The sequence below is a fragment of the Neobacillus terrae genome, assembly GCF_011393025.1.
GTDB classification, from domain to species: Bacteria; Bacillota; Bacilli; order Bacillales; family Cytobacillaceae; genus Neobacillus_A; species Neobacillus_A terrae.
On the sequence record NZ_JAAOEO010000014.1, the window covers coordinates 57,672 to 113,172 of the forward strand.

Sequence of the window (55,501 nt, forward strand, 5' to 3'; positions counted from 1 at the left end):
CCAAACGGCCTAAGAAAGGTGACACATAAGTTGCACCAGCACGTGCAGCTAATAGTGCCTGGTTAACTGTGAAAATTAGAGTCACATTGGTTTTAACACCTTTTTTAGTTAAGTAGCGGCATGCTTCCAGACCGTCCAGTGTCATTGGTAATTTAATTGTAATATTTTTATCTCCGCCATTGATTTTAATCAGTTCATTTGCTTGAGCGATCATGTCATCTGCTGTTAAAGCATCAGGAGTTACCTCAGCAGAAACCGATTCAACTTCTGGAACAGTCTTAAGAATTTCTTCAATACGGTCCTCAAATTTTACGCCTTCTTTTGCAACAAGAGAAGGGTTTGTAGTTACACCGGATAATACACCGATTTTATAAGCTTTCTTAATGTCGTCAAGATTTGCAGTGTCGATAAAAAATTTCATTGATATTACCTCCAATTATTTTGTTTGTTATTTATTCTCAACAGCATGTCCGCCAAACTCATTTCTTAGAGCAGCTACCACTTTGCCTGTAAAGGTATCAGTTTCCTGAGAGCGGTAACGCATTAACAAAGAAAGAGCAATAACAGGAGTCGCTGTCTGGAGATCCAGGGCAGTTTCAACAGTCCATTTTCCTTCACCGGAAGAATGCATAATTCCCTTAATTCCATCTAATTTAGCATCTTTAGAAAAGGCATTCTCGGTGAGCTCCATCAGCCATGAACGAATAACAGAACCATTATTCCATACTTTTGCTACCTTTTCAAAGTTGTAATCATATTCACTCTTTTCGAGAAGTTCGAAACCTTCTCCGATTGCAGCCATCATACCATATTCAATACCATTATGAACCATTTTTAAGAAATGCCCGCTTCCGGCTTCTCCAGCATAAAGATATCCATTTTCAACTGCAGTATCATGGAAAATTGGTTCAACTACTTCCCAGGCTTCAGGGTCTCCGCCGACCATATAGCAGGCACCATTTCTTGCACCTTCCATGCCGCCTGATGTTCCTGCATCCATAAACCGAACACCAATTTCCTTTAGCTGATTATAACGGCGAATAGATTCTTTGTAGTGAGAGTTACCTGCCTCTATAATAATATCATCTTTGTCCAAAAATGGTGTAATATCAGCTATAACTGAATCAACCACATTATGAGGAACCATAATCCAAACGACTCTTGGTTTCTCTAGAGAGCCTACTAGATCTTTTAAAGTTGCTTTAGGTGTGGCGCCATAGTTTTCTATTTCCTTAACTGCCACGGGGTTCAAATCATAAGCTGTCACCTCATGCTTATGATCGATTAAGTTTTTTCCTAAATTCAAACCCATTTTTCCTAATCCAATTAATCCCACTTGCATCTTACACACTCCAATCCCGATTGGTATGATATTAATTCAATAATGTTTTTACAGTTTGTACAACATTCTCACTTATAAAGCCGAATTTTTTCATTACGTCTGCTCCTGTGCCTGAAGCACCGAAGGTTTCGATGGAAATGACCTTACCTTCAAAGCCCGTAAATTGTTCCCATCCCATTGATATTCCCATTTCAATAGACACACGTTTTGAAACTGAAGCAGGTAAAACTAGCTCCTGATATTCTTTTGGCTGCTTTTTAAATAATTCCCAACTTGGCATTGCTACAACACGGACAGAAACATTTTCTTTTTCCAATTCTGCCTTTGAGTCAACTGCCAATGACACTTCCGAACCAGTAGCTATTAAAATCACATCAGGATTTTCATTTGTTTCAGTTAATACGTAAGCGCCTCTAGACAGTTTATCCAAATTACCCTGTGTTTCTTCATAAACCGGCAAGTTTTGTCGGCTTAGGATCAACGCAACTGGGCCATCTGTTTGCTGAAGAGCATATGCCCAAGCACTTGCAGTTTCGTTTGCATCTGAAGGGCGGATAACTGTAAGCCCTGGGATTGCCCTTAAGGCAGCAAGATGCTCAATTGGTTCATGAGTTGGTCCATCTTCTCCAACTGCTATGGAATCATGCGTAAATACATAGGTAACTGGCAATTTAGAAAGTGCAGCCAGACGAATGGATGGACGGAGATAATCATTGAAAACAAAGAAAGTACTTATAAATGGTTTAACTCCCCCGTGAAGAGCCATACCATTACCTGCAGCACCCATCGCATGCTCACGTACACCAAAGTATACATTTCTGCCAGTAAATGATTCTACTGCGTATGCTTTTTCGCCTTTGATATCAGTCATTGTGGAATGTGAAAGGTCGGCACTTCCTCCAAAGATCGCTGGAATGTTTTTAACATAATGATTGATAGCTTCTCCACTAGCAACACGTGTAGAAATCGCTTTTCCTTCATCAAAAGTTAAAATATCTTCCACTTCAATTAGAACATTACCACTAATGGCATTCTGAAGTTCAAATGCTAATTCAGGATATTGATCTTTGTAATCTTTTAGTAAAGATGACCATTTACTTTCTTGTTCAATGCCTTTTAGTTTTAATTCATCAAAATGTGCTCTTACTTCTTGAGGAACAAAGAAATCCTCCTCATAATTCCAGCCGTATTGCTGTTTCGTTGCTTTTGCTTCTTCAACACCAAGTGGGTTGCCATGTGCTTTATTCGTTCCGGCTACCTTTGGACTTCCATAACCGATGATTGTTTTAATTTCAATAAGGGTAGGTTGTTCTTTATTTTGTTTTGCCAATTCAATTGCTTTTGAAATTTCTTCTATGTTGTTTCCGTCTTTTACAAGAATGTATTGCCAATGAACGGATTCAGCACGCTTTTTGATATCTTCTGAGAAAGACAGATTCAGTTCACCATCAAGTGAAATATCGTTTGAGTCATAAAGAGCGATTAATTTGCCTAATTTCATATGACCTGCCATTGACATAGCCTCATATGAAATGCCTTCTGATAAATCGCCATCTCCCACTAAAGCATAAGTATAGTGATCAATTACAGAAAAATTATCTTTATTAAATTTTGCACCTAAATGTGCTTCTGCCATTGCCATACCTACTGCATTTGCAATACCTTGTCCTAATGGCCCAGTGGTTGCATCAACACCATCTGTGTAGTTGAACTCAGGATGTCCAGGTGTTTTACTATTTAACTTACGGAAGCTTTTCAAGTCTTCAATGGAAACATCATATCCAAATACGTGAAGCATGCTGTATAGCAAACTTGAACCATGGCCGGCAGATAATACAAAACGGTCACGATTAAACCATTTTGCGTTTTCAGGATTATGTTTTAAATGCTTTGCCCAAAGGGTATATGCCATGGGAGCAGCCCCCATTGGCAGACCCGGGTGGCCAGAATTTGCTCTATTAATCGCATCGATTGATAACGTTCTAATTGTATTGACTGCTAAATTCTCGATTGGCTGAACCATAAAATTAATCCTCCTAAGGTTGACATTGCCAAAATCCATTTTATGGAAAATGACTCTTATTTTCTAGCAGGCAAGCTCGGATTATAATGTAACTTTTACCTGTTCCCCAGACTCTTTATCGAGCCACCATTTAAAACCATCGTCTTTTAATAAAAGATTGGCAGCCTCTGGTCCGTTTGATCCAGAAGAATAAGAATGGAGCGGTACTTTATTTTCTTTGAACTGATCCAAAATAGGCTGAACCCATTTCCAGGCAAGTTCTACTTCGTTCCAATGGGCAAAGAAAGTTGAATCACCCCGTAATGCATCGTAAATAAGTAATTCATATGCTTCCGGAATATCTTTGCGGTTAGAAATATAATCAATTTTTATTGGTTCCAGTTTTCCTTCTTTAACAGGATTTTTGCTGTTTAACAATAAAGAGATTCCTTCATTTGGATTGATTTCAACCACAAGCAAATTCGGAGGAGTATTGTTATCTCCTTTGCTATAAAGGTCTTTAGTTGGATTTTTAAATTCCACTACAATTCGGGTGGATTTTTCTTTCATTCGTTTTCCTGTACGGATATAAAATGGGACTCCACTCCAGAAAGGATTGTCTATCCATAGTTTTGCTGCAATAAAAGTATCATTCATAGAAGAATCTTGGACACCAGGTTCCTCTGTATAGCCAACAACAGGCTTATCTTCCATTACTCCTGAAGAATATTGACCTCGAATAATATTAGAAACGATATCTTTTTTCGTTAACGGACGAAGTGATTCCATTACTTTCTTCTTTTCATTTCGAATTTCATTTGCAGTTAAATTTTCTGGCAGCTTCATAGCTGTCATCATAACCATTTGCAGCATATGGTTTTGCACCATATCTCGGATAGCGCCGAATTTATCATAATATCCAGCCCTTTCCTCTACCCCTACCGTTTCACTTGCAGTTATTTGGACATTTGCAATGTATTTATTATTCCACAATGCCTGTACAATAGGATTAGCAAATTCAAGAGCCTCCAGGTTTTGAACCATGGGTTTACCAAGGTAATGGTCAATCCGATAAATTTCTTCCTCAAGAAATGCTTTGCTTAACTTATTATTTAGTTCCTGAGCTGATTTTAAATCATGGCCGAATGGTTTCTCGATAATAAGCCGTTTCCAGCCCTTTGTCGAACCTAATCCACTTTCTTTAATATTTTGAGTAATAATATCAAAGAATTGTGGTCCGACTGAAAGATAGAACATACGATTTTGCGGAATATTTAATTCCATTTCTCTTTGTTCAATAACTTTAAGAAGCTTTTTATAATCTTCTTTGTTGTTCGCATCCAGAGCCACATACCTAAAAAATTCAAGGAATTCTTGTTTTTTATTTGAATCGATTATTTTCCTTCTGGAAAAAGAGGTTAAGGATTGTTCAATAGATCTATTGAAATCTCCAGTAGACATTTCACTTCTTCCCAGAGCGATTATTGAAAATTGCTTCGGCAATTTCTCTTCAATAAATAGGTTATAGAGAGCGGGATATATTTTTCTCTTCGCCAGATCTCCAGTTCCTCCAAATAATACAAAACTAGCTGAATCCATTTGTTCATCCCCTATGCTGAGAAATTCAAAGATAAATCCTAAAGCAGAAAAGGTGCACTTTTTATACTTAGGTTACATTTCGTAACCAATATTAGACCTGATATTTAATTTCGTCAAGCGGAATTGTTCTAAAAAAAGAACATTGAAAACTCTTTATTTTCATGATTTTCTAATTCGAAATATTAAAGCGGTTACATATATTCCATACATGGTTGCTTTGATTATTTTTAGTAACCTTTAATAAGAAATGAATAGTTTTTAAGTGTACATTCAAGGGAAAATTCGCTAGGAGAAAGAACTTTATTTAAGGGTAGTTATCAAAATTTGGGGGCACTATAAATGAAATTTATTACTTGGAATGCTGCTATGCGATTTAGAGATAAGTTTGTAAAACTTGGTACACATGATCAGTGGATTTCCCTAAGTGATCATATGCCTATTTTTGCTTCCTTTAAATAATTAAGGCAAGGAATAACAACATTAATTTAAAGAATGTTGATTTCCAATCAAAAAAAGAACCCATATACGGGTTCTTTTACATTATAAAATATCTTTCTATTAGCTTACTCGTGTATTTGGTCTCATTCCGTGTAATTCGCGATTATTGTTTCTTTGTTTTTCTCTCTTAGCAGTTCCTTGACCTGGAGCCTTGAGGATCATTGCAATTATTAAAGAGATAATGTTCAGAACCGCGATTAATGTAAAGGTTGGAACAAATCCACCTAATGCTGCTGCGATGAAAGATCCAAATAAAGCCCCGAAACCGAATCCCTGATAAATCACACCATAGTTTTTGCTTTGGTTTTTCAAGCCGAAGAAGTCGGCTACAATGGCTGGGAAAATAGTAATATTACCGCCAAAGCAGAAAGCAATTCCTGCTACACATGCAAAGAATGTTCCATAACTTAAATGAGTGAAGCTTAATACAGTTACAGCAGCTGCTGTTACTAAAAGAGCACCTGAAACAACTTTTAATCGTCCTACTTTATCGGATAATGCCCCAAGAATGATTCGTCCGCAAGTATTAAAAATAGCTACTAAAGCAACTGCGTTTGCTGCAGTGGAAACATCCAATCCTGCAAGACTGACACCAATATCCTTAACGATACCAATTAAATATAATCCGCTCATACATGCTGTAAAGAAGATGATGAATAACATGTATGCTTCCTTGGTTTTCAGCATTTCCTTCACGGTGTACTCTTTTTGTTTTGTTTCTGCAGCTCTATGAGTTGAGTCTTCTAATTTTGCCTCCTTAACAAGGAATGAACCGCCGACGACCATGGCCATAACAATTAATCCCCAATATAAAAAGGCTTGAGACACACCCGCTGATTGAATTAAAGAACCATTTATATACTTAAATAACAAGCTTCCTGTGCCGTAGGCTCCAACTGATATTCCTGAAATAAGTCCTTTTCTTTCAGGGAACCATTTAATTAGATTTGATAGTGATGTAATGTAAGCTGTACCGTCTGCAAATCCAACAACAGCTCCAGCCAGAATGTAAAGCATCCATAATGATGAAATCTGAGACGTTAACATTAAACCAATTCCAAGAATAATGCCAGCGCTTCCAATTAAACGCCGGATTCCCCATTTATCCTGAAGCCTTCCTGCAAATAATGTTGAAATTGCCAAGGCAAAGCTTGTGATTGAAAAAGTAATCGCAACCGAGCTTAACTGCCAGTTAAATTTTTCAACAAGCGGCTGGTTGAATAAGCTCCACGTATAGATTGTTCCTAAACCCATTTGTACAATAATTGTCCCTAATACAATTAGCCATCGATTTGTTTTACCTGTTTTCATTCGGAATCCCTCTCTTCTATTCGGGTAAACTCTTGGTTGTTTGTTAGTCGGCGGCTTTTGTTCCGCCGCCTTGTAACGAAATTATACCTCCGAATACAAAAAATGAAATCGGTTTCAGAACGAAATGGCTAGAATACGGAATGAATTGCTCCTATAATCGCATTAATTGTTTAAACGCTTTCACCTTGCTTCTGCTTACTGGTATTTCGGCTTTAATATCAGCAAGACGGAGCATATAGGTCTGATTAAACCATGGCACAATCTCGTTGATTCTTGCCAAATTAACTGTATAGGAACGATGGCAATGAAAAAAAAGGTCCTGTGGGAGGTGTGCATGAAATTCAGAGATACTAATAGGCATAACGTATTCCTCATTCCGCGTATATACTAATGTCACCTTCTCACTCGCAGAGGCATAATAAATATCATTTACATCCGTAACAATAATCTTATCGTTCTTACGCAGGTTTACTCTGCCAGTTACTCCGGCGCTCCCTTCGCGTTCATGTGCACGTGATTCTTCTTTTTTTTCGCTAATCCCTTGCTGAGATTGTTCAAAAGCAGATTCCAGTCTGCTTAACATTGCGGCTATTCTCTTCTCGTTATAGGGTTTTAAAATATAATCAAAGGCCTCCAACTCAAAAGCCTTTGCTGCGTGTTCCTTATAAGCTGTTGTAAAAATGATATATGGCTTTTTTGCAAATTTACTTATGTTGCTGGCCAGCAGCATGCCATCAAGAGATGGAATATTAATATCAAGGAAGATGGCATCTGTTTCGCTCTCCTGTAAAAATTTCAACACATCCAGCCCGTCATCAAAGCTGTCGGTTACTTCAATGCTGCTGTATTCATTTATTAAATACTCCAATTCTTCACGTGCAGGTATTTCGTCTTCTACAATGATTGCTTTCATTTTTTCACCTTTGCTATATCAAAATAAATTTCTGTCCCAGGGGACAAACGTTTAATTAGCAGACCCTCACCATATATAAGCTTGACCCTCTGATGTACATTGTACAAACCAATTTGTTTGGCTGGGACATTGTCATGGTAAAGATTCTCTACGACTTCTTTATCGATGCCGGCTCCTGTATCCATAACACTTATACGAACCTTATCACTCAAATCCTTAACGGCAATTGTAACGGTCCCTGGCCCTTTTGTTTTTAGTATCCCATGGTTTATCGCGTTTTCAACGAGTGGCTGGATAAGCAGGCTGGGAATAGATATATCCACTTTATCAATGTCATAGATAACCTGAAGACGGTTGCCAAATCTGGCTTTTTCAATTTCAACATAATCACGAACCTGCTCAAGCGCCTGATTTATAGGTAATAACTCATCATTTACTTCAAGATTAAACCGCATAAAGCCAGAAAGGTTGTGAATCAGCTCCCTTGCTTTTTCCGGTTCCTTTCGAGTCGTTGATGCAATAGCATTTAGGGCATTGAACAAAAAATGAGGATTAATTCTAGTCTGGAGCGCCTTCATTTCTGCTTTGTTGGCGGCTTCTTTAATTTGTTCTATACGGGATACCTCCATAAGGGTTGAAACCATTTGAGAAAGACCGATCGCCATTGTTTTAAGCGGATAAGTCATTTTGGATGCTTTTCGATAAAATACCTTTAGGGTGCCTGTTACTTCTCCTCTTTCCTCAAAGGGCATAATGAGCAGATATTCCATTTGCGGTGTATTTTGATCAGCTACCTTGTTACTAATAGTGATTTTACCGGTGCGAATCGCTTCCTTTGTTAAATCGCTGATGATTTCTTCGCCGATTTTGTATCTTTCCTCTCCATATCCTACATATGCCAGTACATTTCGTGTATCCGTTATTGCAACAGCATCAGCCTTGATATCCTCTTTTATGATGGTGCAAATCTTTTTAAGTGATTCTGGATTAACAGAACGAAAATAAGGAAGTGTTTTATTGGCGATTTCCAAGGCTAATTTTGCCTGCCTTGCCGCAATCACTTCTTTTTCGTTTTCCACACTCATGACAAGCAAGACGATCAATCCGACACTCAGTTCGCCTGCAATCATGGGAAAAGCGATTTTTGAAACAATATCTAAACCTAATTTATAGGGTTCCGCAAAAGCAAGAATGAGAAGCATAGTCATGATTTCACATATCATGCCTGCAGCAATTCCATATACCCAACGAAGTGACTTTTTTACTCTGCGGTTAATATATCCCGAAACAATCCCTGCAAGTATGCTCGTAATCAAGCAAGGTACAGATGTAATTCCGCCAATATCAATTAGATAACGGTGAACTCCTGATACTAACCCGGTTATAATTCCTACCCAGGGCCCGAACAAAATTCCGCCGGATATAACCGCGACGATCCTTACATTTACAAGAGAGCCTTCTACGTTTATCCCTGAGTATGTCCCAAAGATGGCAAACGCGCAAAAAATGATGGTCATAATGCTTAGTTCAATAGGAGAAAGCCTATCTTTTTGAAATGATTCCTTAAAACGTGGAATCCTTATCATAAAAAACAGACAGATAAATAAGAGCGCTGCCCGTTCAAATAAGTGAATCAACATTTCTAGTGAAGTATTCATCTAAAGTCCCTTCCTGCACCTATATGAAGTTTATACAAACTTTTCTTATTTTAGCAGAAACACAAAAAGTATTCAGCGATAGAGTACAGAAATATTTTGTTAAGCCCCGAATCAATAATTTGTTTTTATTTAAAAAAGAGGAGTAATATTATGTTAGTTGTAACTTACAACTAACATAATTGTGTATCATTTGATGCAAACTTATAATTGACAATATATAAACCTTTTTTTCCTTATATCCTTTTTTAGGAATTATAGAGTTACCTATAACAATATCGAGGTGTATTTAAGTGATTGATAAACTATTTTATAAAAATATGTTAAAAAATACTTTCTCCGATCCTATTGAGATTATTTTCTGGGATGGTGATAAAGTTCAATATGGGAATGGTGAGCCTCAGTTTAAGCTTACATTCCATGATCCTATTCCTAAAGGAGATCTAATTCAAAATCCTTCCATTACATTTGGTGAAGCCTATATGGATGGAGTGATCGACGTAGAGGGAGATTTACAAAAACTTGTATCTTCCATGTACAAAAGTCAGGAAAGCTTTCTATCAAATAGTAAGCTTTACGCACATTTATTGAAAAAGATTTCGAACAATACTAAACGAAGTAAAGAAAATGTTGCCTTCCACTATGATATTGGAAATGATTTTTACAAGCTATGGCTGGACGAAACCATGACCTATTCCTGCGGGTATTTTAATACCCCTGAAGACTCTCTTAAAACTGCACAGCAAAATAAAGTAGCTCATATTTTAAAAAAGCTGAACCTTAAGGAAGGCCAATCTTTACTCGATATTGGCTGCGGCTGGGGTGAACTAATTATAACCGCAGCTAAAAATTATGGAGTGAATGCTACAGGAATTACTTTATCAGAGGAACAGTATGAGCAGGTTAAAGCACGAATAAGTCTAGAAAATCTTGAGGATAAAGTCGAGGTTCAGTTAATTGATTACCGGGAATTAAAGAAAAGGAAATTTGACCGCATTGTTAGTGTGGGTATGCTGGAGCATGTTGGTAAAGATCATTTACAGGAATATTTTCAAAAGGTAAATGAACTATTATTTGATGGCGGTTTGTCTGTACTTCATACTATTTCCTCCCCACAGGATGGCGGATCGAATGCCTGGATTGATAAATATATTTTCCCCGGTGGGTACATTCCTTCAGTAAGTGAACTTGTAGGTCATATAACAGATGAAAAATTCTATTTAATTGATCTGGAAAGCCTGAGAAGACACTATGCAAAGACATTGGAAAAGTGGGCTCAGAACTTTGAAAATGTTCTTAAAGAAGTAAGAAAGACAAAAGATGAACGTTTTATCCGTATGTGGAGATTGTATCTAAATGCTTGTGCAGCCTCCTTTGAAACAGGAAACATAGATTTATCTCAATTTATTTTTACAAAAGGCACTAATGATTCTATCCCTTGGACCCGGGAATATATGTATAAATAAAAGTAAAGCCCCTGCTGAAACAAAGTAAAAAAGAAAGTGCTTTTGCACTTTCTTTTTTTGTCATTCTAATCAGAAGAAATTGCTTATCAGCTCATCCTTTAGTTTCAACAAGGCTATCTGTTAAGTTACCTTGTTCATTAAATTTCCCCTTAGGATTTATGATTTGTACAATCGGTCTGCTCAATCGACTTCAAGAACATTGATTATAATAATTTTCCCCTAAGCTTCCGGAGATTCCAACAACATGTTTTTCCTGATTTAACGGAGCCAAATTACAACTCTCCTTTTTGGGATTAAGTCTAAATTGCTCTTATTTGTTATTTACCTTCTACTGCTTCTTTTAATATTTGATAGGAACGTTTTTGTTTGTCAGGATCATAAATATAAGATACCGCCATAAGTTCATCAACATTATACTTTTCCTGAAAACTGCTGAGCTGTTCTCTAATTGAATCCTTATCTCCCAGTAAGGTTACACTGGACATCGATTTTGCCATTTCTTTCTCTGGCAGACTCCATAAAGAATCCATGTCTTCTACCGGCGGACTTAATGGGTTTTGAGAACCCCGAACAACGTTAAGGAAAAATTGCTGCATTGTAGTTGATTCGTACTTTGCTTCTTCAACACTTTCCGCTGCTATAACGTTTAGGCAAACAATCATATAAGGAGAGTCCAGATATTCAGATGGCTGGAACCTGCTGCGATAGATGGAAATAGCTTCTTCCATGTACCTTGGTGCAAAGTGTGACGCAAATACATAAGGCAACCCCAGCTTAGCTGCCAAATAAGCAGAATCGGTCGATGAGCCGAGGATATATAGAGGAACGTTCGTCTCAACCCCTGGATATGCTTTTACATAACTTTGCCTCTCTGCAGCCCCGAAATACGTAAGTAATGCTTTAACATCTTCAGGGAAGGTATAGACGGAATCATTTTGTGATCTTCTTAATGCATTAGCTGTCATCATATCTGTCCCAGGTGCCCGGCCAAGACCTAAATCCAATCGATTTGGATATATGGTTGCCATTGTTCCAAATTGTTCAGCAACCACTAAAGGAGAATGGTTAGGCAGCATAATTCCTCCGGAACCAACACGTATTTTTTCAGTGTGCTCCAGGACGTGTTTAATTAAGATTGAAGTAGCTGAACTCACAAGAGTAGGCGTATTATGATGTTCCGCCACCCAATAGCGATTATATCCCATTTTTTCAGTCGCCTGCGCCAAATCAACCATTGCTTCAATGGCTTCTTTAGGTCCCTGCCCTTTACGGATAGGAGCTAGATTTAAGACTGATACAGGTATTTGTATATTAGACATTGAATTTGTCCTTTCTTGATGAAGTATCATATTAATAGTAACAATAAGAGCAAAGTAAAAAAACTGAATTGCTTATCGGATCTTGCATATATTTAACACCCAATTTTATATTTCGCTTCTCATTCAAATAAATGAAAAAAATAGAAGTCTGAAAAAATGCTGATATCTGTAACTTTTTTAATTACATTTTGATAATGCGAAGTTCAACAATCTGTTTTTATATACCCCACTGTCTGGCAACTTGTTCTTCTGCTAGAAGCCTGATTTTCTCCCAGCTCATTTCTTTATTGACGATTACATTGGTTTGATAATTTTTATTTTTATAATTTACCGTTACAATGACTTCTACCATTCTCTCTCCTCCTTACCAAAAGGCTATGATGAACCTTTATTTTAATTTGCTAAAGCTGACTGTTCTATGCTAATAAATGTACGAAGTCTGCGAGGTAAAAAACTGCGTATTTCTTCCTCGTTATAACCAACCTGTAATCTTTTCTCATCCTGAATAATAGGCCGTCTAAGCATAGTAGGATGATTCATTAATAACTTATATAACTCCTGGAGCGGAAGTGCATCAAGGTCTACATTTAACTCCTGAAACGTTTTTGATTTTGTAGAAATGATTTCATCAGTACCCTCTTCTGTCATACGAAGAATAGATTTAATTTCATTAACGGTAAGTGGTTCAGATAATATATTCCTTTCAATGTAATCAATTTGATTTTCTTCAAGCCAGGCTTTTGCTTTTCGGCAAGAAGTGCAGCTTGGTGTTGTGTATAGGTTTACCATTTTTCAACACACTCCATTGGGAAGTTTTTAAAATCATTAAATAGAAATTTCTCTTGATTGGCATAATATTTTTTTCAAGATTAAAGAAATAAATTAACATCAACTATAAATGTTATAAAAAAATATACAGTTAGCAGCCAAAAATACCAGTAATTCTATTCAAGGCTTTTTATTCTCTCAAGTACGCTGCTTATTGTAATTTCATTTAAATAAGATTGCAGATGCATTTCAGACTCATAAAAAATTTGGTCCATTACATTCTGAGCATTGGAAGAAATAATGCATTTTTGATCAGGGTCACCTGTACACCAGTTTGGTTTCAGGGATCCAGTAGAAATGGCAAGATATATTTGGGATAAGGTTGTTTTTTCCGGATTGCAATTTAAAATATAGCCCCCGCCTATTCCTTCCTTCGTCCTTACAAAGCCTTTTTTGCGTAAGGCACTCATCACCTTACGAACCCTGGCAGGATTTGTACACACGTTTTCTGCAATAGTGTCACTATTAGCCATATGATCAGGTAAGTTAGCTAATAAAACAAGACTATGTGAAGCAATCACAAAATCACTGTTCATCTTTTCTTCAAATCCTTCCCAGTTCATACTGTAACTTTAATATATACAGTTAAAAATGTCAATGGTTAATCAATAAAAAAGAAAAAAAGGGTTCTGTCAAAATGAACCCTTTATTAATAAACGTGCAGAGTATAATCTACTCAGGAATATAAGGAAGTTCTAGATTTTTTGGTATATTAATGACATGTATTTCTACGTAGGATTTTAATCCTTCTTTACCGTATTCCCGGCCAACTCCAGATTGTTTCACCCCGCCAAATGGGAATCGAACATCAACCCCCTGAATGGCAGCCGTATTAATCATTGTTGTGCCAGCCTCAATTCTGCGGGCAACGCTAATTGCCTGCTCCTCTTCACCCCAAACCGAACTTGTCAGACCATAGATGCTCTCATTATGCAATTGAATGACCTGTTCTTCATCATCAAAAGGAAGAATGGGGACAGTCGGGCCAAATTGCTCTTCTACAACGATAGGATCGTGATAATCTGCACCCAAAACTAAAGTTGGCTGAAGGAAATAGCCATTGTCCATTAGCTCTGGATTCAGTATTTTTCCGAGCTTAATAATTGTTGCTCCCTTGCTTTCTGCGTCATCTACCAGGCTTTTGACATATTTCACCTGATTTCTATTGTTAACTGGTCCTACGGTTATATTAGGATTAAACGGATCTCCTACTCGAATCCAATTATTAGCTGCTTCAATATATTTCTCTACAAATTTATCATATATCGAACGGTGAACATAAACTCGCTTGGCAATCATACAAATTTGTCCAGCAGTCAAAAAGTTTGAAATAACCATCCTGCGCAGTGCCCGGCTGTCGTTAACGTTGAAGCTTGGAAGCACAATAGCGGCATCGTTACCGCCAAGCTCCAGTGTCATCTTCTTAATGGTATCAGAAGCAGCCTTCATAATACTCTTGGCTGTTTTTGTCCCGCCTGTAAAAGCAATTTTCACTACTTTTGGATTGGACGTCAGCTCCACTCCTACATCCGCTTCTCCGTGAACCAGGTTGAGGACTCCGGGCGGAAATTCAGATGCTATAATTTCAACCACTCTGCTGACAGCAAGAGGTGCGAATGGACTTGGCTTAAGTACCATCGTATTACCGGTTAATAGAGCAGGAGCAATTTTTATTGTTGATAAAGAAATTGGATAATTCCAAGGTGTAATAGCTGAGACGACACCTACGGGGTCAAAGGTAATAATGGTTCTTCCATTATCATGCTCAATTTCCTGTTTTTCTGTTACTTCCTTTACTACACTGCAGGCATATTCCATCCACATGATTGAAACTGCAATTTCTCCCTCGGAATCATAAAGTGCTTTTCCATGTTCCCGCGATAACAACCTGGCAATTTCAGACGTTGAGTCCTTCAGCTTTTGAATTGCACGACGCATCCTCTCAATCCGGTCATCAACTGACCCCATGCCCACTTGTCAAAGGCGTTAAACGCTGCTTCAATAGCTCTTATGGCTTCTTCCTTTGTGTTTACTGGTGCATATCCTACTATTTCATCAGGGTGTGTTGGGTTTTCGCGGGCAAAATTTTTCTCTGTCGGTACTTTCTCTCCGTTAATAATTGCATGTATCTTAATTGGTTCATTTGCCACAAATTTTACCTCCAAATGTTTTTTATCATTTTAGTATGAAGAGCTATGCCGTAAGATATGCAGAGTTCAATATATAAACCATTTAAGAATAGTAATAATCTATGTTTGAAGAATGTTCATATGAGATAATTTAAACTTGTGTCCAAAAACTAAATTACTTTATCACTTTTTATTTTTTAAAAATTTCGTTATTATAATATTTAGTGAACCGAAATATTAAAAAGAAAGAAGTGTTCATCCATTGAATTTACAGGAAAACGGCCGGCGAAATTTAATCATAATGTGGTTCGCCAACTTCTTCATTGGCGGAAGCATGACGATGGTCATGCCGTTTATTTCGTTGTATATTGAGTCCTTCGGTAAATTTTCCGAAACATATGTTCAGCATTGGTCCGGCCTAACATTTGCAGTAACCTTCGTTTCAGCATTTATTTTTTCACCTGTTTGGGGAAAAATCGGTGATCTTTATGGAAGGAAAAAAATCCTGATTATTTCCGGAATTGGTATGGGAGTATCCATTCTATTAATGGGATTTGTGAATTCGGTATGGGAATTATTCTTCCTCCGCTTTTTCATGGGCTTTTTCTCTGGCTTTATCCCTATGTCACAGGCTTTTATTTCTACACAAACTCCAAAGGAAAATGCCGGCCGTGTCCTTGGGACTCTTCAGACCGGAAGTATAACCGGCTCATTATTGGGCCCCATGCTTGGCGGCATCCTTGCTGATTCACTTGGCTATTCAACAACGTTTAAATGGACCTCCATTTCTATTTTTATTTCCGCACTTCTTGTATTTGCTACTAGGGAATACAGAATAAGTGCCACCCAGGGAACTAAATCACATTATTCTAGCAGAGAAGTGGTATCCCTTATTCTAAAAAATCCGATTCTTTTAACAGTCTTGTTAATATCTGCTCTCGTTCAGGTAGCACACTTTAGTATACAGCCTATTCTGTCACTATTTGTAAGTAATCTTCACGGAAAAACAAATGTCGCGTTTTATTCCGGAATTGCCTTTTCTGCAGCCGGTCTGGGCAATCTAATTATGTCCAGAAATTGGGGCAAAATCGCAGATAAGTATGGCTACATTAAAATTCTGATCATCCTACTTTTTTTGGCGGGGCTCGTTTACCTGCCAGGTGCTGCAGTCACTGAGTTTTGGCAGCTGGTTGTTATCCGCTTCGCTCTTGGTATAACAATTGGAGGGATTATTCCTGTTCGGATAGCATACATCCGCCAGGAGGCACCCATTGCCATGCAGGGCGAAGTATTAGGATATAATACTAGCCTCCGCTTTTTGGGTAATATTTTTGGCCCCATGCTTGGCGGTTTTGTTTCAGGCTATTTCGGTTTCTCGGCTGTCTTTTATAGCACAAGTGGTTTATTGATTCTTAGCGGGATCATTTTATTGTTATCGAAGTTTAAAAATCCTAAAGTATCTAAGCACTCAGCAGCATAAACAAAAAGACCCGTGAGGATCTTTTTGTTTATTTCTTAATGGATTCCTGCCAGCCCTTAAAGTCAACGGCATTAACCCGTTCTCCTGTTATTCCTTCTGCATCAGGGGAAGCTAAAAATACAATCGGTTCAGCCATAATATCTGGTTTTAATAATTGGAACTGGGACTGTATTTCTGCTTGGATTTCCTCAGGAATCATACCAGTTACCGTGGCTCCGCCTGGCAAAAGCATATTTACTGATATTCCATACTCTTTTAAATCCTCGGCCATGATATGAGATAGAGATTCCGTTGCTGCCCGTGAAGGGCCATAAGGAACAAATCCTTTTCTTCTCATTGTTTCATGGTTCATCGAAATATTAATAATTCGTCCTTTTCCCTGTTCAATCATTAGTGGTGTAAATCCTCTGGCCACTAGGAAATAGCCTGTTAGATTGGTATCAATTAAATCCCTGAAACCTTCTGGAGTCACTTTAAAAAAGGGCTGGGGTTCGACTAAGAAGCGAGGATTTACCGTTCGCATCCCAATGCCTGCATTGTTTACCAATACATCAAGCTTGCCCCAATTACTCTTAACCCATTGGACCGCCTCATTAACTGACTGCTCTGAACGTACATCCAAAGGAAGACCTGCTGCATCAAACCCCTCGTTTTGTAGTCTGCTGACTGACTCGTCAAGCCGGCTGCCTGGCCTGGAAGCCAGAGCCACTGTTGCTCCAGCTTTCAGGAGTGCCTTTGCCATTGAGTAACCGAGGCCACTCGAAGCCCCGGTAACCAGTACATGAATCCCCTTTAAATTAGCAGTGTTCATTATAGGTTCACACCTTTCATGGTTGCCTCAGGGTATCGCAGGCCAGCAGCAGCTCCATGAGGTGCTGCTTTATCAATCCGGAAGAGATCCTCTTCAGTGAGCTTGACCTCAACCGCCTTAACATTTATCTCTAGATATTTACGCTTTTTGGTGCCTGGGATTGGCACAATGTCTTCACCTTGAGCAAGAAGCCAGGCCAATGCAAGCTGTGAAGGCTCACAGCCCTTTTCTTCTGCGATTTGTTTAATCTTATTCACAAGCTCGATGTTGCGGGAAAAGTTTTCCCCTTGAAAACGAGGAGAAAATCTTCGGTAATCATCCTCAGCCAAATCTTCGAATTTTTGGATTTGTCCAGTTAAGAATCCTCTGCCTAATGGGCTGTACGGCACAAAACCAATGCCTAGTTCTCTTACAGTAGGTAAAATTTCATCTTCAACATCACGGCTCCATAAGGAAAACTCTGTCTGCAGAGCTGTTATGGGATGGATTTTATGAGCAGCACGAATAGTATTTGGTGCTGCCTCCGACATGCCTATATAACGAACTTTTCCTTCCTTGACCAGTTCAGCCATAGCACCAATTGTTTCTTCAATAGGGGTATTTGGATCCACTCTATGCTGATAGTATAGGTCAATGTAATCCACACCAAGTCGGCGAAGGCTGGCATCACAAGCTTGTTTTACATATTCAGGCTTTCCGTTTACACCAAGAAAGGAACCATCATCTGAGCGAACGTTTCCGAATTTTGTAGCCAGAATGACCTGATCTCTTCTTCCTTTGATGGCTTGTCCTACAAGCTCTTCGTTTTTACCTACACCATACATATCGGCAGTATCAAGAAAATTGACGCCAAGATCAAGTGCATGCTGGATTGTTTTGATGGATTCTTCGTCATTGCGATCGGCATAAAAATCAGACATCCCCATACAGCCTAATCCAATTGCAGACACATCTAGACCTGATTTTCCCAGCTTTCTTTTTTGCATATACCTCTCTCCTATTCGGTTTTTTTGCTGTTCAATTCTTGGTTTTTAAAAGATTACCTTTATATAGCTTTTGTAGGTTACCCTTTCCCATTAGCTAGAATTCTTAAAATAAATCGTCCCATTTTCTTGCTTTTACTTCCAAACATCGTTTGCGATTTTTACAACATGCTGAAGCTTAGCCCATTGCTGATCTTCTGTAAGTATATTACCCTCTTCAGTGGATGCAAATCCACATTGCGGGCTAAGACAAAGCTGGTTTAAATCAACAAATTTTGCAGCTTCCTCAATACGGCGTTTTATTTCATCTGCTTTCTCCAGTTCTCCGAATTTTGATGTTATTAATCCAAGTACAATATTTAAATCCGGTCTATTTACAAATCGAAGTGGTTCAAAGCTTCCTGCACGATCGCTGTCATATTCAAGGAAGAAACCATCAATATCTAGACCGCCAAATAATTTTTCCGCAACAGGCTCGTAGCCTCCAGAGGAAATCCAGGTAGAACGGAAATTTCCGCGGCAGATATGCATGGTAATTTTCATATCATCAGGACGTCCGGCAACGGCTTCATTCAAAGTTTTTAAATAAATGTTACCAAGATAGTCGGGATCCATGCCCTTAGCACGAAGTTGTTCCTTTTGCTCATCAGAACATAGGTAAGCCCAGGATGTATCATCGAGTTGAAGATAACGGCAACCGGCATCGTAAAAGGATTGAAGTGCTTTTTTGTACGTTAAACCTAAATCATGAAAAAATTCCTCATTGTCACTGTAAGCACTTTTTTCAACTTCCCCTCGGAAATGAAGCATACTTGGACTTGGAATAGTCATCTTAGCTGTATGTTCTCCAGCAATACTATGTAAAAATTTATAATCCTCGATCATTGGATGACTAGTAAAATCCAGTTTGCCGGTAACTTTAATACCACGGGAACTAGTTTGTTTTTGGTGGAATTGAATACCGCCTTCTGCATTATAACCCTCTACTCCATGAAGACCTTCAAGGAAATCAAAGTGCCACCAGGCACGGCGGAATTCTCCATCAGTAACTGCTTTAAGCCCAACTTCCTTTTGTTTATTTACAATTCTTATAATTTCATCGTTTTCTATATTGCGCAATTGTTCCGAGGATATCTCTCCTGATGCTTTCTGTTCGCGAGCCTTCTTTATTGTGGACGGTCTTAACAGACTCCCAACCTGGTCAGCGCGAAAAGGCGGCTGTTTTGATGTTTCATGCAAATTTTTCAATTCTGACATTTTATTCCCTGCTTTCTTAATAAAATAAAAACTCTTCCTGGTAAAGGAAGAGTTTGATGACATACTCCTCCTCATCTTTAAGAACAATACGCTCTTAAGGACTTAGCACCATTCTGTTTAAAAAACAGCGGTTGCCGGGCTTCACAGGGCCATTCCCTCCACCACTCTTGATAAGGATAACTATTAAATTTATACAAGTATCATACCTATTATCAAAATATTTCGCAAGAAAAAGACATAGCCAACTTGTCTTCTTCTATTTTATATTTCTACCAACTTTTCAGAAGGATTGGTTGAAAGGAACAGCTGGATTCTATCGGCGGCTTCAGCAAGTCTATGTGGTGGCTGAACCAGTGCCATACGCACATACCCTTCTCCCTCTTTGCCAAAAGCATCCCCAGGGACAACTGCAACACCCGCTTTTTCGAGCAATTCAAAAGCAAATTGGCGGGACGTCCAGCCAGACGGGATACTAGCCCAGACAAACATGGTAGCGGGGGATGACTGCACCTTCCAGCCGCTTTTATTAAGACCTGCAATTAAGGTATTTCGGCGGTCTTCATATAATTTTACCTGTTCATCGAGAACTGAAAAATCAGAGGTGAGTGCTTTTTCAGCTGCTCTTTGAATCGGCAGGAAAACTCCGTAGTCCATATGCGATTTCAGAGATGACAGGATGCTAATCGCTTTTGCATTTCCAAGCACATAACCAATCCTGCAGCCGGCCATATTAAACGTTTTTGATAAAGAGTTAAATTCAATCCCAACTTCTTTAGCACCTTCAATAGAAAGAAAACTAATTTGGGGATTATTATCGAAAATAATTTCAGAATAAGCAAAGTCGTGAACAACCAGAATTTGATGGAGCTTGGCAAACTCTACTACTTTTTCAAAAAACTCCTCATCCGCTAACGCGGTTACGGGGTTTCCTGGATAGCTGAGAATCATCATTTTCGTTTTATTTAAAACTTCAGATGGAATGTCCTCCAATTTGGGGAGAAATTTATTTTCCTGCAATAAAGGCATTGGATAAATCAATCCTCCGGCAATGGTCACGCTAGCCTCATAAATTGGATAGCCGGGATCTGGCACGAGAACATATTCTCCGGGATTAACCATAGCAGTAGCTAAATGGGAGAGCCCATCCTGGGATCCCATTAACTGAAGAACCTCATCCCGTGGATTTACCTCAACATGATAACGCTGTTTATAAAAATACCTTACCGCTTCGTTAAATTCCGAAGTTCCTTTTAATGTATACCCATAATTCGCAGGGTTCCTGCTATATTCCGCAATTGTATCCATAACTAACTGTGATGGCCCTAAATCAGGACTACCTACACTGAGATCAATAACGTCTTTTCCTCTTTTAAGACAATCCTGTTTTCGGTCTGCTAATTCAGTAAAAATTCCTGTAGTCAGAAGATCCATTTTAGCTGAAGGCATCATATCCATATGTATTAGTCTCCTTTAGTATATTTAAATGTCTTGGATTATAAAGTTATAGACTATAAAATTGCTTAGTATTACTAAGCAGGATTCCAGCTAATTCATCTTCTGGATATCCCTGAAGTTCGGAAATAGCTTTAAGTGAATAAAGAATCATACCGGGCAAAGTTTTTTGACATTGAAATGGTCCTTCAAATGGCCAAGGACCATCCGTTTCCACCATAACTTGCTCAAGTGGATATGCTCTGACAAGATTCTGTGTTCTCTCTTTATAGACAATATCAGGGGTAACCGAAATATAATAGCCGTTTCCAGCCATTCTCTCAGTTGTTTTTTTATCTCCTTTAAACCAATGAAAATGTGCCTTTTTAATAGAATGCTTTTCGAGCATGTCACACACAACATCTGCATCCTCATGCACTGCATGTAAAATAATCGCTTTATCCCAGCTTTTTGCCTTTTGCATCATCATATTTAAGAATTCAAGGTGCTGATCATACTCTTTTAATGTAATCTTATTATCTTTTTTTAAATAATAAGGAAGCCCTACTTCCCCAACTGCCACCATATTATCAAGATTTAGATACATCCAGTTAAGAAGTTCCTCTGTCTGCTGATCAGTTGGAAGAACCTGCTCAGGGTGATACCCGTATGCGGGTTTTATTTTCGGATATCGTTCCGAAAGACTTTTATTTTTCCTGCAGGAATCAAGATCAGAAGATACTGTAATTAACCCTTTAAGCAGCGGGAGATTCTCTATGATTTTTCTAATATCACTTTCGTCATATTTATCCAAGTGAATATGGCTGTCTATAAATCTCACGAGGCTTTTCATCTCCCGGATTTTATCAATAATTACTATTTTAAACAATCCTTCCTCTGTATTCTATTACAGAAGTTTTAAAATAGTAAAATAATTAAATAGTCACAGTTTAAAGATGAAAAAAAGAGGAGCAGAGCTCCCCTTAGATATTTTCTTCTGATGATTTAATTAATAATCCCCAAGAGGAATCTGTGCAATAATTAATTGTAAAACTTCGGTTCAGCTGTATATGAGGCTGTGTATTCTGAAAGAAGGAGAATAAAAAACTTAAGGGAGTGAAATAAGGGAAACAGGGAAAAGGCAGGACATCTCATTTAGTTTTATTATTGTTAGTTGCTGCTGTCTTCATAAGGTCTCTCTTTAAACCTGCTGGATACTGCAACTGGGTTTTGGAAGTAATTCCTGCGTTAATAGGCCTGATTATCTTAATTGCGACATAGAATAGGTTTCGCTTCACAACTCTCTCCTATATCATTGTCGGACTTCTTTCAATTATTATGTTCGTAGGCGGGCATTATACATACTCGGAGGTTCCCTTTTTTAATTGGGTAAAAGCCCATTTTAACTTGGATCGAAACAATTACGACCGATTTGGGAATTTACTTAAAGAGTCGTTTATAATGGTTATAAGAGAAATATTAATAAGAAAAACACCCCTCACCAAAGGATTTTGGTTAGCAGTTATTAGCGAAAGTATATTATTAGCCATATCTTCCTTATATGAAAGCATTGAATGGATCTTTACTAAAATTGCACATGGCGGAGAAGTAGCGAAAAACTTTTTAGAATGCAGGGAGATATTTGGGATGCCCAGTGGGATATGTCACTCGCTTTAGTAGGTTCAATTTTATCGTTACTCCTTCTTTCTAACATTCATAACCGGTGGTTATTAAGGAAGGAATAATAGGTAGTATAAGAAATGCCCACATAAATGTGAGCATTTTTTGAAACTTATTTATTTGTATATTGATTTTAATTAGGGGTTAATTCCTTTGCAAATTCCATTACTCCTGCAATTGACTGCTTAGTAGTTTTACCCATATCCATATTATTCATCATATTTTTAATCGGTTTAAGCATGTTCGTATTGCGGCTTCTGGTTAAACCATATGCTGCTGCACTTATTCCCAAACCAATTAAGGAACTCCACATTATCCCTCTATTGTTTCTCCGTCTGCCAAACATGTTTAAAATAGATTTTTTTCCCCCGATATTTAAAAGTAAATTCATCCAGTTATTCATTCTAAAATCCTTCCCTTCGAACGAATTCGGAAGGCCAAATCATGCCAGCCCCCCAATTATTAATTTTCACTTTTAAAAATTAATATATGCTGGTAAATTTCTTAGCCGGGTTTTGAATGAATTTGGAAAGAAAAAGGGGTTAGGGATTATTTCTTGCTAATGATCTTATCGATAATCCCATATTCCATAGCTTCCTGAGCACTCATGAAATAGTCCCGGTCGGTATCCTTTGCGACCTTTTCAACTGACTGGCCAGTTCGCTCCGAGATAATTTCATTAATGTGTTCCCTCAGCTTTAAAATCCTTCTGGCAGATATTTCGATTTCTGTAGCCTGGCCTCTTGCACCTCCAAGCGGCTGGTGAATCATAATTTCACTGTTTGGAAGTGCGTATCTCTTTCCCTTCGTTCCTGCAAGAAGCAGCATTGCACCGAATGAGGCGGCCATACCGATACAGATAGTACTAATATCTGGTTTTATAAGCTCCATCGTATCAAAGATGGCAAAACCAGCAGATGTTGAGCCGCCAGGGCTGTTAATATAGATTGAAATATCTTTTTCAGGATTATCTGCCTCTAAAAACAAAAGTTGCGTTATAATACTGTTCGCTACCTGATCATTTATTTCATCTCCAATAATGACGATCCGATCTTTTAGCAATCGTGAATAGATATCGTAGGAACGTTCACCGCGGCTTGATTGTTCAATTACATAAGGAATAGCACTCATAAATTTTCCTCCCTTTTTTATGCTGCCTGACAGTACATATTGAGAGGTGAGCTGGAGCGCCCTGATTTAGCCAGCTTTGTAACTTCAGCAAAAGAAGGAAGAACAGATATGCAGTTAATGAGTGGTTCCGGGTCCTGTAAGGCAAGAGAATCATAAAGTAAATTAAACAACAGTTCTCTTTCTTGCTCATTATTAAACCAACCAAACAGTTGTTCCGTTCTTTCTTTTTCAAGCCGTTTTTTCGCCCTGTAGAGGGCAGCCTTTACAGCCGTCTCGGCAGTACCTAGCCTTTCAGCAATTTCCCACGTTTTAAATTGGAAAGCTTCCTTTAGGATAAAGATAACAGCTTGTTTTGGTGTCAGGCTGGTAATGAGTTGTTTAACAACATCTATAATAGAGCCGGACCTTGAAGTATCGTCAGTAGCCGCTAAAACATCTTCAGGTAAACCAATGGTCTCCTTCTTTCTCTTTCTTATGGAGTCAATCCAATGATGGTATGCTATTTTGTTTAATAAAGCGGGACTAATTTCTGATGGCTCATAAGACTGAATGGCCTTCAGGACAGCTTCCTGTACAAGATCATCCGCTTCCCATTTATTTTTGGTAAGAAATAAGGAGTATCTTTTCAAACCCCTATATAAATCATTTAAATGGCAGATCTCCATATTCTGTGGATCCGACTTTCTGACTGTTTTCCTTTTGCTGGCTTTCATTTATTTCACTCCTCATTAACCTCTCTGCCTTTATAACGCATGAAGAGGCAGAAAAAGATACGGGTCAAAAATTTTTAATTACCCCTATCATATTCATTTTGCAGCATACTGAATATTTTTAGCTCTTATTGAAACGATAAAAAGTGGAGGTGCAGTAAATATGGAGAAAGAAAATCAGCAAAACACTGTAAAATATAGTATTTGGGAAACGAAAACGGATGAAGATTTGCCTGGCATAAAGGAAGCAAGAGCGGCTCAAGAAAAAAAGAGAGATGCAAAGCCTGGGATAACTGATAATCAATAATGAAAGGGCAGTGCTTTATCAGCACTGCCTGCTTATTAATTACGAAAATTTATTAATGAGCGTGATGGAGAAAAGCTGCAATCAATCTTATTAAATGTACTAATCCAATAATTATGTATTCACCAACTTCGAACATTATATCAACCAAGAAATCCTCAGCAGACCACCACCATTTTTTTTTCTTGCCTACACGCCTTGTTTCCCTTTTTTCCAGCCTGATTTTTTTCTTTTCAATGAAAGTCATACCTATCCCCCAATCTTATTTTATGGTACTGGTCAATTGTACTTCCGCTTTCGCCTTTTATTAATAGTTCTATTATTTTCTTGCTCGATTTCACCAAACAAAATTTTAAAATAAAGAGGGATAAGAAAAAGCTGTGAAAAACTGTAACTCAACAACACAGTTATAACTTGCCAACCCTTATGCTCTCCGAAGATGTGGACCAACGGGGGATCGATCCCCTAATCCTGCAGTCGGTAGTCACCAGCGACAAGAGATAAAATAAGAATCACGGACATGAACAAAAAGAAATAGCTCACAACGATTTTTCTCTTGAACTTTTTCAACTTAAAAAACTCCAGCAACCCGGGTCCCCAGAAATAGAGTACAATGATCAAAAACCAAGAGCCGTAAAGGAAAACTGTTACACTTAAATTCCCTGGATTCGCCTTAACTCCCGGGAAAAGACAGTATATTGATGTGAGAAAAAAGGAACTTGAAGCAGCCCATTGATACATTCTGGTTTTCCTTCTTCTATCCCTGAAAGAAATAAAAACAGACCATAAGAAAAAAAGAATTATTGAACCGAAAGAAATTCCGTATAGGGAAGGACCAGCTCAGGAAGGGCAATGGTAATTAGACCTAAAGTTAGTGGAAGTAAAATAAATAACATTGGGTGCATTTTCTTCACTTTTAATACCTCCTTTTTTCTAATTGTATAAGGAGCTGCCTAATGCTATTCCCTTTCTTTATCTCTTACCTTATTTCCTTTAAAATTATGCAAGTGACATTGAATAATTGGATAAAGATAGAAAAAGCATATCACCTATAGTGACATGCTTTGTTTTTCTTCTATATATTTAGATTCCTTTCTGTTCACAATATTCATCAATTAAGTCTTCAATTTGATCAAGTTCAGGAAATTTACCATGAAAAGAAAATTTAATTTCTTCCACAAAATCACCTTTTTTATAAACATGGATCGCACCATTTTGACTGATAACACTGTACTCAGGTACAAACCGAAAGCTTTTTCGTTCTATCGCACCCATATAAGAACCCCCTATCTGGCATTTATTAATATGTATCTTGTTTTGTCTTCTCTTTTGGCTTTTCTTTTTCAGAAGGGTTTCCGGAAACAAAGCCGTATCCAGTTGAACTAATTTCAAGATTTTTAAAGCTCGCCGCTTCTTCTCTTAATTCCTTCAAGTTTTCTTTCTCCACATTTTCCACCTCATTTATTTTTTAAAAGCCCAAACCTGAAATTAGATTATCAGGTTTGGGCCGCAAAGTTTATCGTTTAATTCCTTTTTCACCCATGACTGTTTCTCCGACTTTAGGTTTCTTTGCCCCCATTTTGGAGCCATCTGTATCCCAGTCGAAACCAGCATGAGAAGTACCAGTGGACATAATCGGCTGGTCTGTTGCATTAGATTCAGAAATTTCACCAGTTCGTTCTTTCATCCCAATCATCCTTCGTTATAAGTCTAATCCTCAATAGGGATTCGGGTCATCGATTGACCTTCCGCCATTAGAGAAAAGATTTGAATCTATTGTTGTCCCTTTTTAGCCCGGCTATTGTCTAGAGTTGTGCGATCATCCAATCCAGCAAATTCAGGTGAGGATTTAATAACTTTTTGCCCGCCTTTTATTTCCGGAAAAGAACGCTTTTTGCTGCTGTTTCGGTTAGCCAAAATATCTCCCCCTAATTATTTAATTAGAGCTTGTCCTGTGGACTTTTAAACCGGTCCTGTGGTTTTTTGCCTGTAGCAATTTCTCCTGGTGGTTCTGATTGTGGAGAATGGCCTCTTTCACCAAATGGATTCCCATAAATAGCATTATCCTGAGTTACCTTAGCACCTCGTTGGAAGTTGTCTTTTGTTTTCATTATTTTCACCTCCACTATTATTTTGTTCGTAATTTCCTTCTTTATGTCGAAATACATTTTGGGAAAAATAAAGAAGGTGGAATAACATCCTTTTGGGGATAACTAAACTTAACTATCTGAAATAATCTGCCATGAAAGATAATCTCAAAAACAAGGTAGTATCCTTGATACGCCTGCTTAGCAAGACTTCCCTGCGAAAATAAAAAAGCGTGAATTCATTTTTGAATTCACGCAAAATCACCTAACTAGCAAGTTTGACTAAAGTTGTGAAAAGAACCTCCGCTCCCATTGCTAAATCTTTTTGATCGGACCATTCCTTTGGATTATGGCTTATTCCATCTTTTGAGCGGATAAATATCATTCCCATGTCCGTAATACTGGCCATAACCATCGCATCATGCCCTGCACCGCTAATTAGTTTAATGCTTTGTACTTCGGTTTCAGTAAAGCTTTCTTCCATCTTTTTCATGATCCTTTCAGAACAAGGAGAAGGATCAAGGCTGTGCAATTGTTCAATTTCAAGCTCTATCCCGCGTTCCTCGCAGGTAGTTTCTATATATGCTTTTAGCTTTTCGAAAATATCATTCATATTTTCTTTGTTTATGTCTCGGATATCAAAGGAAAATGCCACCTCACCTGGAATAATATTTATTCCTCCTGGCTTTACTTCAATCTGGCCAACGGTTACAACAGCGCTTTTTTCGTTTCGGGCCATCTCCTCACCATAACTTATTATTCTGGCAGCTGCGGCAAGAGGGTCCTTCCTAAGTCCCATTGGAGTTGTACCAGCATGGCCCGCTTCTCCCTTAAGGGTGACTCTGTACCAGTCAACACCCACAATTCCAGTTACAATTCCTACAGAGGCATCTGCATTTTCCAGAACCTTTCCCTGTTCGATGTGCAGTTCAACATATGCTTTAATTTCTTCAGGGTTTCGCTTAGCATTTGGCGCAAGCTCTGGATCTAAACCAGCCTGTTTCATTGCTTCAGCGATGGTAACTCCATTTTTATCTTTTGCTGAATACAGCTCTTCTTTGCTTAGTTTCCCCGCAGCTGAAAGGCTTCCCAGCATACCTGTTGAGAATCTTGCACCTTCCTCATCGGTAAAAACAATAACTTCAAGGGGAGATTCAGTTACTATTCCTTTTTCATTCATGGTCTGAAGTGCTTCTATTGCAGAGAGAACACCTGCGGGTCCATCAAAATTTCCTCCACTAATAACACTGTCAATATGAGAACCTGTCATAACGACTTGACTGTTAAATATTGCTCCCTCTTTTCTCCCAATGAGATTACCTATTTCATCCTCTCTTACAGCCAAGCCGGCGTCTTTCATAAAAGTTACGACAAGGTCCTTAGCTTTTCTTTCGGTTTCTGTAAAAGAAAGCCTTGTAACTCCGCCATTTTCGTCCTTTCCAATTTCGCTTAACTTATGTATCCGATTCCATAATCTTTCACTATTTATGTTCATATTCACTCTCCCTTTTAATCGTATTTGGATAAATTATATTTTTAATTGCCAAAAGAGTAAATAAAAACCACTCCTTCATAAAAGGAGTGGCCCTATTGCTCTTAAGAAATAGATCTTTGAAGATTTGCCATTTCTATAGCAGAAACAGCTGCATCGTATCCTTTGTTGCCAGCTTTTGTTCCGGCCCGTTCAATGGCCTGCTCAATATTTTCAGTTGTTAGTACGCCAAAAATAACTGGTACACCTGATTCCAATGAAACAGAGGCAATACCCTTAGCTGCTTCATTACATACATAATCATAGTGTGTTGTAGCCCCTCTAATTACGGTGCCAAGAGCTATAACAGCATCATAGTTTTGAGTGTTAACAAGTTTCTTTGCTATCATTGGAAGTTCAAAAGCGCCAGGAACCCAGGCGATATCTATATCTTCTTCATTTACGCCGTGTCTTTTAAATCCGTCCATAGCACCAGTAAGGAGCTTGCCGGTGATAAATTCATTAAAACGCCCAACCACGATTCCTACCTTTAATCCTGTACCAACTAAATTTCCTTCAAATACTTTACCCATAATGCTTCCTCCTTAAATAAACAGATGACCCATTTTTGTTTTTTTCGTTTCTAAATAGCGCTCGTTCTCTTTTACAGCAGGCATTTGAATTGGAACTCTTTCGACAATCTCCAAACCATAGCCGGATAATCCTGAGATTTTCTTAGGATTATTAGTTAACAAACGAATGTTTTCGACGCCAAGATCTTTTAATATTTGTGCGCCAAGTCCATACTCGCGAAGCTCAGCAGGAAATCCCAGCTTTTCGTTTGCTTCGACCGTATCATAACCCTCTTCCTGGAGTTTATAGGCTTTGAGCTTGTTTAAAAGTCCAATTCCGCGTCCTTCCTGGCGCATATATACAAGAACTCCATTGCCTTCTCTTTCAATTTGAGAAAGAGCCGCATGAAGCTGAGGGCCGCAATCACAGCGATGAGAGCCGAAAACATCTCCTGTTAAACATTCAGAATGGACTCTGACTAAAACAGGCTCGCCTTCTTTCCATTCTCCTTTAACAAGAGCCACATGCTCACGGTTATCAATAGGGTTTGAATACCCTATCATTTTAAACTCACCAAATGCAGTCGGCATTTTTACTTCCACTTCTCGCTTTACGAGCTTTTCATTCTTATTTCGGTACCTGATTAATTCAGCAATAGTTATGAGTTTCAGATCATGCTTTGATGCGATTTCAATGAGATCCGGAACACGAGCCATTGTTCCGTCTTCTTTCATGATTTCACAGATTACACCTGATGGTGCAGCACCGCATAATTTTGCCAAATCCACCGACGCCTCGGTATGCCCGGCACGTCTTAGGACTCCGCCTGGCTTTGCTACGATTGGAAAAACGTGACCAGGTCTTCTAAAATCCCCAGGAATAGATTTTTGATTTAAGAGCTCCAATATTGTGAAAGATCTTTCATAAGCACTAATTCCTGTGGTGGTGGTTCTATGGTCGATACTGACAGTAAAAGCTGTTCCATGATTATCAGTATTTACTTCAACCATAGGATGAAGATCTAATCGATTGGCAATTTCCTCTGTTATGGTAACGCAAATTAACCCGCGTCCATATGTCGCCATAAAGTTAATGGATTCAGGGGTCGCTTTTTCTGATAAGACAATAAGGTCGCCTTCATTTTCTCTATCTTCATCGTCAACAACGATGATCGGCTTGCCTTTTTTCAGATCCTCGATTGCTTCTTCAATGGTATTAAACATATTCTCAGCCCCCTTTAATAAAATCCGTTATCAGCTAGAAAGTCCATCGTAAGCCCCTTTTTCGGAGTTTTCCCCTCCATTTGGTGGATAATGTACTTTCCGATCAAATCATTTTCAATATTAACAATGTCTCCGACGTTTTTTCGTCCCAGGACTGTGTCCTGATGAGTGAGCGGAATCAGGGATACTGTCACTTGGTTTTTTTCTAAACCAAAGATGGTAAGACTAGTCCCATCTATTGCAATTGAACCCTTTGGAATACAAAATTTGCTTAGTGCCTCTTCTAGCTCAATCATGTAATAAACAGCATTATCCTTGCGCTCTTTTTTCATGATCCTCCCGGTACCGTCAATATGGCCGGAAATAAAATGGCCGCCAAATCTTCCATTAGCACTCATTGCACGTTCCAGGTTTACTGGGGAACCGGATTTTAACATTTTTAGCGAAGTGTCCTTCATCGTTTCTGGCATAACATCAACAGTAAAGGTGCTTGAAGTAAATCTCGTTACAGTTAAACAAACACCATTTACAGAAATACTGTCGCCGAAACGAACATCTTCCACTATTTTTTTCGATTCAATCGTAAGAACCATGCTGTTGCCGCTTGAATTTAAGGAAAAAACCGAGCCGATATCTTCAATAATTCCTGTAAACATTTTTTCACCTATTTCCAATCCAAAATAAAACCCTTCAGTGGCCTGAAGGGTTTTTTGGGAGATTTATGAGATGAAAAGTATATCAAAATAAGCCTCATCCATATCAAAATTGGACAGACCACTGTTATATACTTACCCATGTCCTTCTCCCATCCAGACTGTACTGTCGGCTTTGGAATCACACCAAATCCTGCCAAAAAGGCTCGCGGGCTTAGAATTTCTTCATTACCGCCGGTTGGGATTTTCACCCGACCCCGAAGGACAAATTAAACTGCTCTATTGGTATTTATTTAAATTCTTTTTTAGTTTAGCATTAAAAAAAATAATTGTAAAAAAATGAAACTCATTTTTTATGTAGAGGACAAATTGATACCAAATAAATAGACACCAGCCTCATCTTTTAACGATTTATTTTAAGATAGGTTTCTTCATCACAAATTACATATAGCTTGGCCTTTTCGGGAATAAGCTCAGTATGCCTTTTGGCGAGGTCAAGAGAACGTCCATCCGAAATTAATGTTGCTCCTGTATCGAAAAGCTCTACTGCAGCGTCTTTATAGGTTGCCCAGTGAGGCTTTTTTGTTATTTCGTAGAGATTATCTCCGTCCGCATTGCTTAAAAGCTGTCTAAACAGTTTGCTGGAACCATGGTTAATGGCGGCTTGTGCCATTAGCTTTGAAATGGAATCATTTGAAAGGATAAATTCATCTACATTAGCATGTTCAAATAACGAGATGTGGGTATCCTTTTTAATTTCAACTATAGTATAAATACTCTTGTTATATTTTTGGGATAAGTGTTCAACTCGAGATGCAATCAGCAAAGACTTTCCGTCCGCATATTCCGGGTGGTCATTCCTGTCATCGGAAAAAATGGCTACTGATTTGGCGGCGAGAATATTGGCCTTTAAAAGCACTTCTTCTTCAGCTGGGTTCCCCGAAATAAAATGAAGACGGTCATGCTCAAATGGTGCACGCTCAGCATGGTCAACCACAATAATATCGCACTTTTGGCCGCTGCTGATAATTTCCCCAAGAACATTCTCCAGTTTTTCTCTGGATGATCCTATCAATATGTAATGTCCCTTTCCTGAATAGGTCAATTTCCCTTCCTCCTTCAGCTTGCGGTAAACACTGAGACTTTCAAATATCTTACCAATTATGACTCCCATTGCGCCTATGCCGAACGTATAGATAAGCAGCATTGTAAAGATTCTTCCAAAATCACTTTTAGGAAAAAAATCGCCGTAGCCAACTGTCACTAATGTTGTCATGGTCCACCAAAGTGCATCAATAAAACGCGGAAAGTTCTCTGGTTCAGCAATCCTCATCGTAAAACTGCTAATTAAAATAAGAGAAAGTGCAAGTCCGGTGGCCTGCAGCAGATTAATTTTGCTTATCCTGGAAAAAATCTTATGCAAGATCCACATCTTCTAACCTCCGTGTTTGATACCAATTGGCATATAATAGGACAAATTATTGGTAATCCTTTCACCCACTCTATAACCTATGGCTGACGGAGCTCCGTTGAGGAGAAAGCTGCCAATCAGCAGATGTCCTTCCTGCATCCCTTTTTCACTTTGAAAGTTAATGGAGGGCATATTTACAAACTGCTGGTACACAGGCAAATATTCCGTATAATTAAGCTGTGGTGCGGGATGCTCGATCAGCCCGTTTCCGCCAAATATTTCAACTGTATCTCCTTCCCGCCCGTAGGAAGGTTTTTTAACATATGAAATGTTCTCTTTAATAAAGTAGTCAGGTTCCAAAAATGTTGGCAAGAAATATTCCTCCACCCAGTCATGCTCTTCATAAGTAAAAAACGTATTTTTTTCGATATGCAGACCCCAAATAACAGCCTGTACCGCTTTATTCTGTAAAAGAAAGGCAGAAGGAGGATTGAGCATGACGAGTTTGCCTGTGTTAACTAAATCAAGAAGCCAAATGCCAATCTGGTTGCCTTGCCCATCCTCATCTAAAATAAGGTTTTCAATGGGAAACGTCTGCCGATAAAGGATATCAATCTTTTGTTCGAGATCATCGAAAAGCCCGATATCTTTTTTTATTACTAGTTTATTCAGTGGGACAAATCTTGAAGGAAGACCTGAAAGTTTCTGTAAATAGAGAACCGTTTCACGATCTTCCTGATTTTCTTCGTAGGCCGTAAAAACAATATGAGGCTTTTTTTCTTTAAGTTCTGAGGCAGCTTGAAGGATTCCCGAATAAACTGCGCTTCCCAGCATTTTATCCATACTTTCATTAGGATTTAAAAAGCCAAAATGATCGCATACCTTTCCGTTCACTTCGAATAATTCCTTTATAAATGTCGGAGTGTCGGCATTTAATTCAATGCACTTATATGTATTATTAACAGCAACAAGATCAAGCCTGGATATAATGCTTTCAGGTATTTTGCTTGATAGGCGAATAAAATCAAGTGTTTCCTTTGGAAAGCCCATCTCTAGTAATGTTTGGTCAGGAGCCTCTCTAAGAAGGCTGGCAGCCTTTAAAAAAATATGGCCAATCCTTTTGCTGGCATAATGAATTTTCCCGAGTTCATTTTTATCAATCAAGACAAGGTCATATAACGCATACTCCTGATCGTACAGATCGGCCCAAAAAGCTTCTATGCCTTTATAAAAGTGTCTTCTTTTTATACTGTATTCAGAAGTCAATCCTCTGCCTCCATAATATCTTTTACATATATCACATACACGCCTCTGTCCTCATCGATTTCCGTCGACGTTACCGCCATCTGCCCAATTCCCGGAATATCGACTATGTCCTTTAATAAGAAACGGATAATATCAAAATGGGTTTGACATGGAATCGTAGTTAGCCTTTTATAATTTTCACTTTCTCTAAATCTGCGAACCTCAATATTTAAGCCTTTTCCACGGTAACTGAATTCATCGGCAGTTGTCACATTTCTTCCGATTTCTGTTACAACTAAAATTTCTTCTTCTCCGTCCATCTCATTTGAAACTAGCTCATACTGGTTTCCTCTCATGATAAAATAAGTGCAAAGCTGCCTCGCATAAAGTTCATCTATTCCAACTTCAGTAACTTTATATTCATACAAAGGTCTATATTTTCCGTTGCGATCGTTGAGATAATAAATGAGTTTCTTCAAATCTTCACCCCAGTTTCATTAATACGAAAGACATTTTGCAAGAATCCAGCCTATGGATAAGGACAATGAGAACAAAGTAATACCTACTGCGCGATTATCTTCCTCAATCGCCTGCCGAATACTGTATCGGATAGTAACAGCTTCTGCCAGGAAATAAAGAATGATCTGGGAAAGGATTCCGATTGCTCCCCAAATAGCCATATCAAGAAGCGAAACCGAATACTCCGCTGCTGCACCCAGCACTAAAGCCAGACCTGCCATCTTACCCCCAAGTGATAAGGCTGCACTTACATTTTTCATCCCAATTAGCGTGAGTTCCTTTAGTTTTGGGGTGGTAATGACAAATAGTAAAATTCCCAAAAGCATTAGCAGTAAGGCAACAGCTAAATATGAAATAAAATTTAGATATAAGTTCATTTACATTCTCCCTTTAATTTTAATTTTTTAGCTAAGCAGAGCTTATATCCATAAATTCTGAAAGCACGACGGACAGGACAAGGAAGGCTCCGGCAGCTTTAGCCTCGCACGAAGGAAAAGAACCAGCTTTTCCGAGGAAGCCCTAGTAGGCGAAAGGCACAGGACAAGGAAAGCTACGTCAGCTTTACATCGCACGAAGAAAAAGCATAGCTTTTTCGAGGATGTGCCGTTTTGAGCGTGATAATAACAACTACGGCTCTGCTCTCGCCCAAAGGCTCGGCAATCACCGAGTTTTCTTTATCCGCCAAAGCTATGCGAACCACTTCCGAAACCTGAGCTTCCCTTAACCGATGAGGTACTTCCGCTTGATGTTGAGGTATTGCCTGATTCTGTTCCTCCCGAAGAGACAGAGGTTGGCGAAGAGGAAGAAATGCTTTTTCCTTTAAAATCAGCACTGTTTTTATAAGTAAGATAATCCTTGCTTTGATATAAAAGTGCTTTGCTGCCATAGTAACTGCTGCCGTGATAATAATGTCCAAAATGAGAAGAACTGCTGTCATTGCATTCCCAAACTCCGTCATCGTTATCCCACTCCCAGTCTGAACATTCACTGTCCGTTGGAGCAGGGGGAATGTTATCTTGTGCTAATGGCTCGTTATTAGAAGAAATTGGCTGTGACACCCACTCACTATCGTCTTCTTCAGTAGTGGCATCCTGTGAATTAGCCCCGCAGCCTGACAGACCGAATAAAAGGGCAGTTGTTGTAATTCCTGCCATTACTCTTTTGGTTTTATTCATTTTTTTGCCTCCCATCCTTTTCATAATTTACGAAGGAATTTACATAAAGATTCACATTTAAATTCCAAACTTAACACTTTTTGTAAGTTTCTTTTTCATTATCTCGGAAACTAACTATTTTGGAAATAATATTTTTAAATTTTGTCGAAAAAGAATGAAATAATCTAAAGTGTGAAATTTGGAGGATTTTTATCAATATAGGAAACTATCAGTCGCAAGTTAAAGACATGCCCTTTATGATAAAAGTATATTTTTTTTAGGAGTGACGGCGATGGGAACCAATAAGTTTGATGGAATTAAACAGCTTACCTATTTGGATGCAAAAAATGAAATAAGAACTGGCGATCTTCTCTTTTGTGATGGTCACTATATGGTTAGTGAGTTGATAAAGAAGGTTTCAAATTCCCGTTTTAGCCATGTTGGATTAATGTTCCACTGGAATGACCGTTTGCTTTTATTTGAAAGTGTAGAGGATGACGGAGTGAGAATTGTCCCTCTTTCCCACTATCTTTACAACTATGAAAACAGCGGGGCAAAGTATAACGGGACCCTCTATGCTGGTAGGCATAATGGTATGGCGTCCCTTACAGATCAGGGAGGAATAAATAATATGCTCGGAAAAGCGGCAGATTTATTAAATCGAAGCTACGATAAAAATGAGATAGCAAGGATTGTAGCTCGAATCGGCCTGGGGGTGGGAAGACATACAGATAATGATGAATATACATGCTCCGAATTTATAGAGGAGTGCTATAAACAGCTGAAAATCATTTTTTCTTTTGAAAACAAAGGCTTTATTTATCCCGAACATATAGCTGCCGACCCTAATGTAGAAGCTTTATTTGAAATTACGCCTTAAGAGTGAAAAAAGTTAAAATAATCTTTTAGCCTGTCTCATATCCTTTTAAGAAGATTTAAAGGAGTGAGACAACATGAATTCTTTTTTTAAAGGAACAATTATATTAATCCTGGCTGCTTTTCTTAGTGAATGTACGGAGTTCTTTGTGAACATGATCCTTGCCAGAGAGTTAAAGCAAGAAGGTATGGGCCTATACATGTCAGTTTTACCCGTAGTATTCCTGGTTTTTGTTATTGCAAGTCTGGAGCTGCAAGTCTCAATATCTAAATTTGTTGCAGAAAATAAAAGAAATCTGCATTTCCCATTGCTTAAACACGCATTAAAATTGGCCCTTGAAATAATGCTCGTAATGCTCATCTTAACCTTCATAGTTACCTCTTTTCCAACTGTTCTGGATCGATTTCATCCTATGGTGAAATGGCTGCTGTTCTGCCTGATTCCGATAGCTTCTTTCTCATCAATTGCAAGGGGCTACTTTATGGGCGTTCAGCAAATGGGAAAAATAGCATTCTCAAACTTTATAAGAAAAGTGTTTCAATTAACTTTCCTTTTTATCATTTTTTACTTTTTTAAGCTTAACGTTGAAATGTCACTGCTGCTCGCCCTTAGTGCAATAATAGGTGGCGAATTAATTGTTTTTCTTTATTTGATAAGCCTTTTCTTTATTCACTTCCGTGCACTTAAAACGATGGATAAAGCTGTTTTATCGGGTAAACAAGCACGCCAACAACTTCTCTCCATCTCAGTGCCAACAGTCGGACTTCGAGTCTTTCACGCTATCACGAATGCTATTCAGCCCTTTTTGATTCAGGGTGCACTGGTTTCCTCTGGATTTGGAACGGTTGCAGCCACTGAACATTTTGGGATGCTCAGTGGTGTTGCTATGACAATTGGTTTTTTCCCTGCCTTTATTGCCCATTCCTTAATGATTATGCTTATTCCCACCGTATCCGAAGCTTATGCAAAACACGATTTCGAAAAGCTCAGAAGTCTGCTGCAGCAATCCATGTGGCTCACTATGATTTACGGAGTCCCTTCCGTTTTTATTATGTACATATTTGCTGAACCCTTAACTTCACTTTTCTTTTCATCTGCAGATGCCTCATTCTATTTAAAATTAATGTGGCCTTACTTTTTGTTTCACTTTTTTATTATTCCGATGCAGGCTTATTTGATCGGGCTTGGATTGGTCAAAGAAACATTTCTTCATTCCGTCTGGTCACACATATTTTCATTTGGTTTAATTTACTTCCTTGGCTCTCAGGAACCATTTAATACAACCGGGGTTATTATTGGATTAAATACGGGCGGTGTCCTGCTCGCATTACTGCATTACTTTACTATTTGTAAAAAAATAGGAATAACTATATGGCTTACGAATGAAAGACCAAAAACATATTAAAAAGGAGAGCCGGATGACTCTCCTTTTTTCCTGCACAGAATCCTTTGTTACTGAACTTCATACAAAAATAAAGAACCAGTCCTTGTCAAAGTCTGCCTCTTTTCAACCTTTGTTATTTTATTTTCACAAGGTAAAGGATACTCAAATTTATGATAGTCACAACCAAAAAAGATCCAAGATAAATAAACACCCCAACAACCTGACTAATCCCATTGGTCTCTGAAACAAACCACCAAAAGCTTCCTAGTCCAAAGACAAGTAAATTTAGGATAACCATTTTTACAAATATGGTTCCCTTTTTCCTACTATTCTTTTTCCCTTTTAAGCTAAAAAGAATAACGACAAAAAGTGATAAGCCAATTAGTCCAAAGAATACAAACAGTTTCATTGCATTCCGTCCTCCCATTTCATGTTCCATCTAAAGGGCTGAGGCCATGTTTATTTTATAGTGTAATTTTACACATTTAGATCTAAAAAAGAACTTTTTTTTTAAAAAGCATATTTTTGTATTTCAGTCTTTTAGTTTCTTTTTTTACTGCCTTCGAGTATAATGAAACCAATAAAAGGAATATTTAAAAAGACTGCTGGTGCTGGTTACACCGAACGGTCTTGCAATAGCAGGTTCCCTTCTGGGGATCAGCACATCATTGGGAAAGTAATCCACACACTTTGGCTGCTGGGCTCAAGGGTGGGTTACTTTTTCTATGTTAACGCCAAAATCGATACGACCAAACTAGAAAAAGAAATCATCATCATTATGGTTTGGAAGACCGTCATAGGAAGCACCCCCTTTCATCGGGGAATGCTGTACCACCCTTGAGTATCCTTTTCTATTGCTACTATAATTATAACATATTCATAGGAACAACTGTTCTTTTAACCTGGTTGGTTTCCTATTTTTTAAGGAGTGTAAAAATGAGCGTACATAAAGATCTTGCACAGCATGCCGAGAAACAAAACAAAAAATATCAAAGGTTTTTGGAGCTTAATGACCTGCGTGAAACCTATATTGGGGATGCCGTTAAATTGTGTTCAGAAGGCAAGCCTTTTTCAACAGACAAAATTAATGAAATAACCAGACAGATGAATCAAATTAATTTAACGTTTATCCCGGAAATGAAAATTGTATCTACTGAAATGATCAGTGACTATGTACATTCTAAAAAATAAGACTAGGCATATGCCGAGTCTTATTTTTGAATCCATTACTTTTGTATCCACGTCCAAGCTTCTTCCAGTTCATCCTTTTCAAAGTGCTTGGCTGCTATTTCAGGAAGGAAAGTACCTAAATGTGTAAGTGCCTCCAGCCATGTTTTTTCACTTACTACTGCAAACTTATTAAATTGGAGCCATCGTTTTGCATCAAACTTTAAGCCTTCTGTTACTCGTTTAAAGGTGGAACTATCTACCTCATGCATTATCGCTAATATATTAAATTTCTGGTCTTCCAAAAACCTTTGTTTGACCTCATTGTCTAAAAGCATGGCGTCGTCTTTTGTGGCCTGTCCGCTGAATTCAACTGCTATCGTGAAAGCATCCCTGCTGGGCAGAATGGTTAACAAGAGCATCGTCTCCTTTAGCTTTTTCTTAACCCATTCCCCCAGTTGCCTGCTTTAAACTTCTGATTACATTTTCATCTCTTTGGCAATAAGTTCATAAGAACGCAATCGGTCCTCCGGAGAATAAGTAATGGTCACTATCATTAGTTCATCGGAGGTGGTATTTAATTGCATCTCTAAAAGCATCTCTTTTACTTCTTTTGGTGAACCGATGACCATCTTTTTTTTCATGTTTTCGGCTGCCTCTTTTTCCTTTTCATCCATTTTATATGCAATTGCTTCCTCTATGGATGGAACACCTTCATTTCCCAATCCCTTAGCTCTTTGAAGCGACCAAACGATGGAACTTAACGCAATTTCTTCTGCTTTTTCACGAGTTTCGGCACATATAACGGAAACAGTTAAAATAGTTTCTGGTTTCATTCCATCTATTCTTGGTTGAAAAGAGTCCCGGTATTGCTGAATGATTTGAGCACTGTTTTGGTCACTCATAAAATGCCCAAAAGCGTAGAGCATTCCTTTTTCTGCAGCCAGTAAGGCGCTCTTTTTGCTAGTTCCCAAAAGCCACGGAACAGGAGGTGTCTCGGGTCTTGGTGATGCTTTTAGCGAAGCGAAAGGATGGCCCTTTGGGAAATCAAGATTAAAAAATTGCAGTAACTCCTCTACAGCGTTGGGCATATTCCATACTTCTTTTAAAAATTGATCCGAAAGTGCATTCGTAGCTTCCGCGGATCCACCCGGTGCCCTGCCAATCCCAATATCAATTCTATCGGGAAACAAGGTGGCAAGCATATTAAAAATCTCGGCAATCTTGTATGGCCTATAGTAGGGCAGCAAAATAGCTCCCGAACCAATACGAATCCTTTTTGTGTTTGCTCCGATAAAGCTTAACATCACCTCAGGTACTGAACAGGCCAGCCCTGGCAAATCATGATGCTCTGCAATCCAGTATCGGCTATATCCAAGTTTTTCACCTGCCTGTGCCAATTTCATAGATTGGATCAAGGCATTATGTGGACTCTGATTAGAAGAAATAGGAGCTTGATCTAAAATGCTAAGCCTCATCCTGCAAGCCTTCTTTCTATTCTTTTACTTCAAGGATTACCAGGTGAAAGTCACCCGTCTGGCCTTTTTCGTATAAATTTGTAATCGAGGTAGAGTAATTATGAATGGTGCCTTTAAATTCATTATTTTTTGAAGGAATTCTTATATTAAACGTTCCTTTATATAGCAAAGTAGTAACATTGTGATAATCATCATGTGTAACCTTGAAATCAAGTGTTACCTGCTTTAGTCCATTTACCTCAGCCTCTTCAAAATGATCCACTTGAATCACCTGATCATTTAAGAAAATTTCCTTAGTCATAAGAGCAGCCCCCTTTATATCGTAAAGAATCTTTTGTGTTACTGTAAATTTTTTTAAAAAAGCGCAACCGCCTGTTAGTAGGCTGAAAGGCTAAATCGCCACTTTCTGTGGCAACGCCTTTCTGACCCACTTCCTCGAAAAAAGCTAATGCTTTTTCTTCGTGCAATGCTTAAGCTTCCGAAGTTTTCCTTGTCCTGTGGGCCTCCCTTTCCGCGGACGAACTACTGTCAATCCTCCTCGCTTGTACCTCCCTGTGGTGTCTTGTCAGCCTGTTTTTCACCAGAACATTGAACCAGCATCACTGCACGAAGGAAATGCGAATTAATTTTTGGTGAGTGCCGCAGATTCACTAACTTCTAAAGCATTGTTTAATATAGCCTTTTGATAAAAAATCATACCACTAGGCTAATGGAGGGGCAAATTTGCCGATTGAGAATAAAACGAATGATGGTTATTGACATACTTTTGCAGGAAGTGTTAGCGTTTGAGAGTAAAACTTTTTAAAAGGGATGGGTCTATGAATACTTTCAGCGGGAAACAGGTTTTGTTTCTAATTGTTATCACTCTTATGGGCGTTCTTAGTTCTGTATTTTTCCGTTTTCCTCTTGTGATAGGTTTTTTTCCTGGATTTATTTGCTTGCTTTTATTAGCAAGGAGCAAAAAATTGGAGGCTGACCGCATATGGCGGATGAGTTTAAGCGGTGTGGCTAAATCAAAGGTCGTTATTCTTATTCTTTTTTCTGTAAGTTTCCTCCTTCCTTCCTGGTACCTTTCGGGAACCATTCCGGGAATGGTGGACATAACAATCAGCCTGATTGATCCCCGCCATTTTTTTATTTTATCTTTTTTAGCAGCTTCCTTCTTTTCGATGATACTCGGCACTTCTGTTGGAACATTAAGTACCATTGGCATCCCCTTAATGAGTGCAGCTATGGTCCTTCATCTCCCTGTTTCAGTAGCTGCAGGGGCGATTATTTCAGGAGCTTTTGTGGGAGACAGAACCTCCCCTTTTTCCAGTTCCCATCAATTACTGGCTAATACTATAGAAATTACAGTTAAGGAACAGCAAAAAGCACTTAGTCTAACGACTATCCTAGCTTTAGCAGCCTGCTTTATTTTTTATAGTTTTCTTGATTTTCACGGCAGCAGGGAAATACCATTTCAAAGTAAGCCAAATAATCCTTTCTCATTATGGGTCTTTATCCCGCCGGTATTGCTCGTTTCCCTGATATTATTCAGGATTAAGATCTTCTACAATTTTTGGGTCAGTATTTTATCTGCAAGTCTAATAGCCTTTATTAAGGGGGTAAGCCTGCTTGGAATGATTCACGCCTACTGGTATGGGATAACAGGCCTCGGTGGCGGCCTTAGCCACATGTATGAGCTTTTATTGTTCCTTATTTTAGCCGGTGCCTACAATGGATTGCTTGAGGGAATGAATGTTATTCAGCCTTTTATGGATAAATGGCTCCAGTCCTCCAAGACAGTTTTTGGAGATTCAGTCAGAACTCTTCTTGCGACTCTTCTAATCTCTTTTATAGCAGCTAACCAAACTCTGCCCATAATTCTTACAGGACGCGCTTTTTTGCCACATTGGAAAAATAAAGGCCGGCAGTGCGGCCTTGCAAGTGTAATGGCCGACACAACCATGCTCTTTCCTGCCATGATTCCCTGGAGTGTCCTTGCAATTATGTGCAGCACGATCCTAAGGGTTTCCGTTTTTGAATATCTGTCCTCTGCCATTTTCCTTTGGATTCTTCCATTGTTAACAATGGCTATTTCACTTTTTCAAAAAGGCAAAAAGTTTCAGTTCACCAAAAGTGCAGCATAAATAATCGCCCTGATATTACCATAACTAATTGGCCGCATTCTTTGTTACAATTTTTAGGATGGATTATTATCAGGGGGAATTTATAGATGAAAAAGTACAAGATCCTCCTAGCATTGGTAATTATCATTACCTTTTTAGGAGGATTTTTTAGCGGAGTTTTATACTCTTCCAACTATGATAAAAATGGTAAAGAAAAGACATATAATACTCAGTCTCTATCACACTCAGAAAAGCATCCACCGATTAAAAATGTCCCAAACGCGGTTGAGAAAAAGCCGAAAGTGTTAATCGGGTATGTGCAGGATTTCCGGAACCCGGATACAGTTGATTATACTAACCTGACTCACGTCATATTTTCTTTTGCCCACCCGACTAAGGATGGCCATGTTTTGCTTACTAGTCCGACCGCCAAGAAAAATTTGAAAAAAATGGTGGATGATGCACATAGTCATAATAAAAAGGCAATGATCGCCATTGGGGGCTGGTTTCATTTGTATGGCGGAGTTTCCTATCAATATTTCAAACCGGCAATCGTCAATCCAGTTACAAGAGAAAGGCTGGTAAATGAACTCATTTCTCTTGCTGACCAGGAGAAGCTGGATGGAATCGATATTGACTTTGAGCACCCCCGCTCACAGCAGGATGCTCAAAGTCTGGCAGCATTCGCAAAGTCACTGGGAGAGAGGCTTCACAGCAGCCATAAAGAACTTTCACTTGCTGTTCATGCCAAAATCAACAGTGAAACCTTGGCAGAGGCACACGGAATCATTTACGATACAAGTATGTTCCAATATGCTGATCATGTTAATATTATGGCCTACGATGGTCAATGGGATGGCGGTTACAATGCAGCTAATCTGTCACCTTACCCTTTTACCGAAAAAATTGTAAACTACTGGTCTGGTTTATTTGAAGCCAACAAGATTCCAAAGGAAAAACTTGTGCTTGGTGTCCCATTATATGGCCAGCCAGACGATCCGGCCATAAAACAGGTCTCTTATTCGACGATTATTAAGTCAAACCCTGAAAATGCAAAAAGAGATACCATTCAAATGAACGGCACCACCTATCACTATAATGGCGAAACAACCATTCAGAGAAAAACGAACCTCGCGCTTACCCATGGTTTTGGAGGAATGATGCTTTGGGAGGAAGGCCATGACTTGCAAGGCCCACTTAGCGCTTCCGCTTCTATTAACAAGACCATGCAAGAAGATAAATTGGTTACTTCAGCTAAATGAGGAAAAGCAGTCTCATCCGAGGCTGCTTCTTTTTTTATCGGTTAGGAAATTATAGATTTTCACCTTGTGGAAAACTCCGAACTAGGTTATTGTAATCCAGCTCTGCGCACAGCCAGTTTTCCTCGGGAATATGCTTCTTTGAATATCTTGTAAGGATCATGACCGATAGGTGATGATTCGAACAGCTCGGGGTCATAAGCCAAATCACTTCAGAAATCAGGACAAGGAAAACTGCGGAAGTATCCGCATCGCACGAAGGAAAAGCTTTAGCTTTTCCGAGGATGACTACGTGATTCGTCTTATGCCTGTTGGAGGCCCACAGGACGTGGGTCAGAAAGGCGTTGCCACAGGACGTGGCGTATTTAGCCTTTCATCATCTGAACAGGGCGCTTGCGCCTTTTGTTCCTATTTGCTTTTGAAAATTTCCTTAATGGTCGATGGTTTAAATAGAGTGGTGATGGGGCTAGTTAAGTTCATTACCTTAACAAAGTCCTTATAGATGCTTAAATTGGTCGCAGAAATCTTAAATAGTTTTTTTACATACCATTGTTGAATGGCTAATCCAAAAGGTTTTTTACCTTTTACTTCACTGTATCGGAAGTCCTCGCATATGACCATGGACCAGACAGGTTTTACGATTTTTGCAAGCTTCTTTTGTAATCCGCTGGTACTCCTGTTCCCCTTAGAAAAATTCTTACCTATTTCGTTTGCCTGAAGAGCGGCTATGCTCATTCCCTGCCCAAAAAAGGGATCAATCCGGCAAAAGGAGTCACCAGCAATAATTAACCCCTCAGGCATATGAATACGGTCAAATCTCCGCCATACAATATGGGGAATATTAAACACCCGTGTTTCCGATAAACTTTTCCCCGCTGAGAGTTCCTGATAAATATCAGGGAGAGGAAGCTTTTTGGAATACTTTATAAAGCCCTCTTCGCTTTGTACTTCTTCTGGCTTAATACTATTTATGTATCCTATTAGAGTAGCTATATACTTTCCGCCCTCGACTTTAGATAAGGCCCCGCCAATTTTTTCAAAGGGAGGATTGGGATAAGTTAATTTAATCTTAAAATCCCTCTCCTTATCTGGTAATTGGAACTGCCTCGTCGCATAACAGAGGCCTATTTCAACCTTTTCTTCATAAACCTTTTGCCCCTGCTTCTCCATCCAGCTTTTTGAAAATGAAGCAGCCCCGCTTGCATCTATAATTAAATCTGCGGACAATGTTTTCCTTTCTCCGTCCTGCAGGATTTTAACGCCAATAACCTTACGTTTATCATCGCTGCCAATATAGGCTAATACTTTTGTTTCATAAGAATAGGCGATATTTTTAATAATGTTTATACGGCTTTCAATGTATTCTTCAAGAAAGGGCCTAGACTGAAGGAATGTAGAAAACTCACTTTTTGACCTGATTTTCCAGGCCCCATGATGAAACCAATAAAAATCATTTAAAGAATCAATTTTAATAGAACCTTTTTTCTCCATATCATCTTTAAATCCCGGAAAAATCATCTCCAGCATCTGGTCCCCGGCATGAAGCAAAGCATGAATATGATGTCCCTGGCTCACACCCGGACGGACAGAGTTCTCCTTAGCCTTTGCATCCTTTTCCAATACTTCAACTCTATCAAAATATGGAGAGATTGAGGCAGCAATGAGTTTTCCTGAGATTCCCCCTCCTATAATAATAGCCCTTGCGCTATCTTTTATCATTTGGTCTTCCAACAAAAATTTCCCCTTTTAAAAATTACTATTATCCGTGAATCATGACAAACAGTTTCTCCAAACCATCAAGCAGCCGTGGAGATGGGCGGCAATAAAGCTCCTCTTCCAGGATGAAAATATGATCCTTGCTAATATTCATCTGGTCAAATCCCTGTCTTTTTGTTACGACACTTGCTTGCACTTTTTCTTTTCGTACCCCTACCCAAGCAAGGCAGATATAATCAGGATTACGGCTTTTGACATCCTCCCAGCTGGTCATAACACTGGCTAGTTCAACATCTTCAAATATATTAACAGCACCGGCTGCAGCTGAGATTTCTGTCAGCCAGTTTATTTTACCCGGAGTAAAAATGGGTTTCGGCCACCACTCCCAATAAAGTCTTGGTCGATTTTTACATTCTTCAGCTCTTTTTTTTATATCTTCAAGACGTGAATGAAATTTGGCCGCTGCCTCTTTTCCCCTATCTGGTTCCTTTAATGCTGCAGCAGTCAAGGTTAAATCGAGTTCAATATCGGAAAGTGATTGAGGGTTTAAGACAATATGAGGAATTCCCCTTTCCTGTAATGCCATCACATTTTTTTCCATTCCAGGTACACTCAGCGAGGCAAGGACCAAGTCGGGTTTTAATGATTCAACTTTATCCATATCAATCGACAGATCTGGACCGACCCGGGGTAAATCTGTAATGGAAATAGGCCAATCTGAATAATCGTCCACTCCAACAAGCAGGCCTGCAAGCCCTAAATATTCCATCAATTCGGTATTGCTTGGGCATATCGACACAACTCTCACCCGCTCACCCCTTTTTCTAATTTTATGTAATAAGTTTAAACCAACAAAGATTTTATGAAAAGAACAAAAGGCGCAAGCGCCCCGGTTAGATGATGAGAGGCTAAATACGCCACGTCCTCGAAAAGCTGCGCTTTTCTTCGTGCGATGATTATGCTGCCGAAGCTTTCCTTGTCCTGTGGCAACGCCTTTCTGACCTACGTCCTGTGGGCCTCCCACAGGCATAAGAGTAATCACGTAGTCATCCTCGGAAAAGCTAAAGCTTTTCCTTCGTGAGATGCGGATGCTTCCGCAGTGTTCCTTGTCTTGATTTCTGAAGTGATTTGGCTTATGACCCCGAGCAGTTCGAATCATCACCTATCGGTCTTGATCCTCACAAGATATTCAAAGAAGCATATTCACGAGGAAAACTGGCTCTGCGCAGAGCTGGACGACAAAAAAGAGAAGCATCAGCTTCTCAGAATTGTTTTACTGCTCTTCCTCATCAAGAAGTTCCTCAAAGGCAACAGAGACCCTTTCGAATTCTTCGTCACTTTCTATAGCTGCAAGATCGCCATCCTGATCAACTTTTAGGAAGAAAATATCGATATCGTCTTCCGTCTCTTCCTGAATGTCCTCTGCAAATGCTACTGCAGCATAATCCGTATTTTCCAGTGTTACTGTTGCAAGTATTTCTATGTCCTGTTCTTCACCATTAGCATCTGTGATAGTAAAGACTTCCCCAACCTCAATCTTATCCATTTTTTTAACCCCTTTCTTAACCTTCATTCCTTTATTTTTCCACTTCTAGCCGAAAAAATTCAATCAAACTAGACCAAAACATCCTTATAATCTTCATTTTTTTCAATAATATGTTTGGCAAAAGAACATTCCGGGATAATCGCTTTGTTTTCATCTCGTGCATATTCAACGATCTTTTTAACAAGAGCTTGTCCAGCCCCTTGACCCTTTAGTTCATCTGAAACCATGGTGTGGGTTATTGTGAGTGTTTCTTTTCCATTCTGGTTTGAGCCCTCTGTAACATATTGTATTGCTCCAAGCTTTTCCCCATTTTTTTCAATATAAAATTCCTGATCGCCTTTTTTAATATCAAACACTGCATTTCTCCTCCTTAATTGCCAATTAACATAAATGTATTATGGAAAACGTATGGCTTTCTTTTGTTCTATCTTACCTTTTCCCAATCCAAAGACTCGTAAACAGATCCCCCGCCTTAAAAACCGCGGACCCTTTCTTTCATTTGATCTAGTAAGTGGGAACAAATTTTTTCTGACTCAAGCCTTGCTGTAACAAACGGTGGCCTGGCGTCTTTTAAACCTTCCAACGGCATGCCAAGCCACAATATCTGGCCGTCTATCATTACAAATGGAAAAGAGAACGGCTCCTCTTCCTTAAAGTCCGGCTCTAGTCTCTCCTCAGTAGAGTCACTGATAATAATTAATTTTGCCTTTTTCTTTCTATTTTCGAGAGCTTCAACCCACTTTTGAGAAAGGGCAGCTCCATTTGGCAGGCAAAGGATGATAGAGGAAGTTGCCTGGCTAATATCCTGAAAAATTCTGTCCAGCTTAAGCGCATGCATCCACTGCAGTCTTGGATGCTGATTCTTAATCCAAACCCCTATTTCCCGGGTTGTGACTGTTTGGCCTGCTTTTACTTGATGGTCCAAAAGCTGCCTTAATGTTTTTCCTTGAAAGACTCGCTTACGAATAAAATTCTGGCTGCTTACATGAACGAACTTTCCTTTTGTTCTGGTAATCGCTACATTAATCAAGCGTTCACTTTCATTACCTGTTAGCAGCATTCCTGCTCGTTCCTGCGGATCGCTGTCTGTTGTATCAAAAATCATGACATCCCGCTCGCTGCCCTGGAAGCGATGTACCGTAGCCGAAATGATATCAGCGTTAATCCGTTCCTTCTCATAAAGATCATCTAGCAAAAGTTCCATCATGTTAGCTTGCGCCCGGTAAGGGGTCACATAACCAATGGAATTTGCCCCTTCCTTATAAGCTTCATGAATTAATTGAAAGGACAAAAGCAAATGCCATAGATTCATCCTGGACTTGGAGGTTCTTTCATTTATGCAATAGGGACCTGAAAAGCTGGTATCGAGCAAAATAGATGCCCTTCCAGGAAATGGTGCTTTCTCGGCTATTTCCAAGCGATTTTTTAAAACCTCAGCATGGTCTCCAACGAGGGAGTTGTAAACAAATCGATTAGTGAAAGCAGAAATTTCCGGATGCATTCTTCTCTGTTCTTTAAGAAGAAACAAATGGGGATGCAGCTGCCTAGTTTGCACGGAATCTACAACTCCAGCTCGATGGAAGATATCCTCCTTCAGCCATTTAGAAACCAGCGAGTCTCTACTTTGAGCAATGGGAGGTAATTGCTTGAAATCTCCGCATATAACCACTCTTTTTCCAAGAGCTGCTGCAAACCCCACTTGCGGAACATAGGCCATACTAGCTTCATCCACGATTACGATATCAAATTCCCTTTCATAAATAGATAGATCAGAAGCAGCCTTAGCTAGAGTAGTTCCAATGATATAAGCTTCCTTGATCAAATGAATTTCCTTCTGGCGAATTCTTTCCATAACTCGTGCTATCTTTGTTTCCAGCTCGATTAATTTATTGGAATCCCTGTGACTGAACGAACGCCATAAATCCTGCTTTAAATTCTGCCTTTCATCAATTAGCTTTTCTTTCTTCTCCAAAAGCCCTGAATCTTGGTTTTTTAATAATTGGCTAGTGGTGATTCCTTCATGATCTTTGAGCAGTAATCCTGCATTTTGGCCATATCGAAGCACATCCCCCTCCTGAAATCGACCCTTCTTTTTGATAAACTGGGATATTTCAGCCAGTATGACGTCCACCGCTTGATTGCTATGTGAAAGAATAAGGACTTTTTTCTTTTGAAAATAATAGTTTGCGGCTGTGCGGGCAAGTGTATATGTTTTGCCTGTCCCGGGAGGTCCCCAAACGTATGTAACTGGATTATATTTTGATCTTAAATATAATTCCTGAACATTGCTTTTTATTTTTTCAGCAGGATGACTGGATGGCATAGAAGGATCCATCAGCCTTTTTATCCGTAAACGTTTTTTCTTGTCTTTTTTAATATCATCCAGTCTCTCGATTAGCTGGTCAAGGAGTTCCCACGGGTCATGCAGAAGGTATGCTTCCTTCAGCAAATCGCCAAAGGGCTTCTCAAGCTCTACCATAACCCCCTTCCCTTCTGAGGAGAGGAGCCTTCCTTTTTCTTTGATATTTCCCCATTCAATTCGGATGACTGAACCAACAGGAACCTTTATCGGCAAAGGACTATCAAAATAATAAATAAACGAGTTATTACCTGATAAAAGTCTGCCATTCCTGATGAGGTATTTGCTGCTTCCGTATTTTTTTAAATGCATTATTTCGTTAATTAATGCCTGCTGCCATTCTTTTATATAATGAATTGTTGTGTTCATGCTCCATCTTCTTTCTTTAGAAAAACTAGGCACCCGCCAAGTCCTTTCTTGCGTATATCCTTGTTTTGCTTATCACGCTCTAAAAAGCATATCCTCGAAAAAGATATACTTTTTCTTCGTGCGAGGCAAAGCTGTCGAGGCCTTCCTTGCCCTGCCCGGCGTGAGTTAAGAATTTATGTAAATAAATTCTTATTAGCCAAAGAAAGTTCAACCAGAAAAGGCTGAACTTTATACTCTTCCCACTATATCATTTTAACCTCTTTTTTATAAAAATTTCCCCTTTCCTCGATTTGTAGTTTTTGATTAACTCTATAATCTTTTACTGTTAATAAAAAAGTTTATCCCAATGAAAGTGATTTGTTCAAATCCTTATATAAGTCAGCTGCTGCTTGAAATATTGAAACAGAATATATATTCGTTTCTCTTTGCTTTTTTGTTTCTGGATTCAATTTTTCTAGTGCTTCTTTAATCCTTTTTAAATGTTCTCGGGGATTCAAATCCATTCCGTCAAAATATTGTCCAACCGAATACAACAGTATTGTACATTTGTTTTTCTCATCTAAGGAATTGTCCCTTGTCTCTGACCAATTGAAAAGAATCTTTTGTGTATAAGCTAAAAAAAAATACCCCTTTTGAATCTGATTTAATTCATTAGAATATTTTATAAGCGCTTGTTTGCTTTTTGCAGAAAAGGGATTCCATTTCAAACTATTTTCCGCTTTTTTCAAAGAGTACTGTGCATCGTGCAATCCTTCCAAGAGTTTGTTCAACTCTTGCCCCAGTTCATATTCATCATAAGGCTTTTCTCCATTTTTAAGCCAATTTGCCAAGCTGGAAATGTTTACTGTAAGATCTCCTCGCAGGTTTTTAATTCGATGCCGTGCTTCCTTAGTAAAGTTTGGCGGAAACAGAAACATATGTATTAGAACAGCTACAATAGAACCAATTATCGTATCTCTAATTCGATCTATTGCATATCCCTTAGTTTTATGTTCGAAAACAAAAACAAAAAGGATTGTTAGAGCTACCTGGTGAAGCACCTTTTCATCCAGCCTTAAGAATAAAGCAAGGCTAGCTCCAATTAATATAAGAATGCCTAAAATCCAGCCGTTAAGGTGAAAATGGCTTGCCAGAAGGACAATTACCATAACCCCTAACACAGTACCAATAATCCTGTGGAACGAAAAGCGGAGAGATTGATCAATGGTGGATTGAAGACAAAGTATGACGGAAAGAGGCGCAAGATATGGGTGACCAGAACCTGCAAGTGAGGATATTTCCCAAGATAAAGCAGAGCCTAATGCCATTTTAAAAGTCAATAAATAAGGATTTTCGTATAAATGTTTTCCTGATTTCTTTTTCATGGATTCTCCTGCATTAGCATGAATTTAAAGATATTTTTCCAACAAACGTTGGTTATATACTATGATGAATTCACCTTTCATTATGTTGGTTTAAGAGTCAAGATTAATTGATTAAAACAAATCTTTTGTTAAATATTTTCATCTTTCTGGTATTTTGGGTATAATAAAAACAAATATCAATATAAACTAAAAAAGACCAAACATGCGCGAACATGTCCGGTCATATACAATAGAAGGTTCCCGCAAAGGGGATCGGCTATTAGGGACGATAATCCATCAGAGCCTCTAACTCAAGGGTGGATTATTTTTTTTGGTTAAATGACAAAATCGACACGACTAAAGTTGCAAAGGCTATCATCGTCATAATCGATTCAAATACTGTCAAACGGCATCACCCCCTTTCGTTTCGGGGAGTGAGCCGACCACCCTTAAGAAAACCTATTCTATTGTTCTATCAATTATATCATTTACGAAAAGAGAAATCCCACAGAGAATTATCCTCCGTATTTACTTCGTATATCCCTGAAAGCTTTTTCAAAAACCCTCCGTTAAAGGAAAAATAAAATGTGGCGGAGATTCCGCGATTATCCATAACGAATTTGTTTTCCCGTTATTCCAAGCGTGCCAGTTTAAGCTTTTTCATTTGCCAAGTTTCTCTTGAGTTCTGCTCCTCTCTTTTTATCAATAAAGACACCTTTTTTATGCATAAAACTGACAGTTTCCAGATCCTTAAACGGGGTAAATGGCAATAAAGACATTTAAGAGGAGGACAAACCATGAATATTGAAGAAGTCATGACAACAGATGTAGAAACATGTCCCCCTAATACCCCGATTTCCGAGGTTGCAAAAAAAATGAAGGAGCTGGATGTAGGTGTTATTCCTATTTGTGAAGGTGATCAGCTAGCAGGCCTTGCCACAGACCGCGACCTTGTCATCAAGGCCTTAGCCAGTGAACTGCCACTTGATACCCCTATATCAGAAGTAATGACAGAGGATCCAGTCAGAGGTACCATTCATATGTCAGCAGAGGAAGCAGCCGATTTAATGGCCGACGTTCAAATTCGCCGTCTTCCTATTGTGGAAGAGGGAAAACTGATCGGTATCGTGTCTCTCGGAGACCTTGCGGTTACGAACCAGCTTGATACGGAAGCAGGAGAAGCGCTCGAGGAGATCTCCAATCCTTCCGAACCAAATAATTAAAAAAATTACCCCCGTACATGAAGTGCGGTGGGTTGTTTTATTATTTAATTTTTAAAAGCTGAAGGTCAGAAAGTGCCTGCTGCAGATTAGCTCTTGTCGCCTGTGTGCTAAAATCAAGGCCAAGGTTTACAGCTGTCTGAGCAATTTCTGGTCTGATTCCTGTAACAATAGTTTGAACACCAAGAAGCTTTAAAGCAGAAACTACCTTAAATATCTGGTCTGCAACCATGGTGTCCACCATAGCTACACCGGAAAGGTCAAGAATCAGGTTTGAAAGTTTTAGTCTATTCGCTTCACTTAGCGTTTGTTCCATTAATCGACGAGCTCTCTCTTCATCGATATTGCCAATTAACGGAAGAACAGCGATTCCTTTTGCCAATGGAACAACAGGTACCGATAACTCTAAGAATGCGTTTTTAGCATCTTCAAGAGTTTTTTTGTAAAAGTGTACATAGGTTAAGCTAAAGCAATAAACAGCATGATCCATCAAGGGGTCAATAATACTTAATGCCCGGAAAACTGATCGGACTGACATATTCTCCTCGACCGCTGCTTCCTCTATTGTATTGTTAATAAAAGAACGATAATAGCTTGTATCTTTAAGAGCTTCATCAAGTGGAACACCAAGATTATGAGCGTATTCCCCTGTCTCCTTGCCCCATTTTTCAATAGCATCATATGCGTCATTTTTATTTACTCCCGTTATCAGGGCCTTTGAAAATAATTCCACAAAATCGGAGCGAATCTTAATTACCTCTTTATCTTCCAGCTGTTCAGCAAATTTTAGCTGCTCAACCGTTGCTTCTGATTTACGAATTTCGTGAACCTTTTTAGCAATTTCATTCTTTTTTTCAGATATTCGGGACCCAAGTATATTAAGTTCTTCGTTATTCATATTAATCCTCCGGCTGCATTACTTTCGTTAATACTAATTATTTTACTAGGTTCCTTAAATACAGGCAATTTTGAATTTATACGTGCCTTGGTATTTTTGATAAACCTAAAAACCTTTTTAATACCCATCTTTTAAGATACACATACAAAGCCTTTTACAATTCAAGCTCACTAAATTTTACTCGCTTTCTTAAATACACTGCTTACTTAAGAAAATGGAAAATTCCTGAAATAACCTTTTCCTCCCAATCAAATGAATTATAGGTATGATCGGCACCTTCGATGGAGATAAGACTTGCCTTTTCGCCATAGCATTTTTCAATATATTCTTTTGATACTTCAAAAGAAACGGATTTATCCTCAGTTCCATGAATAAGCAAAACATCCTTTTCATATTTTGCTGCTTCTGTCCATACTTCAATGCTTTGCAATTCCTCAATAAAAGGCTTGCCAATTAAATTTCCTCCTATATCATAAGCATCTTTGCTTTCGATATAGCGAGCATGTTTTTGCATTTCTAATGCTTTTTCTGCCATGCTTCCTGCCGGTGCGAGAAGAATTAATTTATGTAAATCATCCTGTAAATGACCTGCAAGGAGACTGGCTACCAAACCACCCATACTAAATCCAAGAACGACAATCCTATCTTTGTCAACCAATGGATGGGACTTAACAAATTCAAAAATGGTTTTTGCTTCCTCAAGTTCCTTTAAAACAGTCATATCCTCGAAGTAACCATCACTTTCACCACTTCCTAAAAAATCAAAACGAAAGCTGGCAATGCCTCTATCTTCAAGTGCTTTTGATATTTTTAAGAATAGGCGGTGTGGCTCAAGCTTCGTTCCAGTAAAACCGTGGAACAGAATGACTGCCGGAGTTTTTTCACCAACCCTGATATGTTCCATACCTCTAAGAATCTGCTTATTATGAATGATTGAAATTGCTTGCTGCATGTAAACTCTCCCTTAATTATTTCTTTTTAATTATGTATTAGCTGACATTATGCTTTTTCCCTTTTTCATCATATCAAATTTTTTAGCAAAATAGATTCCAAATGAATTAGCAAGAATCCAAACCAATAATAATTGAATATCCTTCCTGGGCAATGGTCAAACTACTCTAGCGGAAAATTTTTTGAAATGAGGTAAAATACATGAAGGAAGTATTACAGCAAGTAAAAGAGGATCTTGAAAAAGCATTCGATCATCCGGAAGCAGTGAATATAGATGAAAGTATTGGCAGGCTCCAGCAGGCCCTTGAGCAATACGGAGATAAGGGCACAATGATTGAAAATGCCATTACTGCACTCACACAGGCAAAAAATGCTACTTTCGCCCTTAAAAGCGCCGGAGATGTTTCTTCCTCTGCCGCCTATGGACAAGCGTTCAATGCCCTGGACCAAGCAATTGAATCATACGTAGAAACAAATAATGATCCTTATTAAATTAATATGAATTGGTTGTTATAGATAGTAAAGGAGCGATTCCCTCTCTATTTTATAAAGGTCTGTGTTCAAGATCATTATGTATTTTGTACTATGTTGACTGGAGTGGAAAGCTACACAGTGAAGTTAATAGAGCTATATAATAAATAATATAAAAGCTGTCTGGATCATCCAGGCAGCTTAATGTTTCTTAAGTTCTTTGACCGTAACGAATTGATACCCTTTCTTGGATAAGGAGCCTAATACTCCTTCTATTACTTTCAACTCATTTCTGCTCTTGTCATACATAGGATGCAGTAGAATAATGGCTCCAGGTTTTACATTTTTTTACATAGTGAATTTTTTCTTTAACAGACGTATAATATGTATCCGGTTTGAAGCTCCAGGTTATTGTTTCCTGATGAAGTTTATTTAATAGTAAGGCAAAACTACAAGCTTTTTCCCATTTGGTGGACGGAAAGCTATAGCGCCCTTATAACCCGTTTTCCGAATCTGTTCATTGGTTTTCGTTATCTCATTTTCAACAAATGAAGGGCTTTTCAAGACCATCCTCTGGTGTGTATAAGAATGATTCCCCAATTGATGTCCAGCTTGAACAATGGCTAGTCCATAACTTGAATTCTTTTGGAGTTCGTTTCCTATAACTAAAAAGGTAGCTTTAGCATGAATTTTTCAAGCAGCGGGAGTATTTTTTCCACATTCTTTGTCGGCCCGTCATCAAAGGTTAAGGCTACCACTTTGTCATTTATATTTACCTGACTTGTTAACCCTCCAAATAGCTGAAACGTTCTAGAGTTCATTAATTTATAGGTTCCTAGAAATAGTAAAATTATAACAAAGGAGTCCCTATACCGATTGATAAGACTTTTTTAAGCATAAGTACCTCTTTTTTAAAATCATATTATTGGTAAAACACGGCATTCGTCAAGTCCCTTAGGCGGATGCCTAAGTTTTACTTATCTCGCTCAAACCCGGGACTTCCCTCATCTTCGTGCGCGGTATAGCACGAAGCTTCCTTGTCCAGTCCGCAGTCCTTTCAGAATTTATGGATATTAATTCTGACTAGCAAAGAACAAAAGGCGCAAGCGCCCTGGTTAGATGATGAAAGGCTAAAATCGCCACGTCCTGTGGCAACGCCTTCCTGAC

The 55,501-nt window shown here is 38.7% G+C and carries 58 protein-coding genes, 3 pseudogenes and 2 riboswitches (1 of these 63 running past the window's edge); of the genes and pseudogenes, 12 read left to right on the forward strand and 49 right to left on the reverse strand.

Annotated elements, in window-relative coordinates; genetic code table 11:
• From fsa to G8761_RS18200, 7 genes are all read right to left on the reverse strand, one after another.
• Positions 1-421: the 5' portion of a fructose-6-phosphate aldolase gene (fsa, locus tag G8761_RS18170; RefSeq protein WP_166029255.1), read on the reverse strand. Its footprint begins 242 nt before the window's first position; the window shows 421 of its 663 coding nt (coding positions 1-421); it begins with the start codon at positions 419-421; the stop codon falls past the left edge of the window.
• A gap of 27 nt (positions 422-448) precedes the next feature.
• Entirely contained in the window at positions 449-1,342 is an 894-nt protein-coding gene (gnd, locus tag G8761_RS18175; RefSeq protein WP_166029257.1) for a phosphogluconate dehydrogenase (NAD(+)-dependent, decarboxylating), read from the reverse strand.
• A gap of 31 nt (positions 1,343-1,373) precedes the next feature.
• Complete coding sequence (gene tkt / locus G8761_RS18180; RefSeq protein ID WP_166029259.1) at positions 1,374-3,365, reverse strand: transketolase; 1,992 nt, start codon at positions 3,363-3,365, stop codon at positions 1,374-1,376.
• Between the two features lie 81 nt (positions 3,366-3,446).
• Positions 3,447-4,943 (reverse strand): glucose-6-phosphate dehydrogenase, encoded by a 1,497-nt coding sequence (zwf, locus tag G8761_RS18185; RefSeq protein WP_166029261.1) that lies wholly within the window; start codon positions 4,941-4,943, stop codon positions 3,447-3,449.
• 558 nt (positions 4,944-5,501) lie between these two features.
• Complete coding sequence (locus G8761_RS18190; RefSeq protein ID WP_166029263.1) at positions 5,502-6,752, reverse strand: L-lactate MFS transporter; 1,251 nt, start codon at positions 6,750-6,752, stop codon at positions 5,502-5,504.
• Positions 6,753-6,903: 151 nt separating this feature from the next.
• Positions 6,904-7,665, reverse strand: coding sequence for a LytR/AlgR family response regulator transcription factor (locus G8761_RS18195; RefSeq protein WP_166029265.1), 762 nt, complete (start codon positions 7,663-7,665; stop codon positions 6,904-6,906).
• Complete coding sequence (locus G8761_RS18200) at positions 7,662-9,323, reverse strand: sensor histidine kinase (protein ID WP_166029267.1); 1,662 nt, start codon at positions 9,321-9,323, stop codon at positions 7,662-7,664. The genes G8761_RS18195 and G8761_RS18200 overlap by 4 nt, the downstream gene beginning before the upstream one ends.
• 290 nt (positions 9,324-9,613) lie before the next feature.
• Here G8761_RS18200 and G8761_RS18205 point away from each other — a divergent pair, with 290 nt between their 5' ends.
• Positions 9,614-10,786 (forward strand): class I SAM-dependent methyltransferase, encoded by a 1,173-nt coding sequence (locus G8761_RS18205; RefSeq protein ID WP_338000989.1) that lies wholly within the window; start codon positions 9,614-9,616, stop codon positions 10,784-10,786.
• 317 nt (positions 10,787-11,103) lie between these two features.
• On the opposite strand, the gene G8761_RS18210 is transcribed toward G8761_RS18205, so the two are convergent.
• The 5 genes and pseudogenes from G8761_RS18210 to G8761_RS18230 all read right to left on the reverse strand — a co-directional run bounded on the left by G8761_RS18210 (position 11,104) and on the right by G8761_RS18230 (position 15,083).
• Positions 11,104-12,105, reverse strand: coding sequence for an LLM class flavin-dependent oxidoreductase (locus G8761_RS18210; protein ID WP_166029269.1), 1,002 nt, complete (start codon positions 12,103-12,105; stop codon positions 11,104-11,106).
• A gap of 217 nt (positions 12,106-12,322) precedes the next feature.
• Complete coding sequence (locus tag G8761_RS18215; protein ID WP_166029271.1) at positions 12,323-12,457, reverse strand: BA3454 family stress response protein; 135 nt, start codon at positions 12,455-12,457, stop codon at positions 12,323-12,325.
• 41 nt (positions 12,458-12,498) lie between these two features.
• Positions 12,499-12,894 carry a transcriptional regulator SpxA gene (gene spxA, locus G8761_RS18220; RefSeq protein WP_027319604.1) on the reverse strand — a complete coding sequence of 132 codons (396 nt, stop codon included), beginning with the start codon at positions 12,892-12,894 and terminating at the stop codon, positions 12,499-12,501.
• Positions 12,895-13,049: 155 nt separating this feature from the next.
• Positions 13,050-13,469, reverse strand: coding sequence for an RrF2 family transcriptional regulator (locus G8761_RS18225; RefSeq protein ID WP_166029360.1), 420 nt, complete (start codon positions 13,467-13,469; stop codon positions 13,050-13,052).
• A 136-nt stretch (positions 13,470-13,605) separates the two neighbouring features.
• Positions 13,606-15,083 (reverse strand): annotated as a pseudogene (locus tag G8761_RS18230) (aldehyde dehydrogenase family protein).
• 241 nt (positions 15,084-15,324) lie between these two features.
• Here G8761_RS18230 and G8761_RS18235 point away from each other — a divergent pair.
• A complete protein-coding gene (locus tag G8761_RS18235) occupies positions 15,325-16,542 on the forward strand; it encodes an MFS transporter (RefSeq protein WP_275940719.1) in 1,218 nt (405 codons plus the stop codon).
• A gap of 28 nt (positions 16,543-16,570) precedes the next feature.
• On the opposite strand, the gene G8761_RS18240 is transcribed toward G8761_RS18235, so the two are convergent.
• From G8761_RS18240 to G8761_RS18260, 5 genes are all read right to left on the reverse strand, one after another.
• Entirely contained in the window at positions 16,571-17,353 is a 783-nt protein-coding gene (locus G8761_RS18240) for an SDR family NAD(P)-dependent oxidoreductase (RefSeq protein WP_166029273.1), read from the reverse strand.
• A complete protein-coding gene (locus G8761_RS18245; RefSeq protein WP_166029275.1) occupies positions 17,353-18,339 on the reverse strand; it encodes an aldo/keto reductase in 987 nt (328 codons plus the stop codon). Before G8761_RS18245 ends, G8761_RS18240 begins: the two co-directional genes overlap by 1 nt.
• Positions 18,340-18,471: 132 nt before the next feature.
• The gene (locus G8761_RS18250) at positions 18,472-19,593 is read right to left on the reverse strand and encodes a 5-methyltetrahydropteroyltriglutamate--homocysteine S-methyltransferase (RefSeq protein ID WP_166029277.1); all 1,122 of its coding nucleotides are present in this window, start codon (positions 19,591-19,593) and stop codon (positions 18,472-18,474) included.
• A 68-nt stretch (positions 19,594-19,661) separates the two neighbouring features.
• A riboswitch (SAM riboswitch) is annotated at positions 19,662-19,770 on the reverse strand.
• A gap of 84 nt (positions 19,771-19,854) precedes the next feature.
• Positions 19,855-21,048, reverse strand: coding sequence for an aminotransferase class I/II-fold pyridoxal phosphate-dependent enzyme (locus G8761_RS18255; RefSeq protein ID WP_338000990.1), 1,194 nt, complete (start codon positions 21,046-21,048; stop codon positions 19,855-19,857).
• Between the two features lie 46 nt (positions 21,049-21,094).
• Complete coding sequence (locus G8761_RS18260) at positions 21,095-21,913, reverse strand: TatD family hydrolase (RefSeq protein ID WP_243450076.1); 819 nt, start codon at positions 21,911-21,913, stop codon at positions 21,095-21,097.
• Positions 21,914-22,362: 449 nt separating this feature from the next.
• Here G8761_RS18260 and G8761_RS18265 point away from each other — a divergent pair.
• A pseudogene (locus tag G8761_RS18265) lies at positions 22,363-22,769 on the forward strand (DUF2238 domain-containing protein).
• 68 nt (positions 22,770-22,837) lie between these two features.
• On the opposite strand, the gene G8761_RS18270 reads toward G8761_RS18265, so the two are convergent.
• The 3 genes from G8761_RS18270 to G8761_RS18280 all read right to left on the reverse strand — a co-directional run bounded on the left by G8761_RS18270 (position 22,838) and on the right by G8761_RS18280 (position 24,548).
• Positions 22,838-23,107, reverse strand: a complete 270-nt coding sequence (locus G8761_RS18270; protein ID WP_166029279.1) for a hypothetical protein — start codon at positions 23,105-23,107, stop codon at positions 22,838-22,840.
• Between the two features lie 146 nt (positions 23,108-23,253).
• Entirely contained in the window at positions 23,254-23,835 is a 582-nt protein-coding gene (gene clpP / locus G8761_RS18275) for an ATP-dependent Clp endopeptidase proteolytic subunit ClpP (RefSeq protein WP_166029281.1), read from the reverse strand.
• Between the two features lie 17 nt (positions 23,836-23,852).
• Positions 23,853-24,548, reverse strand: a complete 696-nt coding sequence (locus G8761_RS18280; RefSeq protein WP_166029284.1) for a sigma-70 family RNA polymerase sigma factor — start codon at positions 24,546-24,548, stop codon at positions 23,853-23,855.
• A 160-nt stretch (positions 24,549-24,708) separates the two neighbouring features.
• Between G8761_RS18280 and G8761_RS18285 the strand changes: the two genes are divergently transcribed.
• Positions 24,709-24,852, forward strand: coding sequence for a hypothetical protein (locus tag G8761_RS18285; protein ID WP_166029286.1), 144 nt, complete (start codon positions 24,709-24,711; stop codon positions 24,850-24,852).
• A 52-nt stretch (positions 24,853-24,904) separates the two neighbouring features.
• On the opposite strand, the gene G8761_RS18290 is transcribed toward G8761_RS18285, so the two are convergent.
• The 15 genes from G8761_RS18290 to G8761_RS18360 form a co-directional block, all read right to left on the reverse strand.
• Positions 24,905-25,096, reverse strand: a complete 192-nt coding sequence (locus G8761_RS18290) for a hypothetical protein (protein WP_166029288.1) — start codon at positions 25,094-25,096, stop codon at positions 24,905-24,907.
• 836 nt (positions 25,097-25,932) lie between these two features.
• Positions 25,933-26,124: a YbxH family protein gene (locus G8761_RS18295; protein WP_166029290.1), complete on the reverse strand. Its 192-nt coding sequence runs from the start codon at positions 26,122-26,124 to the stop codon at positions 25,933-25,935.
• A gap of 25 nt (positions 26,125-26,149) precedes the next feature.
• On the reverse strand, positions 26,150-26,296 hold the full coding sequence (locus G8761_RS18300; protein WP_166029292.1) for a hypothetical protein: 147 nt from the start codon (positions 26,294-26,296) through the stop codon (positions 26,150-26,152).
• Between the two features lie 69 nt (positions 26,297-26,365).
• The gene (locus G8761_RS18305; RefSeq protein ID WP_166029294.1) at positions 26,366-26,536 is read right to left on the reverse strand and encodes a hypothetical protein; all 171 of its coding nucleotides are present in this window, start codon (positions 26,534-26,536) and stop codon (positions 26,366-26,368) included.
• 86 nt (positions 26,537-26,622) lie between these two features.
• Positions 26,623-26,766 carry a hypothetical protein gene (locus tag G8761_RS18310; protein WP_166029296.1) on the reverse strand — a complete coding sequence of 48 codons (144 nt, stop codon included), beginning with the start codon at positions 26,764-26,766 and terminating at the stop codon, positions 26,623-26,625.
• Between the two features lie 23 nt (positions 26,767-26,789).
• Complete coding sequence (locus tag G8761_RS18315; RefSeq protein WP_166029155.1) at positions 26,790-26,960, reverse strand: hypothetical protein; 171 nt, start codon at positions 26,958-26,960, stop codon at positions 26,790-26,792.
• 241 nt (positions 26,961-27,201) lie between these two features.
• On the reverse strand, positions 27,202-28,431 hold the full coding sequence (locus G8761_RS18320) for a Zn-dependent hydrolase (RefSeq protein ID WP_166029298.1): 1,230 nt from the start codon (positions 28,429-28,431) through the stop codon (positions 27,202-27,204).
• 101 nt (positions 28,432-28,532) lie between these two features.
• Positions 28,533-29,000, reverse strand: a complete 468-nt coding sequence (ribH, locus tag G8761_RS18325) for a 6,7-dimethyl-8-ribityllumazine synthase (protein WP_166029300.1) — start codon at positions 28,998-29,000, stop codon at positions 28,533-28,535.
• A 12-nt stretch (positions 29,001-29,012) separates the two neighbouring features.
• The gene (locus tag G8761_RS18330; RefSeq protein WP_166029302.1) at positions 29,013-30,203 is read right to left on the reverse strand and encodes a bifunctional 3,4-dihydroxy-2-butanone-4-phosphate synthase/GTP cyclohydrolase II; all 1,191 of its coding nucleotides are present in this window, start codon (positions 30,201-30,203) and stop codon (positions 29,013-29,015) included.
• Positions 30,204-30,217: 14 nt separating this feature from the next.
• Positions 30,218-30,859: a riboflavin synthase gene (gene ribE / locus G8761_RS18335; protein ID WP_166029304.1), complete on the reverse strand. Its 642-nt coding sequence runs from the start codon at positions 30,857-30,859 to the stop codon at positions 30,218-30,220.
• Positions 30,860-30,996: 137 nt separating this feature from the next.
• Positions 30,997-31,125, reverse strand: a riboswitch (FMN riboswitch).
• 134 nt (positions 31,126-31,259) lie between these two features.
• On the reverse strand, positions 31,260-32,288 hold the full coding sequence (locus tag G8761_RS18340) for a potassium channel family protein (protein ID WP_166029306.1): 1,029 nt from the start codon (positions 32,286-32,288) through the stop codon (positions 31,260-31,262).
• A 3-nt stretch (positions 32,289-32,291) separates the two neighbouring features.
• On the reverse strand, positions 32,292-33,533 hold the full coding sequence (locus tag G8761_RS18345; RefSeq protein WP_166029308.1) for a glutathionylspermidine synthase family protein: 1,242 nt from the start codon (positions 33,531-33,533) through the stop codon (positions 32,292-32,294).
• Positions 33,530-33,991: an RNA helicase gene (locus G8761_RS18350; RefSeq protein ID WP_166029310.1), complete on the reverse strand. Its 462-nt coding sequence runs from the start codon at positions 33,989-33,991 to the stop codon at positions 33,530-33,532. Before G8761_RS18350 ends, G8761_RS18345 begins: the two co-directional genes overlap by 4 nt.
• 18 nt (positions 33,992-34,009) lie before the next feature.
• Positions 34,010-34,408: a DUF350 domain-containing protein gene (locus G8761_RS18355; protein WP_166029312.1), complete on the reverse strand. Its 399-nt coding sequence runs from the start codon at positions 34,406-34,408 to the stop codon at positions 34,010-34,012.
• Between the two features lie 297 nt (positions 34,409-34,705).
• Positions 34,706-35,206, reverse strand: a complete 501-nt coding sequence (locus G8761_RS18360; protein WP_166029314.1) for a hypothetical protein — start codon at positions 35,204-35,206, stop codon at positions 34,706-34,708.
• Positions 35,207-35,477: 271 nt separating this feature from the next.
• Between G8761_RS18360 and G8761_RS18365 the strand changes: the two genes are divergently transcribed.
• Both G8761_RS18365 and G8761_RS18370 read left to right on the forward strand, forming a co-directional pair.
• Positions 35,478-36,065, forward strand: a complete 588-nt coding sequence (locus tag G8761_RS18365; RefSeq protein WP_166029316.1) for a YiiX/YebB-like N1pC/P60 family cysteine hydrolase — start codon at positions 35,478-35,480, stop codon at positions 36,063-36,065.
• A 73-nt stretch (positions 36,066-36,138) separates the two neighbouring features.
• Positions 36,139-37,467, forward strand: a complete 1,329-nt coding sequence (locus tag G8761_RS18370; protein WP_166029318.1) for a polysaccharide biosynthesis protein — start codon at positions 36,139-36,141, stop codon at positions 37,465-37,467.
• Between the two features lie 112 nt (positions 37,468-37,579).
• Here the strand turns inward: G8761_RS18370 and G8761_RS18375 are convergent, their stop codons facing one another.
• A complete protein-coding gene (locus tag G8761_RS18375; RefSeq protein WP_166029320.1) occupies positions 37,580-37,855 on the reverse strand; it encodes a hypothetical protein in 276 nt (91 codons plus the stop codon).
• A gap of 162 nt (positions 37,856-38,017) precedes the next feature.
• Here G8761_RS18375 and G8761_RS28275 point away from each other — a divergent pair, with 162 nt between their 5' ends.
• Complete coding sequence (locus tag G8761_RS28275; protein ID WP_166029322.1) at positions 38,018-38,287, forward strand: hypothetical protein; 270 nt, start codon at positions 38,018-38,020, stop codon at positions 38,285-38,287.
• A 95-nt stretch (positions 38,288-38,382) separates the two neighbouring features.
• On the forward strand, positions 38,383-38,637 hold the full coding sequence (locus G8761_RS18385) for a DUF2533 family protein (protein ID WP_166029324.1): 255 nt from the start codon (positions 38,383-38,385) through the stop codon (positions 38,635-38,637).
• A gap of 35 nt (positions 38,638-38,672) precedes the next feature.
• On the opposite strand, the gene G8761_RS18390 is transcribed toward G8761_RS18385, so the two are convergent.
• From G8761_RS18390 to G8761_RS18400, 3 genes are all read right to left on the reverse strand, one after another.
• Complete coding sequence (locus G8761_RS18390; protein WP_243450077.1) at positions 38,673-39,029, reverse strand: SpoIIAA family protein; 357 nt, start codon at positions 39,027-39,029, stop codon at positions 38,673-38,675.
• A 63-nt stretch (positions 39,030-39,092) separates the two neighbouring features.
• Positions 39,093-40,091: an LLM class flavin-dependent oxidoreductase gene (locus G8761_RS18395; RefSeq protein WP_166029328.1), complete on the reverse strand. Its 999-nt coding sequence runs from the start codon at positions 40,089-40,091 to the stop codon at positions 39,093-39,095.
• 16 nt (positions 40,092-40,107) lie between these two features.
• Positions 40,108-40,392, reverse strand: coding sequence for a DUF3219 family protein (locus G8761_RS18400; RefSeq protein ID WP_166029330.1), 285 nt, complete (start codon positions 40,390-40,392; stop codon positions 40,108-40,110).
• Positions 40,393-40,909: 517 nt separating this feature from the next.
• On the opposite strand from G8761_RS18400, the gene G8761_RS18405 reads away from it, so the two are divergent.
• Both G8761_RS18405 and G8761_RS18410 read left to right on the forward strand, forming a co-directional pair.
• Positions 40,910-42,223 (forward strand): Na+/H+ antiporter NhaC family protein, encoded by a 1,314-nt coding sequence (locus G8761_RS18405; RefSeq protein WP_166029332.1) that lies wholly within the window; start codon positions 40,910-40,912, stop codon positions 42,221-42,223.
• An 86-nt stretch (positions 42,224-42,309) separates the two neighbouring features.
• Positions 42,310-43,464 carry a glycoside hydrolase family 18 protein gene (locus tag G8761_RS18410; RefSeq protein ID WP_166029334.1) on the forward strand — a complete coding sequence of 385 codons (1,155 nt, stop codon included), beginning with the start codon at positions 42,310-42,312 and terminating at the stop codon, positions 43,462-43,464.
• A 405-nt stretch (positions 43,465-43,869) separates the two neighbouring features.
• Here the strand turns inward: G8761_RS18410 and G8761_RS18415 are convergent, their stop codons facing one another.
• The 7 genes from G8761_RS18415 to G8761_RS28145 form a co-directional block, all read right to left on the reverse strand.
• On the reverse strand, positions 43,870-45,192 hold the full coding sequence (locus tag G8761_RS18415; RefSeq protein WP_166029336.1) for a geranylgeranyl reductase family protein: 1,323 nt from the start codon (positions 45,190-45,192) through the stop codon (positions 43,870-43,872).
• Positions 45,193-45,220: 28 nt separating this feature from the next.
• Positions 45,221-45,985: a helical backbone metal receptor gene (locus tag G8761_RS18420; protein WP_166029338.1), complete on the reverse strand. Its 765-nt coding sequence runs from the start codon at positions 45,983-45,985 to the stop codon at positions 45,221-45,223.
• 465 nt (positions 45,986-46,450) lie between these two features.
• Positions 46,451-46,723, reverse strand: a complete 273-nt coding sequence (locus tag G8761_RS18425) for a DUF1292 domain-containing protein (RefSeq protein ID WP_166029340.1) — start codon at positions 46,721-46,723, stop codon at positions 46,451-46,453.
• Between the two features lie 68 nt (positions 46,724-46,791).
• Complete coding sequence (locus G8761_RS18430; protein ID WP_338000991.1) at positions 46,792-47,079, reverse strand: GNAT family N-acetyltransferase; 288 nt, start codon at positions 47,077-47,079, stop codon at positions 46,792-46,794.
• 116 nt (positions 47,080-47,195) lie between these two features.
• On the reverse strand, positions 47,196-49,451 hold the full coding sequence (locus G8761_RS18435) for an AAA domain-containing protein (RefSeq protein ID WP_166029342.1): 2,256 nt from the start codon (positions 49,449-49,451) through the stop codon (positions 47,196-47,198).
• 338 nt (positions 49,452-49,789) lie between these two features.
• The gene (locus G8761_RS18440) at positions 49,790-50,815 is read right to left on the reverse strand and encodes an FUSC family protein (RefSeq protein WP_166029344.1); all 1,026 of its coding nucleotides are present in this window, start codon (positions 50,813-50,815) and stop codon (positions 49,790-49,792) included.
• 301 nt (positions 50,816-51,116) lie between these two features.
• Positions 51,117-51,200, reverse strand: coding sequence for a putative holin-like toxin (locus G8761_RS28145; protein WP_420800269.1), 84 nt, complete (start codon positions 51,198-51,200; stop codon positions 51,117-51,119).
• 391 nt (positions 51,201-51,591) lie between these two features.
• Here G8761_RS28145 and G8761_RS18445 point away from each other — a divergent pair, with 391 nt between their 5' ends.
• Positions 51,592-52,017 carry a CBS domain-containing protein gene (locus G8761_RS18445; protein WP_166029346.1) on the forward strand — a complete coding sequence of 142 codons (426 nt, stop codon included), beginning with the start codon at positions 51,592-51,594 and terminating at the stop codon, positions 52,015-52,017.
• Between the two features lie 40 nt (positions 52,018-52,057).
• Here G8761_RS18445 and G8761_RS18450 read toward each other — a convergent pair whose 3' ends face one another.
• Together G8761_RS18450 and G8761_RS18455 are read right to left on the reverse strand one after the other, a co-directional pair.
• Positions 52,058-52,912, reverse strand: coding sequence for an STAS domain-containing protein (locus tag G8761_RS18450; protein WP_166029348.1), 855 nt, complete (start codon positions 52,910-52,912; stop codon positions 52,058-52,060).
• A gap of 202 nt (positions 52,913-53,114) precedes the next feature.
• Positions 53,115-53,864: an alpha/beta hydrolase gene (locus G8761_RS18455; RefSeq protein ID WP_166029350.1), complete on the reverse strand. Its 750-nt coding sequence runs from the start codon at positions 53,862-53,864 to the stop codon at positions 53,115-53,117.
• A gap of 200 nt (positions 53,865-54,064) precedes the next feature.
• Between G8761_RS18455 and G8761_RS18460 the strand changes: the two genes are divergently transcribed.
• Complete coding sequence (locus tag G8761_RS18460) at positions 54,065-54,355, forward strand: hypothetical protein (RefSeq protein ID WP_166029352.1); 291 nt, start codon at positions 54,065-54,067, stop codon at positions 54,353-54,355.
• A gap of 180 nt (positions 54,356-54,535) precedes the next feature.
• Here the strand turns inward: G8761_RS18460 and G8761_RS18465 are convergent.
• A pseudogene (locus tag G8761_RS18465) lies at positions 54,536-55,215 on the reverse strand (polysaccharide deacetylase family protein).
• Between the last annotated feature and the right edge of the window lie 286 nt (positions 55,216-55,501).

Bases quoted from the DNA above. Each gene is read 5' to 3' on its own strand.
- G8761_RS18200 (WP_166029267.1), bottom strand. From the start codon at position 9,323: ATGAATACTTCACTAGAAATGTTGATTCACTTATTTGAACGGGCAGCG.
- G8761_RS18340 (WP_166029306.1), bottom strand. From the start codon at position 32,288: ATGTGGATCTTGCATAAGATTTTTTCCAGGATAAGCAAAATTAATCTG.
- G8761_RS18315 (WP_166029155.1), bottom strand. From the start codon at position 26,960: ATGAAAACAAAAGACAACTTCCAACGAGGTGCTAAGGTAACTCAGGAT.
- G8761_RS18395 (WP_166029328.1), bottom strand. From the start codon at position 40,091: ATGAGGCTTAGCATTTTAGATCAAGCTCCTATTTCTTCTAATCAGAGT.
- G8761_RS18225 (WP_166029360.1), bottom strand. From the start codon at position 13,469: ATGAACAGTGATTTTGTGATTGCTTCACATAGTCTTGTTTTATTAGCT.
- G8761_RS18295 (WP_166029290.1), bottom strand. From the start codon at position 26,124: ATGGGTGCGATAGAACGAAAAAGCTTTCGGTTTGTACCTGAGTACAGT.
- G8761_RS18240 (WP_166029273.1), bottom strand. From the start codon at position 17,353: ATGAACACTGCTAATTTAAAGGGGATTCATGTACTGGTTACCGGGGCT.
- G8761_RS18385 (WP_166029324.1), top strand. From the start codon at position 38,383: ATGAGCGTACATAAAGATCTTGCACAGCATGCCGAGAAACAAAACAAA.
- G8761_RS18210 (WP_166029269.1), bottom strand. From the start codon at position 12,105: ATGTCTAATATACAAATACCTGTATCAGTCTTAAATCTAGCTCCTATC.
- G8761_RS18330 (WP_166029302.1), bottom strand. From the start codon at position 30,203: ATGTTTAATACCATTGAAGAAGCAATCGAGGATCTGAAAAAAGGCAAG.
- G8761_RS18195 (WP_166029265.1), bottom strand. From the start codon at position 7,665: ATGAAAGCAATCATTGTAGAAGACGAAATACCTGCACGTGAAGAATTG.
- G8761_RS18215 (WP_166029271.1), bottom strand. From the start codon at position 12,457: ATGGTAGAAGTCATTGTAACGGTAAATTATAAAAATAAAAATTATCAA.
- G8761_RS18370 (WP_166029318.1), top strand. From the start codon at position 36,139: ATGAATTCTTTTTTTAAAGGAACAATTATATTAATCCTGGCTGCTTTT.
- G8761_RS18360 (WP_166029314.1), bottom strand. From the start codon at position 35,206: ATGAATAAAACCAAAAGAGTAATGGCAGGAATTACAACAACTGCCCTT.
- G8761_RS18305 (WP_166029294.1), bottom strand. From the start codon at position 26,536: ATGAAAGAACGAACTGGTGAAATTTCTGAATCTAATGCAACAGACCAG.
- ribE (WP_166029304.1), bottom strand. From the start codon at position 30,859: ATGTTTACAGGAATTATTGAAGATATCGGCTCGGTTTTTTCCTTAAAT.
- G8761_RS18255 (WP_338000990.1), bottom strand. From the start codon at position 21,048: ATGGATATGATGCCTTCAGCTAAAATGGATCTTCTGACTACAGGAATT.
- G8761_RS18445 (WP_166029346.1), top strand. From the start codon at position 51,592: ATGAATATTGAAGAAGTCATGACAACAGATGTAGAAACATGTCCCCCT.
- clpP (WP_166029281.1), bottom strand. From the start codon at position 23,835: ATGAGTGCTATTCCTTATGTAATTGAACAATCAAGCCGCGGTGAACGT.
- G8761_RS18440 (WP_166029344.1), bottom strand. From the start codon at position 50,815: ATGAAAAAGAAATCAGGAAAACATTTATACGAAAATCCTTATTTATTG.
- G8761_RS18450 (WP_166029348.1), bottom strand. From the start codon at position 52,912: ATGAATAACGAAGAACTTAATATACTTGGGTCCCGAATATCTGAAAAA.
- G8761_RS18365 (WP_166029316.1), top strand. From the start codon at position 35,478: ATGGGAACCAATAAGTTTGATGGAATTAAACAGCTTACCTATTTGGAT.
- G8761_RS28275 (WP_166029322.1), top strand. From the start codon at position 38,018: ATGAAACCAATAAAAGGAATATTTAAAAAGACTGCTGGTGCTGGTTAC.
- G8761_RS18280 (WP_166029284.1), bottom strand. From the start codon at position 24,548: ATGAAAGCCAGCAAAAGGAAAACAGTCAGAAAGTCGGATCCACAGAAT.
- G8761_RS18190 (WP_166029263.1), bottom strand. From the start codon at position 6,752: ATGAAAACAGGTAAAACAAATCGATGGCTAATTGTATTAGGGACAATT.
- spxA (WP_027319604.1), bottom strand. From the start codon at position 12,894: ATGGTAAACCTATACACAACACCAAGCTGCACTTCTTGCCGAAAAGCA.
- G8761_RS18375 (WP_166029320.1), bottom strand. From the start codon at position 37,855: ATGAAACTGTTTGTATTCTTTGGACTAATTGGCTTATCACTTTTTGTC.
- ribH (WP_166029300.1), bottom strand. From the start codon at position 29,000: ATGGGTAAAGTATTTGAAGGAAATTTAGTTGGTACAGGATTAAAGGTA.
- G8761_RS18425 (WP_166029340.1), bottom strand. From the start codon at position 46,723: ATGGATAAGATTGAGGTTGGGGAAGTCTTTACTATCACAGATGCTAAT.
- G8761_RS18270 (WP_166029279.1), bottom strand. From the start codon at position 23,107: ATGAATAACTGGATGAATTTACTTTTAAATATCGGGGGAAAAAAATCT.
- gnd (WP_166029257.1), bottom strand. From the start codon at position 1,342: ATGCAAGTGGGATTAATTGGATTAGGAAAAATGGGTTTGAATTTAGGA.
- G8761_RS18460 (WP_166029352.1), top strand. From the start codon at position 54,065: ATGAAGGAAGTATTACAGCAAGTAAAAGAGGATCTTGAAAAAGCATTC.
- G8761_RS18290 (WP_166029288.1), bottom strand. From the start codon at position 25,096: ATGACTTTCATTGAAAAGAAAAAAATCAGGCTGGAAAAAAGGGAAACA.
- G8761_RS18285 (WP_166029286.1), top strand. From the start codon at position 24,709: ATGGAGAAAGAAAATCAGCAAAACACTGTAAAATATAGTATTTGGGAA.
- zwf (WP_166029261.1), bottom strand. From the start codon at position 4,943: ATGGATTCAGCTAGTTTTGTATTATTTGGAGGAACTGGAGATCTGGCG.
- G8761_RS18405 (WP_166029332.1), top strand. From the start codon at position 40,910: ATGAATACTTTCAGCGGGAAACAGGTTTTGTTTCTAATTGTTATCACT.
- G8761_RS18400 (WP_166029330.1), bottom strand. From the start codon at position 40,392: ATGACTAAGGAAATTTTCTTAAATGATCAGGTGATTCAAGTGGATCAT.
- G8761_RS18410 (WP_166029334.1), top strand. From the start codon at position 42,310: ATGAAAAAGTACAAGATCCTCCTAGCATTGGTAATTATCATTACCTTT.
- G8761_RS18435 (WP_166029342.1), bottom strand. From the start codon at position 49,451: ATGAACACAACAATTCATTATATAAAAGAATGGCAGCAGGCATTAATT.
- G8761_RS18245 (WP_166029275.1), bottom strand. From the start codon at position 18,339: ATGCAAAAAAGAAAGCTGGGAAAATCAGGTCTAGATGTGTCTGCAATT.
- G8761_RS18320 (WP_166029298.1), bottom strand. From the start codon at position 28,431: ATGAACATAAATAGTGAAAGATTATGGAATCGGATACATAAGTTAAGC.
- G8761_RS18455 (WP_166029350.1), bottom strand. From the start codon at position 53,864: ATGCAGCAAGCAATTTCAATCATTCATAATAAGCAGATTCTTAGAGGT.
- G8761_RS18250 (WP_166029277.1), bottom strand. From the start codon at position 19,593: ATGTCAGAATTGAAAAATTTGCATGAAACATCAAAACAGCCGCCTTTT.
- G8761_RS18355 (WP_166029312.1), bottom strand. From the start codon at position 34,408: ATGAACTTATATCTAAATTTTATTTCATATTTAGCTGTTGCCTTACTG.
- tkt (WP_166029259.1), bottom strand. From the start codon at position 3,365: ATGGTTCAGCCAATCGAGAATTTAGCAGTCAATACAATTAGAACGTTA.